54 protein-coding genes and 1 tRNA gene (1 of these 55 running past the window's edge) are annotated in these 55,364 nt (G+C 67.2%); 27 read left to right on the top strand and 28 right to left on the bottom strand.

Annotated elements, in window-relative coordinates:
- Positions 1-1,197: the 5' portion of a fumarate reductase/succinate dehydrogenase flavoprotein subunit gene (locus G3N61_RS12085; protein WP_205822492.1), read on the bottom strand. 543 nt of this gene lie to the left of the window's left edge; the window shows 1,197 of its 1,740 coding nt (coding positions 1-1,197); the start codon lies at positions 1,195-1,197; its stop codon lies beyond the left edge, outside the window.
- The gene (locus tag G3N61_RS12080; protein ID WP_205822491.1) at positions 1,194-1,964 is read right to left on the bottom strand and encodes a GntR family transcriptional regulator; all 771 of its coding nucleotides are present in this window, start codon (positions 1,962-1,964) and stop codon (positions 1,194-1,196) included. The genes G3N61_RS12085 and G3N61_RS12080 overlap by 4 nt, the downstream gene beginning before the upstream one ends.
- A gap of 298 nt (positions 1,965-2,262) precedes the next feature.
- Between G3N61_RS12080 and G3N61_RS12075 the strand changes: the two genes are divergently transcribed.
- The gene (locus G3N61_RS12075; RefSeq protein WP_089450817.1) at positions 2,263-3,483 is read left to right on the top strand and encodes an MFS transporter; all 1,221 of its coding nucleotides are present in this window, start codon (positions 2,263-2,265) and stop codon (positions 3,481-3,483) included.
- Positions 3,484-3,555: 72 nt separating this feature from the next.
- On the opposite strand, the gene G3N61_RS12070 is transcribed toward G3N61_RS12075, so the two are convergent.
- Positions 3,556-4,638, bottom strand: coding sequence for a LuxR C-terminal-related transcriptional regulator (locus tag G3N61_RS12070; RefSeq protein WP_089450816.1), 1,083 nt, complete (start codon positions 4,636-4,638; stop codon positions 3,556-3,558).
- Positions 4,639-5,136: 498 nt separating this feature from the next.
- Here G3N61_RS12070 and G3N61_RS12065 point away from each other — a divergent pair, with 498 nt between their 5' ends.
- The 11 genes from G3N61_RS12065 (at position 5,137) to G3N61_RS12015 (ending at position 14,359) form a co-directional block, all read left to right on the top strand.
- On the top strand, positions 5,137-5,406 hold the full coding sequence (locus tag G3N61_RS12065; protein WP_043187966.1) for a DUF4148 domain-containing protein: 270 nt from the start codon (positions 5,137-5,139) through the stop codon (positions 5,404-5,406).
- A 251-nt stretch (positions 5,407-5,657) separates the two neighbouring features.
- Positions 5,658-6,059 carry a DnaJ family domain-containing protein gene (locus G3N61_RS12060; protein WP_043187968.1) on the top strand — a complete coding sequence of 134 codons (402 nt, stop codon included), beginning with the start codon at positions 5,658-5,660 and terminating at the stop codon, positions 6,057-6,059.
- Entirely contained in the window at positions 6,056-6,658 is a 603-nt protein-coding gene (gene tadA, locus G3N61_RS12055) for a tRNA adenosine(34) deaminase TadA (RefSeq protein WP_051890211.1), read from the top strand. The genes G3N61_RS12060 and tadA overlap by 4 nt, the downstream gene beginning before the upstream one ends.
- 108 nt (positions 6,659-6,766) lie before the next feature.
- The gene (ldcA, locus tag G3N61_RS12050) at positions 6,767-7,705 is read left to right on the top strand and encodes a muramoyltetrapeptide carboxypeptidase (protein WP_175023870.1); all 939 of its coding nucleotides are present in this window, start codon (positions 6,767-6,769) and stop codon (positions 7,703-7,705) included.
- A gap of 307 nt (positions 7,706-8,012) precedes the next feature.
- Positions 8,013-8,717 (top strand): GntR family transcriptional regulator, encoded by a 705-nt coding sequence (locus G3N61_RS12045; RefSeq protein ID WP_174967387.1) that lies wholly within the window; start codon positions 8,013-8,015, stop codon positions 8,715-8,717.
- A 150-nt stretch (positions 8,718-8,867) separates the two neighbouring features.
- Complete coding sequence (locus G3N61_RS12040) at positions 8,868-10,352, top strand: NCS1 family nucleobase:cation symporter-1 (protein WP_205822490.1); 1,485 nt, start codon at positions 8,868-8,870, stop codon at positions 10,350-10,352.
- A 10-nt stretch (positions 10,353-10,362) separates the two neighbouring features.
- A complete protein-coding gene (locus G3N61_RS12035) occupies positions 10,363-11,154 on the top strand; it encodes an aspartate/glutamate racemase family protein (protein WP_205822489.1) in 792 nt (263 codons plus the stop codon).
- Between the two features lie 148 nt (positions 11,155-11,302).
- Entirely contained in the window at positions 11,303-12,256 is a 954-nt protein-coding gene (gene puuE / locus G3N61_RS12030) for an allantoinase PuuE (protein WP_043187981.1), read from the top strand.
- Positions 12,253-12,774 (top strand): 2-oxo-4-hydroxy-4-carboxy-5-ureidoimidazoline decarboxylase, encoded by a 522-nt coding sequence (gene uraD, locus G3N61_RS12025; protein WP_043187984.1) that lies wholly within the window; start codon positions 12,253-12,255, stop codon positions 12,772-12,774. The genes puuE and uraD overlap by 4 nt, the downstream gene beginning before the upstream one ends.
- A gap of 62 nt (positions 12,775-12,836) precedes the next feature.
- Complete coding sequence (gene alc, locus G3N61_RS12020) at positions 12,837-13,850, top strand: allantoicase (RefSeq protein ID WP_043187987.1); 1,014 nt, start codon at positions 12,837-12,839, stop codon at positions 13,848-13,850.
- Complete coding sequence (locus tag G3N61_RS12015) at positions 13,847-14,359, top strand: ureidoglycolate lyase (protein WP_043187989.1); 513 nt, start codon at positions 13,847-13,849, stop codon at positions 14,357-14,359. The genes alc and G3N61_RS12015 overlap by 4 nt, the downstream gene beginning before the upstream one ends.
- 81 nt (positions 14,360-14,440) lie before the next feature.
- On the opposite strand, the gene G3N61_RS12010 is transcribed toward G3N61_RS12015, so the two are convergent.
- Positions 14,441-15,406, bottom strand: coding sequence for a LysR family transcriptional regulator (locus G3N61_RS12010; RefSeq protein ID WP_205822488.1), 966 nt, complete (start codon positions 15,404-15,406; stop codon positions 14,441-14,443).
- 151 nt (positions 15,407-15,557) lie between these two features.
- On the opposite strand from G3N61_RS12010, the gene G3N61_RS12005 reads away from it, so the two are divergent.
- Positions 15,558-15,962, top strand: coding sequence for a RidA family protein (locus G3N61_RS12005; protein ID WP_205822487.1), 405 nt, complete (start codon positions 15,558-15,560; stop codon positions 15,960-15,962).
- Positions 15,963-15,988: 26 nt separating this feature from the next.
- Here G3N61_RS12005 and G3N61_RS12000 read toward each other — a convergent pair whose 3' ends face one another.
- Positions 15,989-16,804 (bottom strand): aminotransferase class IV family protein, encoded by an 816-nt coding sequence (locus tag G3N61_RS12000; protein WP_205822486.1) that lies wholly within the window; start codon positions 16,802-16,804, stop codon positions 15,989-15,991.
- A 134-nt stretch (positions 16,805-16,938) separates the two neighbouring features.
- On the opposite strand from G3N61_RS12000, the gene G3N61_RS11995 reads away from it, so the two are divergent.
- Together G3N61_RS11995 and G3N61_RS11990 are read left to right on the top strand one after the other, a co-directional pair.
- Positions 16,939-17,859 carry a LysR substrate-binding domain-containing protein gene (locus tag G3N61_RS11995; RefSeq protein WP_205822485.1) on the top strand — a complete coding sequence of 307 codons (921 nt, stop codon included), beginning with the start codon at positions 16,939-16,941 and terminating at the stop codon, positions 17,857-17,859.
- Between the two features lie 69 nt (positions 17,860-17,928).
- Positions 17,929-18,345, top strand: a complete 417-nt coding sequence (locus G3N61_RS11990; RefSeq protein ID WP_205822484.1) for an ACT domain-containing protein — start codon at positions 17,929-17,931, stop codon at positions 18,343-18,345.
- 93 nt (positions 18,346-18,438) lie between these two features.
- On the opposite strand, the gene G3N61_RS11985 is transcribed toward G3N61_RS11990, so the two are convergent.
- Positions 18,439-19,632, bottom strand: a complete 1,194-nt coding sequence (locus G3N61_RS11985; protein WP_205822483.1) for a urate hydroxylase PuuD — start codon at positions 19,630-19,632, stop codon at positions 18,439-18,441.
- A 52-nt stretch (positions 19,633-19,684) separates the two neighbouring features.
- Positions 19,685-20,038, bottom strand: a complete 354-nt coding sequence (gene uraH, locus G3N61_RS11980) for a hydroxyisourate hydrolase (RefSeq protein ID WP_175014251.1) — start codon at positions 20,036-20,038, stop codon at positions 19,685-19,687.
- 511 nt (positions 20,039-20,549) lie between these two features.
- On the opposite strand from uraH, the gene G3N61_RS11975 reads away from it, so the two are divergent.
- Complete coding sequence (locus G3N61_RS11975; protein WP_175014250.1) at positions 20,550-21,962, top strand: 8-oxoguanine deaminase; 1,413 nt, start codon at positions 20,550-20,552, stop codon at positions 21,960-21,962.
- 94 nt (positions 21,963-22,056) lie between these two features.
- On the opposite strand, the gene G3N61_RS11970 is transcribed toward G3N61_RS11975, so the two are convergent.
- Together G3N61_RS11970 and G3N61_RS11965 are read right to left on the bottom strand one after the other, a co-directional pair.
- On the bottom strand, positions 22,057-22,986 hold the full coding sequence (locus tag G3N61_RS11970; protein ID WP_006490213.1) for a LysR substrate-binding domain-containing protein: 930 nt from the start codon (positions 22,984-22,986) through the stop codon (positions 22,057-22,059).
- A 221-nt stretch (positions 22,987-23,207) separates the two neighbouring features.
- The gene (locus G3N61_RS11965; protein WP_011352399.1) at positions 23,208-23,417 is read right to left on the bottom strand and encodes a dodecin; all 210 of its coding nucleotides are present in this window, start codon (positions 23,415-23,417) and stop codon (positions 23,208-23,210) included.
- Positions 23,418-23,552: 135 nt separating this feature from the next.
- Here G3N61_RS11965 and G3N61_RS11960 point away from each other — a divergent pair, with 135 nt between their 5' ends.
- On the top strand, positions 23,553-24,446 hold the full coding sequence (locus G3N61_RS11960; protein WP_089450804.1) for an NAD(P)-dependent oxidoreductase: 894 nt from the start codon (positions 23,553-23,555) through the stop codon (positions 24,444-24,446).
- 66 nt (positions 24,447-24,512) lie between these two features.
- Here the strand turns inward: G3N61_RS11960 and G3N61_RS11955 are convergent, their stop codons facing one another.
- The 4 genes from G3N61_RS11955 to G3N61_RS11940 form a co-directional block, all read right to left on the bottom strand.
- Positions 24,513-24,959, bottom strand: a complete 447-nt coding sequence (locus G3N61_RS11955) for a hypothetical protein (protein WP_027784713.1) — start codon at positions 24,957-24,959, stop codon at positions 24,513-24,515.
- 333 nt (positions 24,960-25,292) lie between these two features.
- Entirely contained in the window at positions 25,293-25,724 is a 432-nt protein-coding gene (gene mscL / locus G3N61_RS11950) for a large conductance mechanosensitive channel protein MscL (protein WP_059233903.1), read from the bottom strand.
- Positions 25,725-25,955: 231 nt separating this feature from the next.
- The gene (locus G3N61_RS11945) at positions 25,956-27,119 is read right to left on the bottom strand and encodes a tetratricopeptide repeat protein (RefSeq protein ID WP_205822482.1); all 1,164 of its coding nucleotides are present in this window, start codon (positions 27,117-27,119) and stop codon (positions 25,956-25,958) included.
- Between the two features lie 88 nt (positions 27,120-27,207).
- Entirely contained in the window at positions 27,208-27,888 is a 681-nt protein-coding gene (locus tag G3N61_RS11940; RefSeq protein ID WP_011352396.1) for a PspA/IM30 family protein, read from the bottom strand.
- Between the two features lie 443 nt (positions 27,889-28,331).
- Here G3N61_RS11940 and G3N61_RS11935 point away from each other — a divergent pair, with 443 nt between their 5' ends.
- Entirely contained in the window at positions 28,332-30,848 is a 2,517-nt protein-coding gene (locus G3N61_RS11935) for a penicillin-binding protein 1A (RefSeq protein WP_043188026.1), read from the top strand.
- Positions 30,849-30,930: 82 nt separating this feature from the next.
- Here G3N61_RS11935 and G3N61_RS11930 read toward each other — a convergent pair whose 3' ends face one another.
- The 4 genes from G3N61_RS11930 to mfd all read right to left on the bottom strand — a co-directional run bounded on the left by G3N61_RS11930 (position 30,931) and on the right by mfd (position 37,423).
- A complete protein-coding gene (locus G3N61_RS11930; RefSeq protein ID WP_205822481.1) occupies positions 30,931-31,401 on the bottom strand; it encodes a DUF3574 domain-containing protein in 471 nt (156 codons plus the stop codon).
- A 145-nt stretch (positions 31,402-31,546) separates the two neighbouring features.
- Entirely contained in the window at positions 31,547-32,566 is a 1,020-nt protein-coding gene (locus tag G3N61_RS11925; protein WP_205822480.1) for a threonine/serine dehydratase, read from the bottom strand.
- 60 nt (positions 32,567-32,626) lie between these two features.
- Positions 32,627-33,847 carry an acetylornithine deacetylase gene (gene argE / locus G3N61_RS11920; protein ID WP_205822479.1) on the bottom strand — a complete coding sequence of 407 codons (1,221 nt, stop codon included), beginning with the start codon at positions 33,845-33,847 and terminating at the stop codon, positions 32,627-32,629.
- A 105-nt stretch (positions 33,848-33,952) separates the two neighbouring features.
- Entirely contained in the window at positions 33,953-37,423 is a 3,471-nt protein-coding gene (gene mfd, locus G3N61_RS11915; RefSeq protein ID WP_205822478.1) for a transcription-repair coupling factor, read from the bottom strand.
- Between the two features lie 107 nt (positions 37,424-37,530).
- On the opposite strand from mfd, the gene ispD reads away from it, so the two are divergent.
- Positions 37,531-38,244, top strand: coding sequence for a 2-C-methyl-D-erythritol 4-phosphate cytidylyltransferase (gene ispD, locus G3N61_RS11910; RefSeq protein ID WP_043188032.1), 714 nt, complete (start codon positions 37,531-37,533; stop codon positions 38,242-38,244).
- Between the two features lie 28 nt (positions 38,245-38,272).
- Positions 38,273-38,758, top strand: a complete 486-nt coding sequence (gene ispF / locus G3N61_RS11905; RefSeq protein ID WP_043188034.1) for a 2-C-methyl-D-erythritol 2,4-cyclodiphosphate synthase — start codon at positions 38,273-38,275, stop codon at positions 38,756-38,758.
- Between the two features lie 131 nt (positions 38,759-38,889).
- Here ispF and G3N61_RS11900 read toward each other — a convergent pair whose 3' ends face one another.
- From G3N61_RS11900 to ompR, 4 genes are all read right to left on the bottom strand, one after another.
- Positions 38,890-39,417, bottom strand: coding sequence for a carboxymuconolactone decarboxylase family protein (locus G3N61_RS11900; protein WP_011352388.1), 528 nt, complete (start codon positions 39,415-39,417; stop codon positions 38,890-38,892).
- Between the two features lie 76 nt (positions 39,418-39,493).
- Entirely contained in the window at positions 39,494-40,042 is a 549-nt protein-coding gene (locus tag G3N61_RS11895) for a peroxiredoxin (protein WP_043188036.1), read from the bottom strand.
- A gap of 189 nt (positions 40,043-40,231) precedes the next feature.
- Positions 40,232-41,593 (bottom strand): ATP-binding protein, encoded by a 1,362-nt coding sequence (locus tag G3N61_RS11890; protein ID WP_043188038.1) that lies wholly within the window; start codon positions 41,591-41,593, stop codon positions 40,232-40,234.
- A gap of 40 nt (positions 41,594-41,633) precedes the next feature.
- Entirely contained in the window at positions 41,634-42,359 is a 726-nt protein-coding gene (gene ompR, locus G3N61_RS11885; protein ID WP_004199523.1) for a two-component system response regulator OmpR, read from the bottom strand.
- A 267-nt stretch (positions 42,360-42,626) separates the two neighbouring features.
- Between ompR and G3N61_RS11880 the strand changes: the two genes are divergently transcribed.
- The 3 genes from G3N61_RS11880 (at position 42,627) to G3N61_RS11870 (ending at position 45,816) form a co-directional block, all read left to right on the top strand.
- The gene (locus G3N61_RS11880) at positions 42,627-42,905 is read left to right on the top strand and encodes a hypothetical protein (RefSeq protein ID WP_043188040.1); all 279 of its coding nucleotides are present in this window, start codon (positions 42,627-42,629) and stop codon (positions 42,903-42,905) included.
- A gap of 132 nt (positions 42,906-43,037) precedes the next feature.
- On the top strand, positions 43,038-44,540 hold the full coding sequence (locus G3N61_RS11875; protein WP_089451015.1) for a DUF1800 domain-containing protein: 1,503 nt from the start codon (positions 43,038-43,040) through the stop codon (positions 44,538-44,540).
- Between the two features lie 67 nt (positions 44,541-44,607).
- Positions 44,608-45,816 carry a DUF1501 domain-containing protein gene (locus G3N61_RS11870; RefSeq protein ID WP_089450796.1) on the top strand — a complete coding sequence of 403 codons (1,209 nt, stop codon included), beginning with the start codon at positions 44,608-44,610 and terminating at the stop codon, positions 45,814-45,816.
- A gap of 9 nt (positions 45,817-45,825) precedes the next feature.
- Here G3N61_RS11870 and hpnD read toward each other — a convergent pair whose 3' ends face one another.
- Positions 45,826-46,659, bottom strand: coding sequence for a presqualene diphosphate synthase HpnD (gene hpnD, locus G3N61_RS11865; RefSeq protein ID WP_043188045.1), 834 nt, complete (start codon positions 46,657-46,659; stop codon positions 45,826-45,828).
- A gap of 235 nt (positions 46,660-46,894) precedes the next feature.
- Between hpnD and G3N61_RS11860 the strand changes: the two genes are divergently transcribed.
- Positions 46,895-46,981, top strand: a tRNA-Leu gene (locus G3N61_RS11860).
- 193 nt (positions 46,982-47,174) lie between these two features.
- A complete protein-coding gene (locus G3N61_RS11855; RefSeq protein ID WP_089450768.1) occupies positions 47,175-47,474 on the top strand; it encodes a hypothetical protein in 300 nt (99 codons plus the stop codon).
- 105 nt (positions 47,475-47,579) lie between these two features.
- Here G3N61_RS11855 and G3N61_RS11850 read toward each other — a convergent pair whose 3' ends face one another.
- The 4 genes from G3N61_RS11850 to G3N61_RS11835 form a co-directional block, all read right to left on the bottom strand.
- The gene (locus tag G3N61_RS11850; protein ID WP_043188046.1) at positions 47,580-47,810 is read right to left on the bottom strand and encodes a hypothetical protein; all 231 of its coding nucleotides are present in this window, start codon (positions 47,808-47,810) and stop codon (positions 47,580-47,582) included.
- A 115-nt stretch (positions 47,811-47,925) separates the two neighbouring features.
- Positions 47,926-49,035: a class II histone deacetylase gene (locus tag G3N61_RS11845; RefSeq protein ID WP_205822477.1), complete on the bottom strand. Its 1,110-nt coding sequence runs from the start codon at positions 49,033-49,035 to the stop codon at positions 47,926-47,928.
- A gap of 16 nt (positions 49,036-49,051) precedes the next feature.
- A complete protein-coding gene (locus G3N61_RS11840; RefSeq protein ID WP_205822476.1) occupies positions 49,052-50,260 on the bottom strand; it encodes an MFS transporter in 1,209 nt (402 codons plus the stop codon).
- A gap of 21 nt (positions 50,261-50,281) precedes the next feature.
- Positions 50,282-51,328, bottom strand: coding sequence for a porin (locus tag G3N61_RS11835; RefSeq protein ID WP_205822475.1), 1,047 nt, complete (start codon positions 51,326-51,328; stop codon positions 50,282-50,284).
- A gap of 302 nt (positions 51,329-51,630) precedes the next feature.
- Between G3N61_RS11835 and G3N61_RS11830 the strand changes: the two genes are divergently transcribed.
- Both G3N61_RS11830 and G3N61_RS11825 read left to right on the top strand, forming a co-directional pair.
- The gene (locus G3N61_RS11830) at positions 51,631-52,776 is read left to right on the top strand and encodes a helix-turn-helix transcriptional regulator (protein ID WP_205822474.1); all 1,146 of its coding nucleotides are present in this window, start codon (positions 51,631-51,633) and stop codon (positions 52,774-52,776) included.
- 99 nt (positions 52,777-52,875) lie between these two features.
- Positions 52,876-53,874 (top strand): 2-dehydropantoate 2-reductase, encoded by a 999-nt coding sequence (locus tag G3N61_RS11825; protein WP_089450762.1) that lies wholly within the window; start codon positions 52,876-52,878, stop codon positions 53,872-53,874.
- 170 nt (positions 53,875-54,044) lie between these two features.
- On the opposite strand, the gene G3N61_RS11820 is transcribed toward G3N61_RS11825, so the two are convergent.
- Positions 54,045-54,494: a MarR family transcriptional regulator gene (locus G3N61_RS11820; RefSeq protein ID WP_043188058.1), complete on the bottom strand. Its 450-nt coding sequence runs from the start codon at positions 54,492-54,494 to the stop codon at positions 54,045-54,047.
- 62 nt (positions 54,495-54,556) lie between these two features.
- The coding region (locus G3N61_RS11815; RefSeq protein ID WP_205822473.1) for a glycerate kinase at positions 54,557-55,364 on the bottom strand (808 nt) is incomplete at its 5' end.

Below are 55,364 nucleotides of genomic sequence, written 5' to 3'. Positions count from 1 at the left end.
GGCCGCATTCTGCCCGGCAAACCAGCCGTACGTAAACGCACCGAGCATGTAGTTGTGCGGGACGGCCGCCATGTCGCCGGCCGCGTAAAGCCCCGGCACGGTCGTCTCCGCGCGAGCGTTCACGTACACGCCGGATGCGCTGTGGCCGCTGCAGAAGCCGATCTCGGAGATGTGCATCTCGACCATCTGCTGCCGGTAGTCGGTGCCGCGCCCCGCGTGGAAACGGCCGCGGCTCGGCCGTTCGTTCGTATGCAGGATCTGCTCGATGGTCTGGATCGTTTCTTCCGCGAGATGGTCGAGCTTCAGGAACACCGGGCCGTTGCCGCTTTGCAGTTCCTGGTAGAACTCCCACATCATCTGGCCGCTCCAGTAATCGCATTCGATGAAGCGTTCGCCCTTGCCGTTCGCGGTGAAGCCGCCGAGCGGGCCCGTCACGTATGCGCACGCGGGGCCGTTGTAGTCCTTGATCAGCGGATTGATCTGGAAGCATTCGAGGTTCGCGAGCGCGGCGCCCGCGTGATAGGCCATCGCGTAGCCGTCGCCTGCGTTGGTCGGGTTCTCGTAGGTGCCCATCAGGTAGCCGGACGCCGGCAGGCCGAGCCGGCCGGCCGCGCCGCAGCAGAGGATCACGGCCTTCGCGCGGATCACGTGGAACTCGGCCGTGCGGCAGTCGAAACCGAGCACGCCGCTCGCGCGGCCCTGCGCATCGGTCAGCACGCGCGTCGCGACGATCCGGTTCGTGATCGCGATGCGTGCGCGCTTCAACTGCCGGTAAAGCACCTTCTTGATGTCGTGGCCTTCGGGCATCGGCAGCACGTACGCGCCCATGTGATGGACCTTCTTCACCGCGTAGTCGCCGGTGCCGTCCTTCTCGAACTTCACGCCCCAGCGGTCGAGCTGCTCGATCGTCGCGAAGCTGTGCCGCGCATACGCATGCACGGCTTCCTGGTCGACGATCCCGTCGTTGGCGATCGTGATCTCGCGCGTGTACTGCTCGGGTGTCGCGTGCCCGGGGATCACCGCATTGTTCAGGCCGTCCATCCCCATCGAGATCGCGCCGCTGCGCTTCACGTGCGCCTTGTCGAGCAGCAGCACGCGCAGCGACGGGTCGCGCTCCTTCGCCTTGATCGCCGCCATCGGGCCAGCGGTGCCGCCGCCGACCACGACGATGTCGTATTCGAGCACATGAGTAGTCATCGTTGTGTCCTTGCTGGTTTGCGCGGTTTCTGGCGGTCGATGCGCAGCCGGTACTGGAAGGCGTCGCCGCGGAAGTACAGGTATTCGAAGTCGATCGGTGCGCCGGATGCGTCGTGCGTGAGGCGCTCGATGCGCAGCACGGGGCTGCTTTCCTCGACATGCAGCGCATCGACGATCTCGTCGTCGGCGAGGATCGCGTCGATCGACACGTCCGCATGGCCGAGCGGGATGCCGCAGTCGTTTTCCAGGACCAGGAAGATGTCGCGGGTCGCGAGATCGGCGCCCGCGAGGCGCTTGCCGACGGCTTCGGGCACCCAGGTCTGTTCGAGCGACACCGGCTCGCGATTCAGCAGCCGCACGCGATGAATCTCGACGAGCGGCGCACCTTCGGGCACGTTCAGCTTGGTCGCGAGATGGCGGTCGGCCTTGACGGTGCGGAAACTGCGCACCTGGTTGACGATCTCGTAGCCCATCGACGACATCGCCTCGGCGAAACCCTGCAGCGACGTTACGTTCTGGAACGCCTTCGGCTTCGACACGAACGTGCCCTTGCCATGCAGCTTGAACAGCAGTCCTTCCTTCTGCAGATCGCCGAGCGCCTGGCGCACCGTGATACGGCTGACGTCGAACGTGGCGCAGAGTTCGTGCTCGGAAGGCATCCGGCTGTGCGGCGCATAGGTGCCGTCGAGAATCCGCGTGCGCAGGGTGTCCTTGATCTGCACGTAGAGCGGGGCCGCCGACAGTGGCACGACGTTGGGTGAAGTCATCGGTCAACTTGTTATGACAAGATCGCTCGAGTGTAGTCAGCGTGATCGCGGGTCCCAACCAACGATTTCTGATTTGAACTTTCCGATTCCGGAAAAGCACGCTGGCAGGGGACAGACCGACCGGACGATCCGCCGGTGCGGGCAGGGCGGATCGGCGGACCATAAATAATTCGCCGGCGCGTGTTCCCCGCCTGTCGATTTCCCGATGCGTCGGCCGTCGTATCCATGTCGACCGGACATGGCGCCATGCGGGTGGCACCCGGTCCCGGGCATTGCCGTAACGAAAAGGAGGCACGCCATGCCGGATTCCCGATACCGCTGGGTGATCGTCGCCGCAGGCGGCCTGATGGGCTGCATCGCGGTCGGCGCGATGTTTTCGCTGCCGGTGTTCCTGCGTGCGATCGCACGCGACACCGGCTGGTCGATGACCGGCATTTCCGGCGCGATGACGCTCGGCTTCATCGCAATGGCCTTCGCGAGCATGGGGTGGGGCAGCCTGTCGGATCGCATCGGCACGCGCCCGGTCGTCATGACGGGCGCCGTCCTGCTGTCGGCGAGCCTGGCGCTGGCGAGCCGCGCGCCGTCGCTGCTCGCGTTCCAGCTGACTTTCGGCCTCGCCGTCGGCGGCGCGACGGCCGCGATATTCGCGCCGATGATGGCGTGCGTGACCGGCTGGTTCGACACGCACCGCAGCCTGGCGGTGTCGCTCGTGTCGGCCGGGATGGGGATGGCGCCGATGACGATGGCCCCGCTGGCCGCGTGGCTCGTGTCGGTGCGCGACTGGCGCACGTCGATGCTGCTGATTGCGGTGCTGGCGGCCGTCGTGATGATTCCGGTGTCGCTGCTGGTGCGCCGGGCGCCCGCGCTCGACGGTGCGCCTGCCGCCCCGGTTGCCCCTGCACCGGCGGACGAACCTGCGGCGATGTCGGTCGTGGATGCGTTGCGTTCGCCGCAGTTCATCGTGCTGCTGCTGACCAACTTCTTCTGTTGCGCGACGCATTCGGGCCCGATCTTCCATACGGTCAGCTACGCGGTGACGTGCGGGATTCCGCTGATCGTCGCGGTATCGATCTACAGCGTCGAAGGCCTCGCCGGCATGGGCGGCCGGATCGTGTTCGGGATCCTGGGCGATCGCATCGGCGCGAAGCGCATGCTGGTGGCCGGGCTGCTCGCGCAGGCGCTCGGTGCGCTCGGCTATGACTTCGTGCGCACGCTCGACGGGTTCTACGTGATCGCGACGCTGTTCGGCTTCGTCTATGCAGGCGTGATGCCGTTGTATTCGGTGCTTGCGCGCGAGAATTTTCCGCAGCGGATGATGGGCACGGTGATCGGTGGCTGCGCGATGGCCGGCGGCCTCGGCATGGCCGCGGGGCCCGTCGCGGGCGGCCTGATCGTCGATGCGTCCGGCAGCTACCGCTGGCTCTACATCGGTTCGTGCGCGATCGGCATCGGCGCATGCCTGATCGCATGGATGTTTCGTCCGTTTCCGCAAGCGCGGCCAATGCGGGCAGCCGCATGACCGTGGTTCGACCATGCGTCGAGTATCGTGCGGGGTACGGTAACTGATCAGGATAGCGAACGATGTGCCGCGCTAGTCGTGCGAGCCGGCCCGGAACACGCTGCGCAATTCGTCGTGGTTGTGCACGTTGAGCTTGCGATAGATCTTGCGCACGTGATCGATGACCGTGCTGTTGCGCAGCGCGAAGCCGCTCGCGATCTCGCTGTGAGAGCGGCCGAGCACGAGCTGCGTGCAGAGTTCGCGCTGGCGTTCGGTCAACCCGAATTCGAAGCCGAGCCGTTCGATCTCCAGTTCGAGCGGCGGAAAATGTTCGATGTAGATCACGATCGAGAAATCGCGCTGCACGGGGCGTGCGTCGGCGAGGCGATAGGCCTTGAAGCGAAAGCGGCCGGCGGTATTGCGGCGCTCGAGCGTCGCGGGTGGCGCAGGGTGTCCGCGCCAGATCCGGTTGACGTTCGACAGCAGCGGGGCGAGCCAGTCCGGCAAGTGGTCGTGACGATAGAACGCGAGCGGTTCGCCGGTCGCGAGCGACAGCATCCGGATGCTCTCCGTGTTGTGCAGCAGGAGCCGGCCGGCGCCATCGACGACGACGATCGCGGACAGGCTGCCTTCCGCCTCGTGCAGCGGCAGTTGCGCGGGCCGCGACAGCGCGTGCGCGAGATGTCTGGCGACGGGTTCGATGTCGCGATGATTCTTTTCCGAGAACGGACGACTGCCCGGCGCGCGTGACAGCTGCAGGCTGCCCCAGCCTCGCGTGCCGTCCGTCGCGGTCAGTTCGAGACAATGACGCATCGAGGTCGGCTGCCACAGGTCCGCATACATCTCGCTCGACAGCAGCTCGTCGTCGTAGTGCGCGCTGTTGACGAAGCCGCGGCCGCGGCGCATCGCGTCGGAGAACGTGACGCCGAGCACCTCCTGCCGGGCGGTGTTGTGCACGTTCATGAAGTACGACGGCAATACCGTGTAGACCGTGTCGTTCTCGCTGTAGACGTCCGACAGCGCGTAGTGCTCGTCGGCGTAGAAGAACATGCCCCAGTCGGCACCGACGATGTGCCGTGCGGCTTCAATCACATGAGGAATGACGAGGCGCGGCTCGACGCCGAGCGAACAGAGTCGTCGAATGTGACTCGCCAGCGCGACGTGCTTGTCGGACATGAAGACGCTCCTCGAGCGTGCATCGGACTCGCGCGCCGCATCGTGGTGACGTGGCCGATTGCACATGCGCCGTCCTGTCTGTCCAGCTTAGACGCCCAACATGACAACGACCGAAATTACCCCCTTTCAAGGGGGCGTCAAAGCGGCACGTGGTTTCTATCATTGCTCCATTCCGGTTGTATTCACGTGACGAACATGCCGTTGCATTCGGCGTGCGGCATTCGTCCGATGCAACGTGAATGCAACCGGAATATCCGATTCGCGATGCGGCGGGACGCACGAGCCACACAACTCGAAACGCGCAATGTGGCCGCAGCACGAAATCGCGCATGTCGATGCGCCAGCCCCGGGGGAAACAGAGGGATTGCCAGCAAGGATCGACGTTGCGTGCACGCCGGATACGACGGCACGCGAGCAGGACGTCGAAGTGCGCGGACGGCGGAAGCCGGCGCCGCCCGCGTCGTTGGGGGGTATTGCAGCTTCATGTGAGGTGCCACGATGAAGACCATGTACAAGGCGGCGCTGGCCGCAATCTGCGTGCTGGGCGCGGTGGGGCTCGCGCAGGCGCAGGAAGAGAGCGCGCCGACGTCGACGCCGCCGTCCGATGCCGCGATCAGCGCGACGTCGATGGGCAGCATGCCCGGCGCAGGGTCGCAGGCGGGGAGTCCGACCGCGCTCACGCGAGCGCAGGTCCGGAACGAACTGCTGCGCGCGCAGAAGTCGGGCGAACTCGATCGGCTCAACAATCAGTTGTACAACGGACAGTAGCGGCGGACGTGACGACGCGGCCGTCGCGAAACGGCTGCGTCGACGACGGCGCCGGGTATCGGCGGCGTGCGAAAATGGGGTGCGACCATGCATGGCCACGAGCCGGCATGGTCTTAAACGGGGTTGGAACAACGCTCGCGCAAGCACGGCGCGAGCGTGTCGTCAATGGCATATCGAGCATTCGTTCGAAGTGCCTGTCACACGTGCGTCACCCTGCTAGAATTCGGCTGCCGCATTGTTTCGATTGACCGATGAGATTGCTTGACGCCCTGGTCGAACAACGTATTGCCGCTGCTGCCGCGCGGCGCGAGTTCGACGATTTGCCGGGTACCGGCGCGCCACAGGCGCTGGATGACGACCTGCTCGTACCCGAGGAGGTGCGGGTGGCCAACCGTATCCTGAAGAATGCGGGCTTCGTGCCGCCGGCTGTCGAGCAATTGCGCGCGCTGCGCAACCTGCACGACGAAGTGCAGGCGGTCAGCGACCGTGCCGCGCGGTGCCGGCTGCAGGCGAAGATCCTCGCGCTCGACATGGCGCTCGAATCGCTGCGCGGTGGCCCGATGGTGATGCCGCGCGACTACTGCCGGCGCATCGCGGAACGCCTGTGCGAGCGCGGGCTCGACGAAGCGTCCGCCGAAGCGGGGCCGATGTGACGTCCGACGCGCTGCACGACGCAGCCGGGTCGGCGGCCGCTCCGGCGGCCGAATCTACCGCCGATTCTCCCGTTCCCGTTCCCGAAGCTGCGCCCGTATCGGCGCGCGATCTGCATTTCATGCGTCTTGCGCAGGCCGCCGCCGAAGAGGCGCGCGCGGCCGGCGAAGTGCCGGTCGGTGCGGTGCTCGTGCGCGGCGACGAAGTGATCGCACGCGGCTTCAACCATCCGATCGGCGGGCACGACCCGTCGGCCCATGCGGAAATGGCCGCGCTGCGCATGGCCGCGCAGCATCTGCAGAATTACCGGATGCCCGGCTGCGAGCTGTACGTGACGCTCGAGCCGTGCCTGATGTGCGCGGGCGCGATCATGCATGCGCGCATCGCGCGGGTCGTCTACGGCGCCGCCGACCCGAAGACGGGCGCCTGCGGCAGCGTGATCGACGCGTTCGCGAATCCGCAGTTGAATCACCATACCGAAGTGACCGGTGGCGTGCTCGCCGACGAGTGCGGTGCCGCGTTGAAGTCGTTCTTCGCCGAGCGCCGTCGTGCGTTGCGCGAAGCACGGCTGGCCCGCGACGCCGAAGCCGGCACGTCATAGGCGCGCCCGCCGCGCGCGTCGCCCGGCGCGAGCCGGGCGTCCACGGTTCCGTGAACCGGAGACGGTTCAGGCCCTCTAAGCAGGTTTGACGACCCGACACCCTTCGCCATGTCCTTCCAGCCCGCCGCGTCCTACACCATCCGCCTGCTTGCGCCGTCCGGCTATCCGCACGACCCCGACGCGATCAATCGCGCGCTCGAGCGCCTCAGCACCGCGCAGCACCGCGTCGAGAACATCGAGGCGACACAGCGGCGCTTCCAGCGGTTCGGCGGCACCGACGGCGAGCGGGCGGGCGACCTGAACCGCCTTGCCGATCCCGAACGGCCGCTGCCGGACATCGCGCTCGCGGTGCGCGGCGGTTACGGTGCCGCGCGCATCCTGCACGGGCTCGACTATCGCGGGCTCGAACGCAGGCTGCGCGACCAGCCGGTCGCGCTCGTCGGTCACAGCGACTTCACGGCACTCCAGCTCGCGCTGTACGCGAAGGCGCGCATCAAGACGTTCGGCGGCCCGATGCTGTCCGCCGACTTCGGCGCTGAAACGCCGAGCGATTTCACGATGCAGCACTTCTGGCAGACGCTGACGCAGCCGAGCACGACGATCATCGCCGAAGCGCCGCAGGTGCAGACCGTCAACGTGACGGGCACGCTGTGGGGCGGCAACCTCGCGATCCTCACGTCGCTCGTCGGCACGCCGTACATGCCCGACATCGAAGGCGGCATCCTGTTCATCGAGGACGTCAACGAGCAGCCGTTCCGGATCGAACGGATGATCTATCAGCTGCACCTGTCGGGGCTGCTCGCGCGCCAGCAGGCGCTCGTGCTCGGCCAGTTCACCGGCGCGCGGCCGTTCGAGTACGACAACGGCTATGACATGCAGGCGATGATCGAGCAGGTGCGCGCGGTGGTGGGGATTCCGGTCGTCACGGGGCTCCAGTTCGGCCATGTGCCCGACCTGCTGACGCTGCCGTTCGGCGCGCAGGCGCAACTGGTCGCGAATGCGCACGGTTTCCGGCTCACGCTGTCGGACTATCCGCATCTCGGCTGAGGCGGGCGCGATCGAGCGAAAGGCGGGTTTCCCGCCTTTTTCTTTATGTAAGTACGCAACTAACGGTCTATATTTTTCGTCGACACCAACAGGGCCCGCACCGGATCTTGCACCAGTTTTGTCAACAAAATGGCCGGAAGGGTATACGACGAGAAGGGCCTCTGTCGTGCGTATTGGCCTTGTCGTGCCTGGATTCGGCGCATCGTGCACCGAACGGGGTCGCATCGATGCACGCCGATTGTGCGCAATGCCGGAAAAGAATTGTTGACAATCTTTATGTCCGCCCTAGGATGAGGATCATCACACGATGCCGATCATGAACGAGCCCGAATCCCACCCGTCCGGTGCAGCCAGTCCCGAAGCGATCGCCGAGCGGATCCGCACGGCGATCCTCGAGCATCGGCTCGCGCCCGGCGCGAAGCTGACGGAGGCGCAGCTCTGCGATGTGTTCAACGTGAAGCGCGGGGCGATCCGCCAGGCGCTCGCGCAGCTCGCAACCGACAAGCTGGTCGATCTCGAGCCGAACCGCGGTGCGTTCGTCGCGAGCCCGACGCTGCAGGACGTGCACGAGGTGTTCGAGATGCGCCGGATCATCGAGCTTGCCGTGGTCGAGCGGCTCGCGACCGGGCCCGGCGCGAAGCGGCTGAAAGGGGTTGCCGCGCTGATCGAGAAGGAACGCAAGGCGTTCGAGCGGCACGACTTCGCCGCCTGGATCCGCCTGTCGGGCGAATTCCATACGACGCTTGCCACGCTGATGGGCAATGCGACGCTCAGCGAGTGCCTCGAAGGGCTCGTCGCACGCTCGACACTGATGTCGGCGCTGTACGAATCGCACGGGCGCAGCCCGTGCTCGTGCGACGACCACGACGAGATCCTCGGCGCGCTGGAGGCGGGGGATCCGAAGCGGGCGGTGACGCTGATGGCGCACCACCTGCAGCATGTCGAACTGAAGATGCTGGACCGGCCCGCGCAAGGGCAGGTCGATTTGCGCGAAGTGTTCGGCGGCGCCTGAGCGGCGACGCGAACCCGGCCGCGCGCCACAAGAACGAGCGAAATGCAGGCCCGCGGTGTTTGCCGCGGGCCGCTGGTCCGACTCCGGGCGTCGATCCGGAGCGATATCGATGACGGTGGAGCGGCCGCGCGGCCGCGTCAAGGAGAAGTCATGGCTCAGTTCAGTGTGGCGCACGACAGCGCCTATCCGGCGGAAGAAGGCGGCGAGGGCGACGACCCGGCACTGCCGAATGGTTACAGTGAACGTCTGTACAACGAAGATTTGGCACCCCTGAAAAATCAGACATGGGGTTCGTACAACATCTTCGCGTTCTGGATGTCGGACGTGCACAGCGTCGGCGGCTACGTGTTCGCGGGCAGCCTGTTCGCGCTCGGGCTGACGAGCTGGCAGGTGCTGATCGCGCTGATCGTCGGGATCGGCATCGTGAACCAGCTGTGCAACCTGATCGCGCGGCCGAGCCAGCAGGTCGGCGTGCCGTATCCGGTCGCGTGCCGCGCGACGTTCGGCGTGCTCGGCGCGAACGTGCCGGCCGTGATCCGCGGGCTGATCGCGATCGCGTGGTACGGCATCCAGACCTATCTCGCGTCGAGCGCGCTCGTGATCGTCGTGCTGAAGTTCTTCCCGCAATGGCTGCCTTACGCGGACGTCCACCACTACGGCTTTCTCGGGCTGTCGGCGGTCGGCTGGGCCGGCTTCATGCTGCTGTGGGTGCTCCAGGCGTTCGTGTTCTGGAACGGGATGGAGACGATCAAGAAGTTCATCGACTTCGCGGGGCCGGCCGTCTACGTCGTGATGTTCATCCTCGCCGGCTACATGGTGTGGCGCGCGGGCTGGCGCAACATCGGCATCAATCTCGGCGGCGTGAAGTACCACGGCGCGGAAGTGATTCCGGTGATGATCACGGCCGTGTCGCTGGTCGTGTCGTACTTCTCCGGGCCGATGCTGAACTTCGGCGACTTCTCGCGCTACTGCCGCTCGTTCGGCGAAGTGAAGCGCGGCAATTTCTGGGGGCTGCCGGTCAACTTCCTCGCGTTCTCGCTGGTCACGGTGATCACGACGGCCGCGACGCTGCCCGTGTTCGGCGAGCTCATCACCGATCCCGTCGAGACGGTCGGCCGCATCGACCATCCGACCGCGGTGATCCTCGGTGCGCTGACGTTCACGATCGCGACGATCGGCATCAACATCGTCGCGAACTTCGTGTCGCCCGCGTTCGACTTCTCGAACGTCGCGCCGCGCCTGATCAGCTGGCGCGCGGGCGGGATGCTCGCGGCCGTTGCGTCGATCTTCATCACGCCGTGGAACCTGTTCAACAACCCGGCCGTGATCCACTACACGCTCGACGTGCTCGGTGCGTTCATCGGCCCGCTGTACGGCGTGCTGATCGCCGACTTCTACCTCGTCAAGCGCGGCCGGCTCGTGCGCGACGACCTGTACACGATGTCGGAAAGCGGCACGTACTGGTACACGGGCGGCGTGAACCGCCGCGCGCTCGCCGCGCTGCTGCCGGCCGCGGTGATCGCGATCGTCTGCGTGATGGTGCCGGGCTGGCAAGGCGTCGCGAACTTCTCGTGGTTCATCGGCGCGGGGCTCGGCTTCGTGTTCTACCGGCTGCTCGTGAGAGCGAAGGCCTGAGGAGCGTGCGATGAAGATCCGACTGATCAATCCGAATACGACGCAGCGGATGACCGACGCGATGGGCCGCTGCGCGCGCGACGTCGCGGCCGCCGGCACGGAGATCGTGGCGGTGAGCCCGCCGATGGGCCCGCCGTCGATCGAAGGCTATTACGACGAGGCGCTCGCGACGCCGGGGCTCCTCGCCGAGATCGCGCAGGGCGAGCGCGACAGCTGCGACGCGTACGTGATCGCGTGCTTCGGCGATCCGGGCCTCTACGCGGCGCGCGAGCTCGCGCGCGGGCCGGTGATCGGCATTGCCGAGGCCGCGATGCATGCGGCGAGCGTGCTCGCGCCGGGCTTCTCGGTCGTCACGACGCTCGCGCGCACCTGCGGGATGGCGTGGCACCTCGCGGAGCGCTACGGGATGAAGCGCTTCTGCCGCAACGTGCGCGCAACCGACGTCGCCGTGCTCGAACTCGACCGGCCGGGCTCGGCCGCGCGCCGGATCATCGTCGACGAATGCCGGCGCGCGCTCGACGAGGACGGCGCCGACGCGATCGTGCTCGGTTGCGCGGGGATGGCCGAGTTCGCGCACGAGATCGAGCAGCAGATCGGCGCACCGGTGGTCGAGGGTGTCACGGCGGCCGTCAAGTGGGCCGAGGCGCTCGTCGCGCTGCGCCTCGCGACCGCGAAGCGCGGCGACTACGCGCGGCCGCTGCCGAAGCGCTATGACGGCGCATTCGCCCGCTTCAGCCCGCCGGACGGGGATGAGGCGGAACCGGTCCCGAATTTGCCGCAACCGCACATACACACCGTCTGACACGCACTATCTGCGCCGCTGTATGGGCGCGTATGGGCGTTTTCGCTACACTGGGCCGTCATCGCATCGGCTTGCGCAGCCGGGCTCCGGCCCCCGCGCAGTCGATGCGAACCCATTATTTCAGCGAGCTTTCGCCGCACTTCGAACCATGTCACTCGATCCCAACTATCCTCGCGACCTGATCGGCTACGGCCGCCATCCCGTTCAGGCGAACTGGCCGGGGCGCGCCCGTGTCGCCGTGCAATTCGTGCTGAACTACGAGGAGGGCGGCGAGAACTGCGTGCTGCACGGCGATCCGGGCTCCGAGCAATTCCTGTCCGAAATCGTCGGCGCGGCCGCGTATCCCGACCGCCACATGAGCATGGAGTCGATCTACGAATACGGTTCGCGGGCCGGCGTATGGCGCATCCTGCGCGAATTCGAGAAGCGCGGAATGCCGCTGACGGTATTCGGCGTCGGCATGGCGATCGAACGCCATCCGGAGCTCGCGCGCGCGTTCGTCGAGCTGGGCCATGAAATCGCGTGCCACGGCTGGCGCTGGATCCACTACCAGAGCATGACGCCGGAACTCGAGGCCGAGCACATGCGCCTCGGGATGGAAGCGATCGAGCGCGTGACGGGCGAGCGCCCGCTCGGCTGGTACACCGGCCGCGACAGCCCCAACACGCACCGCCTCGTCGCCGAATACGGCGGCTTCCTGTACGACTCCGACAACTACGGCGACGACCTGCCGTTCTGGATGGACGTCGACGTGTCGGGCGGCAAGAAGTCGCCGCAGCTGATCGTGCCGTACACGCTGGACACGAACGACATGCGCTTTGCGACGCCGCAGGGCTTCAACACCGGCGATCACTTCTTCGACTACCTGCGCGACGCGTTCGACGTGCTGTACGCGGAGGGCGACGAAGCGCCGAAGATGCTGTCGATCGGCATGCACTGCCGGTTGCTCGGCCGGCCGGGCCGGTTCCGCGGGCTGCAGCGTTTCCTCGATCACATCGAGAAGCACGATCGCGTATGGGTGACGCGCCGTGTCGATATCGCGCGTCACTGGCGTGAACATCATCCGTATCAGCCCAATCATCGAAACGAAGGGAAAGCATGAAGGCGATGCGCTACACGTTGGATCAACTGAACACGATGGCGCCGAGCGCATTTGTCGCGGCGCTGTCGGGGATTTTCGAACATTCGCCGTGGGTGGCCGAAGTCGCTGCGGGCGAGCGTCCGTTCGCGAGCATCGACGCACTGCACAAGACGATGTCGGGCGCGGTGGAAACGGGCGGCGAAGTGCGCCAGCTCGCGCTGATCAACGCTCACCCGGAGCTGGCCGGCAAAGCCGCCGTGCGTGGCGAGCTGACGGCCGAGTCGACGCGCGAGCAGAGCGGCGCGGGCCTCGACCAGTGCACGCAGGAAGAGTTCGACAAGCTGCTGACGCTGAACCGCACGTATCGCGAGAAGTTCGGCTTCCCGTTCATCCTCGCGGTGCGCGGCTATGACCGGCACGGCATCATCGCGAACTTCGAGTCGCGCGTGAATCACTCGCGCACCGAGGAGCTGCGCGCGAGCCTCGACCAGATCTACCGGATCGCGCGCTTCCGCCTCGACGACCTGATCGACGCCTGACACCGCAATACGGCCTGCTGCGTCGCAGCGGCCTGATCGCATCACTGAAACAAGGAAACATCATGGCTGTTCCGCTTCTCGATCCCAACGCCCCCGACTTCACGCGGCGCTACGTGAATCTTGCCGACCCGCGTCTCGGTGCGCAGGCGCTCGAAGCCAGCGACGATTTCTTCGCGCCGAAGGATCGGATGCTGAACCCCGAGCCGGCCGTCTTCATCCCCGGCAAGTACGACGACCACGGCAAGTGGATGGACGGCTGGGAAACGCGCCGCAAGCGCACGACGGGCTACGACTGGTGCATCGTCAAGCTCGCGCGCCCGGGCGTGATCAAGGGCTTCGACATCGACACGAGCCACTTCACCGGCAACTTCCCGCCGGCCGCATCGATCGAGGCCGCGTTCGTGGCCGACGGCGCGCCGACGCATGCGACCGAGTGGGTCGAGATCGTGCCGTCGACGACGCTGCAGGGCAACAGCCATCACTATGTCGAAGCGAGCGACGCGCGTGCGTTCACGCACCTGCGCGTGAACATCTACCCGGATGGCGGCATTGCACGCCTGCGCGTGTACGGCCAGCCGCAGCTCGACTGGGCCGGCGCGAGCGCGACCGAGCAGTTCGATCTCGCGGCGATGGAAAACGGCGGTTACGTGGTGGCCGCGAACAACCAGCACTTCGGCGTCGCGTCGAACCTGCTGCTGCCGGGCCGTGGCGTGAACATGGGCGACGGCTGGGAAACCCGCCGCCGCCGCGAACCGGGCAATGACTGGGCGATCATCGCGCTCGCGCAGCCGGGCGTGATCCGCAAGATCGAAGTCGATACCGCGTTCTTCAAGGGCAACTATCCGGACCGCTGCTCGATCCAGGCCGCGTACGTGTCGGGCGGCACGGACAGCTCGCTGATCACGCAGTCGATGTTCTGGCCCGTGCTGCTCGGCGAACAGAAGCTGCAGATGGACAAGCAGCACTACTTCGAACACGACATCGCGTCGCTCGGCCCCGTCACGCACGTGCGACTCAACATCATTCCGGACGGCGGCGTGTCGCGCCTGCGTCTGTGGGGGACGCTCGACAAATGAAGACGCTTGCCATCGAACCGCTGACCAAGGAAGCGTTCGCGCCGTTCGGCGACGTGATCGAAACGGAAGGCGCGAAGCAGATCCCGATCAACCTCGGCACCACGATCCGCTTTCACGATCTCGCGAAAGTCGACGTGACCGATGAAGACGGCCGCACGCTCGTCAACCTGTTCCGCGGCCAGCCGCGCACGCTGCCGTTCGAAGTGAAGATGCTGGAGCGGCACCCGCTCGGCAGCCAGGCCTTCGTGCCGCTGAACGACCAGCCGTATCTCGTCGTCGTGGCGCCCGCGGGCGATCTCGACCCGGCGAAGATCCGCGCGTTCGTGACGAGCGGGTGGCAGGGCGTCAACTATGCGAAGGGCGTGTGGCATCACCCGCTGATCGCGCTGGGCGGCGTCAGCGACTTCATCGTCGTCGATCGCGGCGGTGACGGCCTGAACCTGAACGAACAGGACCTGCAGGAATCGCTGTGGCTCACCGACGAAGCGCTGCACGCGCTGACGGCCTGAGTCGCCGGCGTTTCTGCTGGCGTCTGACGAAACCCGCGCATGATGCGCGGGTTTTTTTATGCACGGTCGATGCGGCGCGATTCAGGTCGCCGCGGTTTTGCGCGTGTCGCGCGAGCTGCCGACGCGGCGCCGCCGGTTGGTGACCGGCGCATGCTGCGCCATCAGCTCGGCGACCCAGTCGATGAAGACGCGCAGCTTCGCGCTGACGTGCCGGTTCGGCGGGAACGCGACGTACATCGGCATCGGTTCGAGCTGCCATCGCTCGAACAGCGGCACGAGTTCGCCGCGGGCGCGATGCGCGCGGGCCATGTAGTCGGGTAGCCACAGAATGCCCAGCCCGGCGAGGCCGGCCTCGAGGTACGCATTGCCGTCGTCGACCGCGAGCACGTAGCGGCCGCGCACGGTGACCTGATCGCCGTCGCATGCCATCGCAAACGGCAACGCCTTGCCGGTGCGCGCCCACAAAAAACCGACGATCCGGTGATGGGTGTCTTCCAGCTCGTCCGGATGCGTCGGCGTGCCGGCGCGGGCGAGATAGGCCGGCGACGCGTACACGCCGAGCCGCAGGTCGCCGACGCGCCGCGCGACCAGCGCGCGGTCGGTCGGCTCTCCGCCTCGCACGACGCAGTCGACGTTCTCGCCGATCACGTCCACGACGCGGTCGCTCACGCCCATGTCGAGCTGGATGTCCGGATAGCGCGCATGGAATGCGGGCAGCGCGGGGATCAGGATCAGGCGCGCGAACGGGCTCGGCACGTCCACGCGCAGCCGCCCCCGGGGCGACGCGGACGCCGCGGACAGGCTCGTTTCGGCATCGTCCATGTCGGCCAGCAGCCGCACGACGCGGTCGTAGTACGCGGCGCCGTCGGCGGTAACGACGACCTTGCGCGTCGTACGGTTGAACAGCTTCACGCGCAGCCGCGCTTCGAGCTGCTGCACGAGTTGCGTGATGGTGGTGCGGCTCATGTGCAGCGTGTCGGCCGCCTTCGTGAAACTGCCGGCTTCCACCACGCGGGCGAACGCCTGCATTGCGTCGAATCGATCCATCGGGTCAGGGCTCCGCGTCGGTCGGAATTGTTTGGGACGTGCAAACAGTGTTGGACAGGGTTGCCGGTTTATCCGCCGTGCATCGGTCCGTAAAGTGCCTTCATCGTTGATGCCGGGGCGGCTTCGCCCCACAAACCGAAGGAGGTATGGGATGGTAAAGCGTAGCGTGGTTTTTCCGCCCGGTCGCCAGGCGCTGTACGACCGCAACCGTTATTCGCCGGCAGTACGCTCGAACGGCTTCCTGTTCGTGTCCGGGCAGGTCGGCAGCCGCGAGGACGGCTCGCCCGAGCCGGAGCTCGGCGCGCAGGTCCGCCGCGCGTTCGACAACCTGAATGCGGTGCTGCGCGCGGCCGGTTGCACGTTCGACGACGTCGTCGACGTGACGGTGTTCCTCGTCGATCCCGAAGCGACGTTCGAGCGGATCTGGGAGATCGTCCCCGAATACTGGGGGAATGCGCCGCATCCGACGCTGACGGCCGTCGGCGTGACCTGGCTGTATGGTTTCCAGTTCGAGATCAAGGTGATCGCGTGGCTGCCGGAAACGGTTGACGGTTGAGCCGTGCCGGAGACAGGGCCCGCGCGTCAGGGTGCGACGGGCGCCTCCTGTTCATACGCGCGATGCAGCAGCGCGACGAACGATGACGAATCGGGCAACGTCGCCGTGCCGAGCCGGCGCACGGCGATCCCGGGCGTCCACGAATTCATCACGGCGGCACCGGCCATCGACGGCAGGTCGGCCGGCGTCAGTACGCGATCGTGCTGCGCGATGCCCAGGCGCGCCAGTTGCCGGCGCACGATGCGCATCGTGACGCCGCCGAGCATGCCGGCCATGGGCCACACGACCGCGTCGCCGGTCCAGAACGCCAGATTCCAGATCGAGCCTTCGCTGATGCGCCCGTGGCGATCGATGAAGGCCGCATCGTCGAAACCCTGTGCGATCGCGCGGCGCAGGAGGTGCGTCTTCGCGACTTCGCCGACGTGCTTGATTTCCGGCAGCATACGCTCGTGTTCGAACAGCGCGAGATCGAGCGGGCCCGCCGGACCCGACGACGGCGCGGCGGTGCGGACCAGCACGTCGAGCGTTTCATCGTCGCGCGGCGCGACGAATTCGCCCGTCGTCGCATGCACGGTTGCCGTCAGTGACAGCGCCGACGGCGCGAGATCGAGCGCGGCGCGCAGGAGCGCGCGGATCCGGTCGTCGGGCAGTGCCTGTCCGAACAGCGTGTTCGACGCATCGCGCAGCCGCGCGAGATGCAGGTCGAGGCCGCGCACGCGACCGTCGCGCACCTGCATCGCGGTGAAATGCGCATGGCCCGCGAATGCGAGCGCGGCGAGCGCGTCCGGGGTGGCGGCGGCGCCGTTGAGCTGGACGACGGACGGGAACGGGGCAACGGTCATCGGCGGATCTCCGGGTTCGGTCGCGAGCGCGGGGCGGCTCGCGGCATCTTCAAGAAAGCCTATTGTTTGTCGATTGATGGCGTGTTGAAAAACGAGTAGTTTTGGAACGGTCATCAAATTTGGCTTGAAGATCGATGGAACGCATGTGGCCCGGTACGCGCACGCTGAGGACGTTCGATGCGGCGGCGCGGCACCTGAATTTCTCGCGGGCGGCCGACGAGGTGGGACTGACGCCGGCGGCCGTCAGTCATCAGATCAAGGAAATCGAGGCGCAGCTCGACATGGCGCTGTTCGTCCGCACGAGCCGCAGCATCCGGTTGACGCCGGCCGGTGTGGTGCTGGCTGCCGCGGCCGCCGATGCGCTGGCGGGCCTGCAGCGCGCGACTGCTCGGGCGCGGCGTATCGCGCGGGAGCAGACGGAGCTGCGCGTGTCGGTCGGCGCGCGCTTCGCGACGCACTGGCTGCTGCCGCGCCTGCCGCGTTTCAGGGCCGCGCATCCCGCGTTCGATCTGACGTTCGACATCACCGACCGGTTGCGCGATTTCGATGACGACGACGTCGATGTCGCGATCCGCTTCGGCACCGGGCGTTATCGCGACGCGCGCGCGCAGCGCCTGTTCGACACGTCGGTCGTCGCGGTCTGCAGCCCGGCGCTGCTGTCGGCCGGGCCGCCGTTGCGCAAGCCGCGCGACCTGTTGCGCCATACGCTGTGCCACGTCGACTGCGAAGTCGACGGTGTGGCCTGGCCGCGCTGGCCGGCGTGGATGGCCGCGGCCGGCGTCGACGGATTCGATGACAGCCGGTGCGTATCGTTTCCGGATTCGAGCCACGTCGTGCAGGCCGTGACGGACGGCACCGCGATCGGTCTTGCGGAGCCGCGCATGATTGCACGCGATCTCGCGGAAGGGCGTGTCGTGCAGGTGTTCGACGTGAATGTCGGGGTGGCGCCCGGCCTTGCGTATCACGTCGTGTATCCGGAGCGCACGCAGGACGATCCACGCATCGTCGCCTTGCGCGACTGGCTCGCGGACGAAGTCGCGACGATGTGCGTTTAATGGCGGCGGCGCGTGCTATCGTGCCCGCATCGCCACCGCACGACGTCCTTTTCCGGGCGTGTTCCTTCGATGAGCCAAGCTGAAAGCAACCTCGCGATCCTGCTGAGCACGATGCAGCCCGAACTGCATCCGGGCGCGTTCGCATTCGTGTCGCTGCCGACCGACGCAGACGTATCGTTATCCGAAGTGATCGCGACATTCCGTGAAGCGGAAGGGCTGACGCTCGTCGTCGGCGCGGAGACGGCCGCGCGCCGCGGCTGGCCCGTACTGTTCCGCGCCGCATGGATCACGCTGACCGTGCATTCCGACCTTGCGGCCGTGGGCCTCACGGCGGCCTTCGCACGGGCGCTCGGCGCGGCCGGCATCAGCTGCAACGTGATGGCGGCCGCGTACCACGATCACATCTTCGTGCCGTTCGACGACGGCCCGCGCGCGCTCGATGCGCTCGTCGCGCTCCAGCGCGACGCGATGCGCGGCGAGCGCTAGCAACGCATCTGTAACACGCAAAAAAAACGGGCCCAGTAGCGGGCCCGAGAACGGAGAGGATTGCGCCGGAACACGACCCCGGCGCCCGGCGGCTTACTTGTTCGCGCCACCCTCGAACCAGGCGGCGAGCTTCGTCCGCTCGTCGTCGGTCATGTGCGTGACGTTGCCGATCGGCATCGCCTTCAGGCGCACGGCCTGTTCGTAGATACGCTGCGCATTCTTCGACACTTCGTCCGGCGTGTCGAACATCACGCCTGCGGGCGCGCTGCCCATCAGCGTCGGTTTCGCCGAGTGGCACTCGACGCAGCGCTGCTGCAGGACCGGCATGATGTCGGCGATCACGACCTTCGGCGCGTTTGCGGCTTGCGCTTCCGGTGCGACCGGCTTCGGCATCGTCCACACCAGCGCGCCCGACAGCAGGGCGACACCGCCGATCGGCAGGTACCACAGCTGCTTGCCGCGGTGACGCATCACGAAGAACTGGCGGATCAGTGCGCCGGCCAGCATGATCATCACGAGCACGACCCAGTTGAACTTGTTCGTGTAGGTCATTGCATAGTGGTTCGACAGCATCGCGAACACGACCGGCAGCGTGAAGTACGTGTTGTGCACCGAGCGCTGCTTGCCGCGCTTGCCGTAGATCGGGTTCGGCTCTTCGCCCTTGAGCATCTTGTCGACCATCTTGCGCTGGCCGGGGATGATCACGAAGAACACGTTCGCCGACATGATCGTCGCGAGCATCGCGCCGACGATCAGGTACGCGGCACGGCCCGCGAAGATGTGGCATGCGAGATACGCGGCTGCAACCACGTAAATGCCGACGCAGATGCCGAGCACGCGGTCGTTGGTGCCGAGGATGCGGCACAGCGAGTCGTAGACGATCCAGCCGGCGGCGAGGAAGCCGAGTGCGGATGCGACGGCAACCACTGGGCCCATGTCGAGCACGCTCTTGTCGATCAGGTACGTGTTCGGTGCGAGCAGGTACAGCACGAAGAACAGCGAGAAGCCCGACAGCCAGGTCGTGTACGACGGCCACTTCGACCAGTGCAGGTCATCCGGCATTTCCGGCGGGGCGACCGTGTACTTCTGCATGTTGTAGAAGCCGCCACCGTGGACGTGCCACAGTTCGCCGAACACACCGCGCTTGCGCTGGTTCGGGTCGGTCGGCGGTTTCAGGCTGTTGTCGAGCGCGACGAAATAGAACGACTCGCCGATCCACGCAATGGCGACGATGACGTGCAGCCATCGCAGCGCGAGGTTCAGCCAGTCGGTGATGAAGCCTTCCATGAAACTCCTCCAGACTCAAATCGTTTGTTTGATGCGGGCGCTGATTCGAATGTCAGCTGCCGCGATAGGTGCTGTACGACCACGGCGACACGAGCAGCGGCACGTGGTAGTGCGAGCCGGTGTCGGCGATGCCGAAGCGGAGTACGACGCGATCGACGAAACGGGGTTCGGGCACCTTCACGCCGACGGACGCGAAGTAGTCGCCGGCATGGAATACGAGTTCGTATTCGCCGGCGGCGAGCGCGGCGCCTTCGAGCAGGGGTTCGTCGCAACGGCCGTCGCTATTGGTCAGCACGGTCTTGATCGCGCGGCGCGATTCGCCGTCCAGCGCGTAGAGGTCCACCTTGATTGCAGCGCCGGGACGGCCGTGCGCCGTATCGAGTACGTGGGTAGTGAGCTTTCCCATTCGCAATTGTCCTTGTGTGAATGCGAGGTTCGGCGGCGACTCGATCCATGACTGTGCGGCGGATCGAGGCTCCACGTCACGTGGCTACATACCCGTCGGCGAGATTGAAGCGAGCGCCGTGCAGGCATTGTAAAAAGGTTCCCCGCGCAAATACGGGCGCGATATCAAAGATAATGCGCCGCGCATGAGCGACTGTCGACGGCCCGCCGGATACGGCTTCCGGCGGGCGTTCCGGGCCTCCGGCGGGGCGTTGCGCGGCGTACCATATCGAAACCGTGAAACGCGGTATTCCGGTTCGCGCATTGTGTGCGGCGCGCGCTTGGGCGATCCTCCCGCCGTGCGCGTCGGCCTTGTTGCCCGCGCGTACCCCGAAGACGGCGAGCACGCCGGGTAACCGGGCCAGGGCGTTCGAACGGACGCAGGCACCGGAGCGTGCCGCGATTCAGCGTTCGAACGGCTGTGTGACCGTCCCCAGGATCCGCCCCTGGGGGCAGACCGACGCGGAGAACGCATGAACCTCGAGCAGCACGCTGGCGCACGCGCGCCGAACACCTCCTCATCCCGCCCGAAAACCCTGCTGGTCAAGCACGCCGACGTGCTCGTGACCATGGACGACACGCGCCGCGAGCTGCGCGACGCGGGGCTCTTCATCGAAGACAACCGGATCGTCGCGGTCGGCCCGACCGCCGAGCTGCCCGATACGGCAGACGAAGTGCTCGACCTGCGCGGCCACCTCGTGATCCCGGGGCTCGTGAACACGCACCACCACATGTACCAGAGCCTGACGCGCGCGGTGCCCGCGGCGCAGAACGCCGAGCTGTTCGGCTGGCTCACGAACCTGTACAGGATCTGGGCGCACCTGACGCCCGAGATGATCGAAGTGTCGACGCTTACCGCGATGGCCGAGCTGCTGCAGTCGGGCTGCACGACGTCGAGCGATCATCTGTACATCTACCCGAACGGCAGCCGCCTCGACGACAGCATCGGCGCCGCGCAGCGGATCGGCATGCGCTTTCACGCGAGCCGCGGCGCGATGAGCGTCGGCCAGCGCGACGGCGGGCTGCCGCCCGATTCGGTCGTCGAGCGCGAACCCGACATCCTGCGCGACACGCAGCGCCTGATCGAGACCTATCACGACGAAGGCCGGTACGCGATGCTGCGCGTGGTCGTCGCGCCGTGCTCGCCGTTCTCGGTGAGCCGCGACCTGATGCGCGACGCGGCCGTGCTCGCGCGCGAATACGGCGTGTCGCTGCACACGCACCTCGCGGAGAACGTCAACGACATCGCATACAGCCGCGAGAAGTTCGGGATGACGCCGGCCGAATATGCGGAAGACCTCGGCTGGGTCGGCCACGACGTGTGGCATGCGCACTGCGTGCAGCTCGACGACGCGGGCATCAGCCTGTTCGCGCGCACCGGCACGGGTGTCGCGCACTGTCCGTGCTCGAACATGCGGCTTGCGTCGGGTATCGCGCCGGTGAAGAAGATGCGTCTCGCGGGCGTGCCGGTCGGCCTCGGCGTCGACGGCTCCGCGTCGAACGACGGCGCGCAGATGGTCGCGGAAGTGCGGCAGGCGCTGCTGCTGCAACGGGTCGGTTTCGGACCCGATGCGATGACCGCGCGCGAAGCGCTCGAGATCGCGACGCTCGGCGGCGCGAAGGTGCTGAACCGCGACGATATCGGCGCGTTGAAGCCAGGCATGGCCGCCGACTTCGCCGCGTTCGACCTGCGCCAGCCGCTGTTCGCGGGCGCGCTGCACGATCCGGTCGCGGCGCTCGTGTTCTGCGCGCCGTCGCAGACGGCGTACACGGTGGTGAACGGGAAGGTGGTGGTACGGGAGGGGCGGCTGGCGACGCTCGACCTGCCGCCCGTCATCGCGCGTCACAACGCGCTCGCGCAGGCACTGGTCGAGGCATCGCGCTGAGGGAAGCGTGAAGTTGTCCGGCGGCTGCCTTGCCGCCGGGCGTGCCGCCAGCATTCGCCGTGCCGCGCCGGGACGGCGCGGGCGGTGCGTGCCGTTACGGCTCGATCAGCGTGCGGGTGGCTTCGGCGACGAGGCTGCGCAGCCAGCGCACTTCGTCGGAGTAGTGGCAGCGTTCGTGCCACAGCTGGTAGTACTGCATCGGCGGGAAGTCGAGCGGTGCCGGCACGACCGACAGCGGCAGGAACTTCGCGTAGTGATCGGCGAACAGGCGCGTCGTCGTGAAGATCAGGTCGGACTTCACGAGCACGTAAGGCGCAAGGTTGAAGTACGGCAGCGTGACGACCACGTGGCGCTTGAGCCGTTCGCGTGCGAGATGCACGTCGATCGCGCCGCGCTGGCCGACCGAGTACGGCGTCGGCGCGAGATGCGGTGCGTTCAGGTACTGATCGAGCGTGAGCCCGCCGCGCTTTGCGAACGGGTGCGTGTTGCTCATCAGGCAGACGATTTCGTCGACGAACAGGTTCGACAGGTGCAACTGCTCGGGCGGCTCGGGCCAGTTGCCGACGACGATGTCGAGCTTGCCGTCTTCCAGCGCGAGCTCGTAGTCGAACGCGGGGCCGAGCGAGTGGAATTCGAGCGTCGCGTTCGGCGCGGCCTGCCGGAAGCGCTCGACCACGGTCGGCACGAACAGCACGTTCAGGTAGTCGGGGCAGCCGATCCGGTAGCAGCGGATCGACGTGGCCGGGTCGAAGTTGTGCTGCTGGAACTTGATGCGCTCGATTTCACGCAGCGCGTTCTGCACGGGCTCGAGCAGACGCAGCCCGTATTCGGTCGGCACCATGCCGGATTTGCCGCGCACCAGCAGCGGATCGCCGGTGATGTCGCGCAGGCGCCGCAGCGCGGCGCTGATCGCCGGTTGCGACTGGTTCAGTTTGACGGCTGCGCGCGTGACGCTGCGCTCCATCAACAAGGTGTGCAAGACGCGCAAGAGGTACGTGTCGATCGCCTCGCGTTGCTGACTCATGATATCTCCGTTTTATATGTCTGGGCTGATCGAGGGGGCAGGGGGGTATATCGTTTTTAATATGAAGCTGGCCCAGCGTCAAGGGATGGATACCCGCAGACGTCCGCCGGCCGGGCCGCGACGAGGGGCCCGAACGGGGTGCGAAGCGAAGCGCGCGGCGCCGCCCGGACCCGTGTTGCGCGGATCCGGATCGCGGCGCGGCGTGTGATGCGGCGTGCGCGTCAGTCGTCGATGCGCATGCCGACCTTCAGCGTGACCTGCCAGTGAACGACCTGGTCGCCTTCGATGTGGCCGCGTGTTTCGGTCACCTGGAACCAGTGCAGGTTGTGCAGCGTCTTGCCGGCTTTCGAGATCGCGTTGCGGATGGCGTCGTCGCTCGATTGCTTCGACGAACCGGTCAGCTCGATCATCTTGTACACGTGGTCGCTCATGATGCGCTCCCTGGGATATCGGTATGGATGGCCGGTGCAAGCCGTGGTCCCGAAGCGGCGCCGCGCGTGCCCGGCTTCTTGAGTGATAGGTATGATGGGCGGCAAGTTCAACCCATATCGGAGACGAGGAACATCGTGGAAGTCGGATTTTGCGGACCGGGATTGATGGGCGCGCCGATGATTCGGCATTTGCTGGCGGCCGGGCATCGGGTCAGCGTGTGGAATCGCTCGCGCGACAAGGCCGAGGCGCTCGTGAAGGACGGCGCGCAGGTGGTCGGCACACCGCGCGAACTGGCGGAGCGCGTCGAGACGGTATGCGTGTGCGTGCTCGACGGCCGCGCGGTGGGCGACGTCGTGTTCGGCGAGCACGGGCTGCTCTCCGGTGACGCCACTACGCGTCGCCTGCAGCGCATCGTCGATCATTCGAGCATTCCGCCCGCCGCCACGCGTGAGTACGCCGCGCGCGCGGCCGCGCTCGGCGTCGGCTGGGTCGATGCGCCCGTATCGGGCGGCGTGCCCGGCGCGCAGGCCGGTACGCTCGCGGTGATGGCCGGCGGTCGCGCGGCCGATCTCGACGCGGTGCGGCCGCTGATCGACACGTATGCGTCGCGCATCACGCACATGGGCGACGCGGGCGCGGGGCAGACGGCGAAGCTGTGCAACCAGGCGATCGTCACCGCGACGGTGACCGCGATCGCCGAGGCCGTCGGTCTCGCGCAGGCGAGCGGCATCGATGCCGCGCGGCTCGCCGAAGCGCTCGCGGGCGGCTGGGCCGATTCGGTGCTGCTGCAGACGTTCGTGCCGCGCATGACCTCGGGCGGTCATGCGCCGATCGGCGCGCTCAGCACGTTCCAGAAGGATGTCGACGCGATCGCCGACGCGGCGCGCGACACGGGTGCGGTGATGCCCGTGTCGGCCACTGTGCAGCAGGTGTTGCGGCTCGGTGCCGCGCAAGGGCTCGCCGGCGCCGATTTCGCCGCGTTCATCGACATCGTGCGGCCCGGCAACGGGCGTCAGCAGGCGTCGTGACGGGCAAGCGGGGCGCGTGAATGGCAGATGGGCCGCCTGGAGGCGGCCCATCGAATGGCGGGCGGATCAGCCGAGGGAGCGAGGTGTCGTGTCGCCGGCGTTCTGGCGACCGAGCCCGCCGCGCAGGCTCGCTTTCGTGCCTGCACCAAACTCGGGCAGGATGCGCGCACGCGCACGGCTGGCAAACACGAGGAAGCCGAAGCCGTTTGCTTCGTACCAATATCCGCCGTTCTCGAGGCCGTCCAGCGGCTGCTCGAGCGCGTTGGCGATCGATTCGATGCAGCGCTTGCGCAGCTCCGCAATGGCGGGATAGGGCGGCTGGGCACCGCGCACGCTGCACAGGAGCACGTCGAGACCGGGCAGCACATGCGCGTACAGGACGGGTTCGTCCTGCGCACGGGCGCGGGCAATCTTGGTGTCGAGCTGGGCAAACGGTTTCGAGTGGCGCAATACCGCGAGGAATGACTCCTGGCCATCCTGCTGGGCACGCCGACGTTTTTTCGGGAAGGACATAAACACTCGCCTCAAAAACAATTGCAAGAAATGCGGCACTTTCATGCGACCCACTCCCGGCTATGTACGCCGCATGTCGATCCTTTATAGCACACGAAAATGCTGCCTTCGTGCAGTACGACGATCAATGTCTCCCGTCGACCTGCTCGCCATGATCGACACAGCCAGCGTCTTGGCGCCCGTACTGTCGTTTAGTCTCCATCATAGACCTGCTTTCCCCGCGCGTGCATTCGCCCGTCACAAAAAAGTGCGATGGGCCGCATGCGGCGGTGCATCGCGCGCGCAACAAAAAGGCCCGCACGGGGCGGGCCTGGCAGGCGGGGCGCTCGGCGATCAGCGCTGCTTCAGCGAATCGCGGATCTCGCGCAGCAGCACGGTGTCTTCCGGCGTCGCGGCCGGCGCGGCTTCGTCCGGCTTGCGCAGCTTGTTGATGAATTTCACCATCAGGAAAATGATGAACGCGAGGATGACGAAATTGATCGCCACGGTGATGAACGAGCCGTAGCCGAACGCGGCGACACCCGCGGCCTGCAGGTCCTTGAACGAATCGGGATTACCCTTGAACGTCGGAGGGATGGTGCCGAGCAGAACGAACTTGTTCGAGAAATCCAGACCACCGGTCAGCACGCCGATGACCGGCATGATGAGGTCTTTCACGACCGAGTCGACGATCTTCGAGAACGCGCCGCCGATGATCACGCCGACGGCGAGATCCATGACGTTGCCCTTGACGGCGAACTCCTTGAATTCCTTGATGATGCTCATGAGCGGCTTTCTCCTGGTTGGGGCGAGGGGAGGCGTGCCGCGACGCGCAGGGATGCAGAGCGTCGAAAGAGGGTCGGTGGCACGCCGATGGCCGCATGATAGCGAACGCTCCCCATTGCCGGTAGTCCATCTTGAAATGATTGACAAATCCGCGCGTCGGCGCGGCAGGCAGGCAGGGGAGCGTGGCGTGCGTGGCAGCGCGTCGCGGGTACGTCGACGCGCTGCGTAGCGTCAGGTGTTGTCGTCGGTCCAGCCGTCGTCGTTGCTGCCGAGATCCATGCCGCCGCCGCCGTTGCCGTCGCTCCAGTTCGAACTGTCGCCGCGGCCGAGGTCGAAGCCCGGATCGTTCTCCTGCCGGCGGCGCTCGCCGTCGACGATCACGTCGCGTTCGACCACGCGCTCGCGGCCACCCGACATCGCCTCGCCGAGCAATACGCCGGTCAGCAGCCCGCCCATGCCGCCGCCGAAACCGCCGCCGCCTTGCTGGATCACCACCGGCGGTTGCTGTTGCGGGTAGGGCTGCTGCGGATACGGTTGGCCTTGCGCGCCCGTCATGCGATCGGCTTCCTGCGCATACACGGAGCCGCTGCCGTTGACCGGTGCCGCGGGTTGCGCGGCCGGATCGGGACGACCTTCGACGCGTGCCTTCACGCTCGCATGGCGCTGTTCGAGTTCATCGACGCGATAGGGCGGCACCGGATTCTTGCCGTTCGACAGCGTTTCGACGAGCGTGCGCGCGTCGGTCTCGATCGCTTCGAGTTCGCCGGTGAGCGCCGCGGCGCCGGGTGCCGTCGACAGCTTCGCGTCGAGTTTCAGCGGGCGGATATCGTTCAGCACGTCGGTGGCACGCTTGAGCTGCGTGCGGCGTTCGTCGTCGGCGCGGCTGTCGTCGGCCGTGCGTGCGCGCCGCAGCGTCCAGCGCAGCACCAGCGCGATCACCGCGACGATCAGCCCGAGGGCGATCCACATGCCGGTCGACGGGCCGTGTTTCTCGGCCGGCGCGACGGCGGGCGCGAGCGACGATTGCAGCGTGCCGGCCTGCGTGGCCGACGGCACATTGCCGCTCACGCGCGCGGCGTCGGCGCGGATGCGCGACTCCGTCTGCGCGAAGCGCGACGCGTCGGTGAACTTGAGTTGCGGATCGAGCGACTTCGCGCGTTGCAGTTGCGTGAGTGCGTCGGACGCGCGGCCTTCGCGGTCCAGCACCTGCGCATACAGGTAGCGCGCGTGCGCGTTGTTCGGATGGGCGTCGATGACTTGCGACAGCTGCGTGTCGGCTTGCTGCCAGTTGCGTTGCGCGATCGATTGCTCGACCTGCTGCAGCGACGGGACCGCAAACGCGGCGGACGACAGCAACATCAGCGAGAGGCCGAGTGCGGCGAGAGATTTCTTCATGGTCGAACCGGGCGCAGGCGCCCGTCTCCTGACGATCGGTTCGCGCCGCGCCCGGGGCGGGCGGCGGCGCGGTTGCCCGCAGTGGCCGTTACTGCGCGGGCGTGTCGAGCTGCTTCTTCAGCGCGGCGAGGCGATCCTCGACCGACGGGCCCTTGTTCAGCGCGGCGAGCTTGTCGTCGAGCGCCTTGCCGCTCGACGTGTCGGCCGAATTCAGGCGCGCGTCCGAGCGTGCGTTCTGCAGCGCGACCTTGTCCTCGAGCTTCTGGAAGTCCTCGGACAGGTTCTTGCCGCCGATGCCGCCCAGGGCGCTGGCCGCGACGTCCTTCGCCTGCGCGATTTCCTGCTTGGCCTGCAGGATGTTCGAGCGCGCATTCAGGTCGTTGCGGCGCTGGCGCATGTCGGCGATCTGCCCCTTCAGCTTGTCGACCGACGGCTCGAGCGTCGACAGTTCGGCCGCGAGCGCGTCACGCTCGGCTTCCGCGTTGGACTGTGCGCCGAGCGCCTCGCGTGCGAGTGCTTCATCGCCGGACTGCAGCGCGCGCTTCGCGCCGTCCTCGTACTTCTTCACCTTGTCGTCGGCCGCATCGCGCTTGCTGCGCTGGGTCGCGACCTGTGCCTCGATTTCGATCAGCGAATTCTCGGCACGGCCGATGCTGTCGTCGAGCTCCCGCACGATCTGCCGTGCGTCGCGCGACGGATCCTGTACCGAATCGGCCGCATCGTTCAGCAGGCCTTTGATCGTGCGCGAAACAGAGTCGAAAAGCGACATGAAATCCTCCGTGGTTGAAAGGCGCCGCGTGACCGCGGCAGTGCCCGTTGCGAGCCGGTTCCGACCCGCATGAGCCGGCGGATATTACACCACCGGTTCACTTAAATACGGCTTAAACGCGCGAGTTCAAGCGGCTTGCGCATCAGGATGTCGAACCTTTCGCGATTGAAAGAAAATCGACTGTGCGCGCCATATTGCGTGTCCATGATAGGCAGAGGATGCCGACAATACGTTCCTTAAATCACGGCATTGCGGGAATTTTTACAAAAAATCGCGAAGCCACCCGGTCGATTTCATTAAAATGCGCTGTCACGTCGCGGGAACGGATCGCCGCGCGGCGGGGTCTGTCGACGTGACAGCCGCATCACGATGTCTCTGCTCTGATTCATTCGCCTGCATTTCCGCATGCGTCCGAGGGCGCCACGACCGCCCGCCATTCCGACATGCCAATTATCAAACGACCGCCTTCTTCTTCCGACAGGAACGAACCCCACTACACGCTGCGCCGTTCGCCGTCCGGAGCCTATTACCCCGATGAGGATGACCGCGACGACGATCGCCGCACCCAGCGCAGCGGCGGCGGGGGCCGCCGCCGCGGATTCGGCTCGCGCGTCATGCTGTGGTTCGCCGGGCTGTTCGCGATCGCCGCGATCGTCGGCGCGCTGATCGTCGGCTACGCGCTGGTCGTGATGGCGCCGCAATTGCCGTCGCTCGATGCGCTGACCAACTACCAGCCGAAGGTGCCGCTGCGCGTGTTCACGGCCGATCACGTGCTGATCGGCGAGTTCGGCGAGGAGCGCCGCAGCCTCGTGCGCTTCCAGGAGATTCCGGACGTGATGAAGAAGGCGGTGCTCGCGATCGAGGACTACCGCTTCTACGAACACGGCGGTGTCGACTTCGTCGGCATCCTGCGCGCGGGCGTGGCCGACCTGATGCACGGCGGCGCGCGCCAGGGCGCGAGCACAATCACGATGCAGGTCGCGCGCAACTTCTTCCTGTCGAGCGAGAAGACCTACACGCGCAAGATTTACGAAATGCTGCTCGCGTACAAGATCGAGAAGGCCCTGACGAAGGACCAGATCCTCGAGCTGTACATGAACCAGATCTATCTCGGCCAGCGCTCGTACGGCTTCGCGGCCGCCGCGCGCGTGTACTTCGGCAAGGACCTGAAGGACATCACGCTGGCGGAAGCGGCGATGCTCGCGGGGCTGCCGAAGGCGCCGTCCGCGTATAACCCGGTCGTCAATCCGAAGCGTGCGAAGGTGCGCCAGGAATACATCCTGAAGCGCATGCTCGAAGTCGGCTACATCACGCAGCCGCAGTACGACGAGGCCGTGAAGGAAGAGATCCACGTGCGCACGCCGGGCAACCAGTATGCGGTGCACGGCGAGTACGTCGCCGAGATGGTGCGGCAGATGATGTACCAGCAGTACAAGGACGAAACCTATACGCGCGGGCTGACCGTCACGACGACGATCAACTCGTCCGACCAGGAAGCCGCGTACCAGGCCGTGCGTCGCGGCATTCTCGACTACGAGCGCCGCCACGGCTATCGCGGGCCGGAAGCGTCGATCAAGCTGCCCGCGGCCGGCGACGACCGCGACGAGGCGATCGACGACGCGCTCGCCGATCACCCGGACAACGGCGACCTGCAGTCGGCGGTCGTGCTGTCGGCGTCGCCGGGCGCGGTCGAGGTGCAGTTCGTCGGCGGTGCGACCACGACGATCGGCCCGGCCGGGCTGCGCTTCGTCGCGGCCGCGCTCGGGCCCCGCGCGAACGACACGCTGCGCATCAAGCCGGGCTCGGTCGTGCGCGTGCTGAAGGACGGCAAGACGGGCTGGCAGGTCGTGCAGTTGCCGCAGGTCGAAGGCGCGCTCGTCGCGATCGCGCCGCAGGACGGTGCGATCCGCTCGCTCGTCGGCGGCTTCGACTTCAACAAGAGCAAGTTCAACCACGTGACGCAGGCGTGGCGCCAGCCGGGCTCGTCGTTCAAGCCGTTCATCTACTCGGCGTCGCTCGACAAGGGCATGGGGCCGGCGACGATGATCAACGACGCGCCGCTGTACTTCCCGCCGAGCGTGCCGGGCGGCACCGCATGGGAGCCGAAGGACGACGACCAGCCGGACGGCCCGATGACGATGCGCACTGGCCTGCAGCGCTCGAAGAACCTCGTGTCGATCCGGATCCTCGCGTCGATCGGCACGCAGTATGCGCAGCAGTACGTGACGCAGCGCTTCGGCTTCGATCCGGCGAAGACGCCGCCGTACCTGCCGATGGCGCTCGGCGCGGGCCTCGTGACGCCGCTGCAGCTCGCGACCGGCTATGCGGTGTTCGCGAACGGCGGCTACAAGGTCGATCCGTACCTGATCGCCGAAGTCGACGACGCACGCGGCCAGCCGCTGCAGAAGTCGCAGCCGGTGCTCGCCGGCAGCACGGCGCCGCGCACGATCGAAGGCCGCAACGCGTACATGATGAACAGCCTGCTGCATTCGGTCGCGACGGCCGGCACGGGCGCGGGCACCAACGCACTGGGCCGCAGCGACCTGCAGGGCAAGACCGGTACGACGAACGACGCGAAGGACGGCTGGTTCGCCGGCTACCAGCAATCGCTCGTCGCGGTCGCGTGGATGGGCTTCGACCAGCCGAAGAGCCTCGGCAGCCGCGAATTCGGCGCGCAGCTCGCGTTGCCGATCTGGGTGAACTACATGCGCACCGCGCTGAACGGCGTGCCCGAGCAGCAGATGCCGATCCCGGACGGCCTGACCTCGATCGACGGCGAGCTGTACTACGCCGATCGCACGCCGGGCAACGGCTTCGTCGCGAACGTCGACATCAACCCGGCCGAGAATTCGATCAGCGCGAACGACGCACTCGGCTCGGCCGGTGCGGCAGGGCTTGCACCGCCGCCCGTCACGCCGCAGGAGAAGCAGCAGATCATGGACATGTTCGAGAACAAGTAAGCGGCACGCCGCGGTTCCGGCATGCGACGGGCGCCTTCGGGCGCCCGTTTTTTTACGCGGATTTTCGGCAGGGAGAAGGTCGTCAGAACGCCGCGCAGGCCGGCACGAGCGTGATGCCGACCGATTGCTGCCGGAAGCGCACCACGTACGCCTGCCGGATTGCGGCGAGCCGCGCGCGCGTGTCGGGCGTATCGTCGGCGATGATACGGATCACGAAGCTGTCTTCGCGAGTGATTCCGCCGCTTGCGCGGTCGCGCCACTGGCCGTGCGTGTCCCAGTAGGTGAGGCCGTCGGGGAACCGCGGCGTGACCGTGTCGGCGAGGAACGTCGCCCGTTCCGCATCGGTGACGGGGCCGCGCCCGGCGATGTCGCGCCCGAACAGCAGGTCGGCCTGCAGCATGCGGTGCTCGCCCGGCTGCGCGCAGGCTGACGGCGCGCCGTCGACGGGCGAGGACGGTGCCGCGCAACCGGCGAGCAGCGCGATCGCGACACAGCCGATCACCGGCGCCGCGCGGCGCCACCCGGTCGCGGCGCATGCGGCCGACGGTCGCATCTGCCCATTTCGTGACGATCAACCTCCGCGCGCGCAAAACGCTGCGCGCTCAACCACTTGCGTGTTTGTCCGGCGGGTTATCAACAGGGCTGTCAACATAATCTGGGGATAACCCTGGGTTTACCCGCACGTGCCCGATGCGGGGTCAGTGTTGCAATTTCGCGTGCGCGAGATGCGTGCCGAGTGTGCCGGGGTCGGTATTGGTGCCGGATAGCAGCACGCCGACACGCTTGCCCTGCAGCGTTTCGCGCAGCGGCCCGAGCAGTGCGGCCAGCGCGGCCGCGCACGCCGGTTCGACCGACAGTTTCAGGTGCGAGAACAGGAACAGCATTGCGGCACGCAACGCGTCGTCGGACACGGTGACGATGCGGTCGACGTGGCGCCGGCACAGCTGATAGCTGTATTCCTCGGTATGCGGCGCCATCAGCGAATCGGCGATCGTTTGCATCGCGCTCATCTTGATCGTGTGATTTGCCGCGAAGCTGCGGTTCATCGCGTCGGCGCCTTCCGGCTCGACGCCGTACACGTGCACGCGCGGATTCGCGAGCCGCAGCGCGGTCGCCATGCCGGCCGCGAGCCCGCCGCCGCCGATCGGCACGATCACCGCGTCGAGGTCGGGGGTCTGCGTCGCCCATTCGTAGCCGAGCGTCGCGGTGCCGAGGATCGTGTGATAGCCGTTGAACGGATGGATGAAGAAGCGGCCTTCCTCGGCCTCGATCCGCCGGACGAGGTCGAACGCCTGTGACGCGCTGCCGGCCAGCACGACTTCCGCGCGGTACTGCTTGCACTGCGCGATGCGCGTCGGGCTCGCGGTATGAAACATCACGACCTTGGCGCTGCTGCCGAGCCGCATCGCCGCATACGCGACGGCCGCCGCGTGATTGCCGGCCGACACGCAGGTGACGCCGGCGTTCTTGCGCGCCTCGTCGAGCGCGAGCAGGTGCGTGAAGGCGCCGCGCGCCTTGAAGCTGCCGCTGGCCTGCAGCAACTCGAACTTGAAGTTGACGTGCGTGCCCTCGAGGGACGGCAGGTCGGCGCGTTCGAACACGGGCGTGCGCGCGACCCAGGGCGACAGTGCGAAATGCTGCGCGGCGATTTCGTCGAGCGTCGGGATCGGCTCGCCGTCGATCGTCGTATGGGCGGTGCCCTGGCGTTCAGTCGACATGACGTGGCGGGTGGCGGAGTGGGCCGGCCCGCACACGCGGGCCGGCGTGGCGGGAGGCAGTCAGTGCGCGTCGACCGACATGCTGCGGATGAACTTGCGCAGGAACTGTTCGCAGCCGGCGAGCTGCGCGAGCTCGACATATTCGTTCGGCTTGTGCGCCTGCTCGATGTTGCCGGGCCCGCATACGACGCTCGGAATGCCCGCGCGTTCGAACAGGCCGGCCTCGGTGCCGTACGCGACCTTGCGCTTGTCCTGGTCGGCCGTCAGCGCACGCACGAGCTGCGTGATCGCGGCCTGTTCGGTGGCGTCGAGGCCGGGCGCCGCGGCGATCTTCGAGAATTCGATCGCGGCATTCGGATGCTCGCGAAGCATCTGCGGCAGCAGCGTTTCCCGTGCATAGGCTTCGATGCGCGTGAAGATCTGCTCGGGGTCGAGCGTCGGCAGATTGCGGAACTCGAAGTCGAACCGGCATTCGGCCGGCACCGTGTTGATCGCGTTGCCGCCCTGGATCGTGCTCGTTTGCGCAGTTGTGAACGGGACGTCGTACAGCGCGTCGAACGGGCCTTCGGCGCGGAAGCGGTCGGCGATGTCGCGGATGTGGCAGATGAGGCGCGCCGCATACTCGATCGCGTTCAGCCCCTTCGGCGTCAGCGACGAATGCGCCGCGTGGCCGCGCACGCAGCAGCGGTACGCATTGATGCCCTTGTGCGCGATGATCGGCCGCATGCTGGTCGGTTCGCCGACGATGCAGCCGGACGGCTGCACGCCGCGCTTGACCAGATCCGCAATCATCAGCGGCGCGCCCGCGCAGCCGATTTCCTCGTCGTAGGACAGCGCGAAATGGATCGGCTTCGCGAGCCTGGTCGCCTGCATCTCGGGCAGCAACGCGAGCGCGGTGCCGATGAAGCCCTTCATGTCGCAGGTGCCGCGGCCGTACAGGCGGCCGTCGCGGATTTCCGGCGCGAACGGATTGCTGTCCCATTGCTGGCCGTCGACCGGCACGACGTCGGTATGCCCCGACAGCACGATGCCGCCGTTCGTCGAGCCGTCGTGCGCGGGCACGGTTGCGAACAGGTTGGCCCAGCCTTCGCGCGGATCGTGCGTGATCGTCGATGCGATGCCTTTTGCGGCGAGCGCGTCGCGTACCGTTTCGATCAGGCCGAGGTTCGGCACGCGGCTCGTCGTGTCCATCGACACCAGTTGCTTGATCCAGGGCAGGCTGACGAGCGACGCGTCGCCTTGGTCGGCGGCGGACGACACCGTCGCGTCGAGAGTGGACATGGCAAGACTCCGTCTGATGAATGGGAAAATCATACTCAAAAACGCGTCGGCCCGCCTTCGCCGGACGCGATGCGGTGCAGCAACGCCGCACCCGTCAGTATCGCGTCAGCGCACCGCGGTAGCCGCTCCTTGCTTGGGGCCGAGCGCGCGCAGCGTCTCCTTGATCGTCGACACGCGGATCGCGAGATCCGGCGAGCGCGTCTCGATGCGCAGCTTGTCCTGGCCCGCGAGCTTGATGTGCCGGTGCTTCTGCACCATCTCGATGATCCGCATCGGATCGATCGGCGGATTCGGCTCGAACTGCAGCCCGATCGCGACCTCGCTCGCATCGATCTTCACGATGCCGAGCGGCTTCGCGGCGATCCGCAACCGGTGCGTCTCGACGAGCGCGTGCGCCTGCGGCGGCAGCTTGCCGAAGCGGTCGATCAGCTCTTCCTGGATACCGTCGATCGCGTCGCCGTGCTCGCAGTTCGCGAGCCGCTTGTACAGCGACAGCCGCTCCTGCACGTCCGCGCAGTAGTCGGCCGGCAGGATCGCCGGTGCATGCAGGTTGATTTCCGTCGTCGCGGCGAGCGGGGCGGTGAGGTCGGGCTCCTTGCCGTTCTTCAGCGCCTTCACCGCGTCGTTCAGCATGTCCGTATAGAGCTGGAAGCCGATCTCGTGGATCTCGCCCGACTGCTTGTCGCCGAGCACTTCGCCGGTGCCGCGGATCTCGAGGTCGTGCATCGCGAGATAGAAACCCGAACCGAGTTCCTCCATCTGCTGGATCGCTTCGAGCCGGCGCTGGGCCTGCTTGGTCAGCGCCTGCGGATCGTGGACCAGCAGGTACGCATAGGCCTGGTGATGCGAACGGCCGACGCGGCCGCGCAACTGGTGGAGCTGCGCGAGGCCGAACTTGTCCGAGCGGTGCATGATGATCGTGTTCGCGCTCGGCACGTCGATGCCGGTCTCGATGATGGTCGTGCACAGCAGCACATTCGCGCGCTGCGCGACGAAATCGCGCATCACGCGCTCGAGTTCGCGTTCGTGCATCTGGCCGTGCGCGATCGCGATGCGTGCTTCGGGCACGAGCGCCTCGAGCATCGTCTTGCGGTTCTCGATCGTCTCGACCTCGTTGTGCAGGAAATACACCTGACCGCCGCGCTTCAGCTCGCGCAGCATCGCCTCGCGGATCACGCTTTCTTCCTCGCGGCGCACGAAGGTCTTGATCGCGAGGCGCTTCTGCGGCGCGGTTGCAATGACCGAGAAATCGCGCAGCCCTTCGAGCGCCATCCCGAGCGTACGCGGGATCGGCGTCGCGGTGAGCGTCAGCACGTCGACTTCCGCGCGCAGCGCCTTCAGCGCTTCCTTCTGGCGCACGCCGAAGCGGTGTTCCTCGTCGATGATCACGAGGCCGAGGCGCTTGAACTGCACGTCCGACGACAGCAGCTTGTGCGTGCCGATCACGATGTCGACGCTGCCTTCGTTGATCTGCGCGATCGCCGCGTTGACTTCCTTCGCGGTCTTGAAGCGCGACAGCTCGACGATCCGCACCGGCCAGTCCGCGAAGCGGTCGGCGAAGGTCTGCGTGTGCTGCTCGGCGAGCAGCGTGGTCGGCGACAGCAGCGCGACCTGTTTGCCGCCCAGCACCGCGATGAACGCGGCGCGCAGCGCGACCTCGGTCTTGCCGAAGCCGACGTCGCCGCACACGAGGCGGTCCATCGGCTTGCCGCTCGTCATGTCGCCGATCACGGCCGCGATGGCGGCTGCCTGGTCGGGTGTTTCCTCGAAGCCGAAGCTTTCGGCGAACTTCACGTAGTCGCGCGGATCGAGCGAGAACGCGTGGCCTTCGCGGGCCGCGCGGCGCGCGTACAGGTTCAACAGCTCGGCGGCCGTATCGCGGATCTGCTGCGCGGCCTTGCGCTTCGCGCGCTCCCACTGGCCGGAACCGAGCGCGTGCAGCGGCGCGCTGTCGGGATCGGCGCCGCTGTAGCGCGAGATCACGTGCAGTTGCGCGACGGGCACGTAGAGCTTGCTGTCGCCCGAGTATTCGAGATGCAGGAATTCCGTCTCGCCTTCGCCGAGATCCATCGACACGAGGCCCATGTAGCGGCCGATGCCGTGCTGCGCGTGGACGACCGGGTCGCCGACCTTCAGCTCCGACAGGTCGCGCACCATCGCGTCGACGTTGCTCGCCTGTTCCTGCCGGCGGCGGCCCGCGCGGCGGCCGAGCGCGCCGTACAGTTCGGTCTCGGTGACGACCGCATAGCCTTCGCCCGGCACCGCGAAGCCGTTCGCAAGTGGCGCGACGCCGAGCGCGAAGCGTTCGTCGCTTTCGAGCCAGCCCGCGAAGTGGTCGTTCGACGCGGGGCGCAGATGGTGTTCGGCGAGCAGCTGCAGGATCGTCTCGCGGCGGCCGGCCGATTCGACGGTCAGCAGGACGCGCTTGCCCGACGATTCGACGAACGTGCGCAGCGACACGAGCGGATCGTCGGCATGGCGATCGACGGTGAGCTCGGGTAGCGCCGTCGCCCAGCCGCCGGCCGGCTGCGCGGGCAGCACGACGCGGGCGAACGGCTTCGCGAATGCGAAGAAATCCTCGTCGGACAGGAACAGCCGCTGCGGTTCGAGGATCGGCCGCTCCCGATCGTGCGCGAGGAACGCATGGCGCTGCTTCGTATCGGCCGTGAAGCGGCGGATCGACGCTTCGAGATCGCCGGTGAACACCAGGTGCGCATCCTGCGGCAGGTAGTGGAACAGCGTGGCGGTTTCGTCGAAGAACAGCGGCAGGTAATACTCGATGCCGGCCGACGGCACGCCGTTGCCGATGTCCTTGTAGATCGGCGCGCGGCTCGGGTCGCCTTCGAAGGTCTCGCGCCAGCGGCTGCGGAAGGCCGTGCGCGCGGCTTCGTCGAACGGAAACTCGCGGCCGGGCAGGAGCCGCACGTCGCGCACCGGGTAGAGGCTGCGCTGCGTGTCCGGGTCGAACGCGCGGATCGAGTCGACCTGGTCGTCGAACAGGTCGATCCGGTACGGCAGCGGCGAGCCCATCGGGTACAGGTCGATCAGCGAGCCGCGCACGCAGTATTCGCCGGGCCGCACGACCTGGCTCACGTGCTCGTAGCCGGCCAGCGTGAGCTGCGCCTTCAGCTTCGCTTCGTCGAGCCGCTCGCCCTGTGCGAATGCGAACGTGTACGCGGCCATGAACGACGCGGGCGGCATCCGGTACAGCGCGGTGGTCGCGGGCACGAGCAGGATGTCGCAGCGGCCCTCGCCGAGATCGTGCAGCGTCGCGAGACGCTCGGATACCAGGTCCTGGTGCGGCGAGAAGGTGTCGTACGGCAGCGTTTCCCAGTCCGGCAGCAGGCGCACGCGCGCGTCGGGCGAGAAGTAGCGGATTTCCTGCGAGAGCCGTTGCGCGTCGACCGCGTTCGCACAGATCACCGCGAGGAGCGGCACCTCCTGGCGGCTGTCGGCGAGATAACGGGCGATGGCGAGCGCGTCGGCGGAACCATGCGCGCCGTCGAAGGCGAAACGCTGGCCGGACTTGACGCGGGCAATGGGCGAGGCGGACGGGGTGGAAGCGTTATCTGGCATAGGGACGACAGGGGTGGCGTGCACGGGCGCATCGCGGTGCGCCGGTCGAGACGAAAGACCTATTATAAAATCCGCTTCTCGATTTCATCTTTCCGGCGTTTCCCTTCGTGACTCCCCGACTTTTCGCCCTGATTCCCTGTGCCGGCACGGGCAGCCGCTCCGGTTCGGCCGTGCCGAAGCAATACCGCACGCTGGCCGGCCGCGCGCTGCTGCACTACACGCTCGCCGCGTTCGACGCGTGCAGCGAATTCGCGCAGACGCTCGTCGTCCTCTCGCCCGACGATTCCCATTTCGACGCGCGCCGCTTCGCGGGGCTGCGCTTCGCGGTGCGCCGCTGCGGCGGCGGCTCGCGCCAGGCGTCGGTGCTGAACGGGCTGCTGGAGCTGGCCGAGTTCGGCGCGACCGACCACGACTGGGTGCTGGTGCACGACGCCGCGCGCCCGGGCATCACGCCGGAGCTGATCCGCACGCTGGTCGCGACGCTGAAGGACGATCCGGTTGGCGGCATCGTTGCGCTGCCGGTGGCCGATACGCTCAAGCGCGTGCCGGCCGGCGGCGACGCGATCGCGCGCACCGAGTCGCGCGACGCGCTGTGGCAGGCGCAGACGCCACAGATGTTCCGCATCGGCATGCTGCGCGAGGCGATCCTGCGCGCGCAGCGGGAAGGGCACGACCTGACCGACGAGGCGAGCGCGATCGAATGGGCCGGCCATACGCCGCGCGTCGTGCAGGGCAGCCTGCGCAATTTCAAGGTCACGTACCCGGAAGATTTCGCGCTCGCGGAGGCGATCCTCGCCGCGCGCCCTGCGAACGCCTCCTGACATTTACCCCCTCTCAATCGGAACACGCATGGATTTCAGAATCGGACAAGGCTACGACGTGCACCAGCTCGTCGAGGGGCGCCCCCTCATCATCGGCGGCGTGACGATTCCTTACGAACGCGGCCTGCTTGGCCACTCGGACGCGGACGTGCTGCTGCACGCGATCACCGACGCGCTGTTCGGCGCGGCGGCGCTTGGCGACATCGGTCGCCATTTCTCCGACACGGACGCGGCCTTCAAGGGCGCCGACAGCCGCGTGCTGCTGCGCGAATGCGTGGCACGGATCAAGGCGGCCGGCTTCACGATCCAGAACGTCGACAGCACCGTGATTGCCCAGGCGCCGAAGCTGGCACCGCATATCGACGGGATGCGCGCGAACATCGCGGCCGATCTCGGGCTGCCGCTCGATCGCGTGAACGTGAAGGCGAAGACCAACGAGAAGCTCGGCTATCTCGGCCGCGGCGAGGGGATCGAGGCGCAGGCCGCTGCGCTGCTGGTGAAGCAGGGCGGCTGACGCCCGGCCGCGGCGTGCGGTTCGACCGGCGCGCCGCGTCGCGGAAATGAAAAATGCCACGCGGATGCGTGGCATTTTCGTTTGGCGCGGCGACCGGGCCGGCGTGGCTGCCGGCCGGGTGGTGCAACCGCTTATTCGCCTTCAGCGGCGATGACTTGCGCGGCGGCGTTGATCACCGACGCGATACGGCCGACGTCGCGCAGCTGCGTGACGGTCATCCCTTGCTCGTTCTTCAGCAGCGCATAGTGCGACTTCACGCAGAAGTGGCACTTGCCGACGATCGACGCGGCGAGCGCGTACATCTCGAACTTGCGCTTGTCGACGCCGCCGTGGGTCGCATACGCGCCCATCCGCAGCTCGGCGCGCTGCGTCTTCAGGTCGGCGTCGTCGGCCATCTCGACATACGGATACCAGGTGTTGTTCATCCCCATCAGCGCGGCCGCCGTCAGCACGGCGTTCGTCTCTTCGGGCGACAGCACGCCGGCTTCGCGGATCGTCTTGATGAGCACCGTGCTCTTCGCCGCGATCGCCGCCGCCAGCGCAACGCCGACCGCGTCGGTGCCTTCGAGCGACGAGCGCGAGATCGTGCCGTCGAGGTTCAGGCGAATGTCCTTCGCGTAGTCGGGAATACGTGCCTTAATCGAGTCGATGAATTCCATTGATATCTCCTATGGGTTGGCCGTTAAAAAAGCCCGCAGGCAGGACGTGCGCCGCGGGCTTCGTGCATCGATGCGCTTACAGCGTTGCGCCGCCGACTGCACGGTTGCACGGGCACAGTTCGTCCGTTTGCAGGCCGTCCAGAATACGCAGGACTTCTTCCGGGCTGCGGCCGACGTTCAGGTTGTTCACCGAAACGTGCTGGATCGTGTTGTCCGGATCGACGATGAACGTTGCACGCAGGGCCACGCCGGCTTCCTTGTCGCGCACGCCGAGCTGGTCGATCAGCTCGCCCTTGACGTCGCCGAACGAGTAGTGGTTCAGCTTGTTCAGGTCCTTGTGCTCACGGCGCCATGCGAGCTTGACGAATTCGTTGTCCGAGCTGCCGCCCAGCAGGATGGCATCGCGCTCTTCGAACTGCTTCGTGAGCTTCGCGAACTCGACGATTTCCGTCGGGCACACGAACGTGAAATCCTTCGGATAGAAGTAGATGATCTTCCACTTGCCCGGGAACGACGCTTCGGTGACGGTCTCGAATGCCGACTGGCCGTTTTCCTCGTGATTGTTGAAGCCCGGCTTCGCGGCTACGACGGTGAAAGCTTCGAGTTTATCGCCCACGGTTTTCATGCGGATACTCCTGTATGAGTTGGGAAGAAGACTGAGTCAAGCTACCTCGGTGCTGCAACGATGATGTGACAGCATGGGCAAGACTGTAACACTATTAGTTAGTCGCTTCAATAGATTTTGACTAACGACCCTCATAGCTTTTTTCAACCGGATCGATAGTGTGCAGTGCAAGAAGCGTGCGCGAGCGCGTCACGCAGTCGCACGCGCCTTGCCGGCGCCGGGGAATTCGAGCGTGACTTCGAGGCCCGCTTCGGGGTTGCGGTTGCGCAGGCGCAGCGCGCCGCGATAGCGGCCCACGAGACGCAGCACGATCGCCATCCCGAGGCCCGTGCCGTCCGCCTTGGTGCGCGCGGTGTCGACGCGATAGAACGGCCGCATCACGAGCGGTAGTTGATCCTCGGGGATGCCGGGGCCTTCGTCGCTTACCGACAGCTCGACGCGCGCGTGCGACACGCGCGTCTCGAGCGTGATGCGCGACACGCCGTCCTGCTTGCTCTGGCCATACTTGCGCGCGTTCTCGACGAGGTTGCCGATCACGCGGCGCATGTCGGTCTCGTCGGCTTCGATCACCGCGCTCGGCGCCAGCCTCGTGCGGATCTCGACGCCGTCCTCGCCCGACACGCGTGCGGCGACTTCCTGCGCGATCGACGACAGGTCGACGGGCTCCGGTTTGCGTTGCGACGGGCGCGCGTAGTCGATGAAGGCCGCGATGATGCGATCCATCTGTTCGATGTCGTCGACCATCGCGTCCTTGGTCGCCTGGTCGGACGGGCTCATCTCGGTTTCGAGCCGCAGCCGCGCGAGCGGCGTGCGCAGGTCGTGCGAGATGCCCGCGAGCATCAGCGCGCGGTCGGCCTCGAGCTGTTCGAGGTCGCGCACCATCTGGTTGAAGCTGCGGTTGGTATCGGCCGCGACGCCCATTCCGCGCTCGGGCAGCAGCTCGGGTGTCTGACCCGAGCCGATCTGCCGCGCGGCGAGCGCAAGCCGCGAGAACGGCCGGTTCACCAGGCTTGTGATGAACGCGGAGCCGAACAGCGACAACGCGAGGGCGAATAGCCCCCAGCCGGCCCACTGCAAGCCGGTGACGTTGTCGAGCTGGTCGCGATCGAGCGCGACCCAGTAATCGTCGTCGTCGATCTTGAAGCTGATCCAGACGCCGGGAATGTCGTTGACCGACTGCGCGATCACGGTATCGTCGCCGAGACGGCTGCGGATGTCGTGTTCGATCAGGCGGTTCAGCGATTCGTCGGGCTGCAGCTTGAACTTGTCGGTCTTTTCGCGTGGGTATACGCGCACGCCCTCGTTGCTCTCGAGATCCTGCAGCAGCGCGCGCCGCAGATCGGGATCGGAATAGAGCAGGGCGGTGCGCGTGAGCTTCACGATCGCGACGAGCTGCAGCGCGACGCGCTGCGCACGCGGCTCGCGCTCGATGACGCGAAAGCTCTGGAACCACGCGGCGAGACTGACCGAGATCAGCAGCGCGATCAGCAGGAAGGTGCGCCAGAACAGCCCGCCGAACGCGAGCTGCAGGAGGCGCCGGTCGATACGCATGGGACGGGCCGTGGGCGGGCGAAACCGGAAAGGAAAAAGATCAGGCCGCGCCGTCCGGGATGAACACGTAGCCGAGGCCCCAGACGGTCTGGATGAAACGCGGGCTGCCCGGATCCGGTTCGATCAGCTTGCGCAGGCGCGAGATCTGCACGTCGAGGCTGCGGTCGAACACTTCGTATTCACGGCCGCGTGCGAGTTCCATCAGCTTCTCGCGCGACAGCGGCTGGCGCGGATGGCGCGCGAACACCTTCAGCACCGAGAATTCGCCGGTGGTGAGCGGAATTTCCTGGCCGGATTTCGTCAGCGTGCGCGTCGCGAGGTTCAGCGAGAACTCGCCGAACTCGAACACCTCGGTGGTTTCCGACGGCGCGCCCGGCAGTTCGGCCGGCGCCTGGCGGCGCAGCACCGCATGAATGCGCGCAACGAGCTCGCGCGGGTTGAATGGCTTCGGCAGGTAATCGTCGGCGCCCATCTCGAGGCCGACGATGCGATCCACATCCTCGCCCTTCGCGGTGAGCATGATGATCGGCGTGCGGTCGTTGCTGCCGCGCAGGCGACGGCAGATCGACAGGCCGTCTTCGCCCGGGAGCATCAGGTCGAGCACGAGCAGGTCGAAACGCTCGCGGACCCAGAGCTTGTTCATTGCGGTCGCGTTTTCCGCGACGTAGACATTGAAACCCTGCTCGCCGAGATAGCGGCGCAGCAGATCGCGCAGGCGCGGGTCGTCGTCGACGACGAGAATCTTGGAGGGGTTTTTCGTTTCCATGATCGGCATCTTATCGCGAATGGGAATTGACGCACGGCCACGTATTTTCGTGCGTTACAGTCGGTTACAAAATTTACCCGTAGTGTCGCGCGGAGTAAAGGCAGGCTATAGAGATTCCTTTACTCGAAGCCGAAATTCGGTAGATACTCCCCTGCACTCCATCTTTCATCTTTGCACACCCGAATTCCGCAGGGTTTTTCAAGTACCAGAGGTAGCCGGTTGCCGCGTGACGAAGGGAACAAATCGACCAAAGAAGCGAGGACGGTCATGCGATCTGCCCGGATTGCAGTGATGCTGACGATCGCACTTGCCGGTCCGTATGCGTCGAACTTCGCGTATGCGCAGCGCCCCGAGCAGGGCGCATCGTCGCGCAAGCTGCCGCGCGGCAAAGCGCCGCAGTCCGACCGTACCGCCGAGATGACGGTCCGTTCCGCCGTGCCTCCCGATCTCGAACAGCGCCGCCGCGACGGGCACATGACGCCCGAGGAGCGCCACCTTTTGCGCCAGCACATCGAGGACGCCGTTCGCGAGCTGTACAAGCGCTGACGCGCCGTCTTTCGCCGTGCGCGAAATACCTCGCGCGGAAAAGATTCGTAGCAATTTTTCCGTCAACTTTCGCCTGCCGATTGCCGTTGTACCGGCATCCGCACCGCCGGTGCGTTCCGGGAGTCCATGACGATGAAAGCGAACGCTGCCGCACCGGCGCCGTCGCCCGCTATGCAGTCGCCGCTCGACGCCGACGATGCGTTGTTTTTCCTGAGCCGTACCGGCTTTTCTCCCGCACCCGCCGATGTCGCGCGCATCGTCGGCATGACGCGCGCGCAGGTCGTGGCCGACACGCTCGGCAATGTGCGCCGCGACCCCGTCACGACGTGGCCCGACTGGATCGCCGAACTGCCGCCGACGCGCGCGCAGCGTCAGGCACTGACCCCCGACATGCGGCGCGACGAGCAGCGCGAGCGCAACGTTCGGTACGATGCGCTGCGCGCGGCGTGGGTCAACGAGATGATCGTCACGCCGTCGCCGTTGACCGAGCGCATGACGCTGTTCTGGCACGGGCACTTCACGTCGGGGCAGGACAAGGTGCCTTACCCGCAGACGATGGCCGCGCAGAACGCGCTGTTTCGCCGCGAGGCGCTCGGCAACTTCGGCACGCTGCTGCACGCGGTCGCGAAGGATCCGGCGATGCTGCAGTACCTCGACGGCGCGAGCAATCGCAAGGGGCGCCCGAACGAGAACTTCGCGCGCGAGGTGATGGAGCTGTTCACGCTCGGCGAAGGGCATTACACGCAGTACGACGTGACCGAAGCCGCGCGTGCGATGACGGGCTGGACGGTCGATCCCGATACCTATCGCTTCGAGGTGCGGCCGGATTTGCACGATGCGGGCGACAAGACGATCCTCGGCGAAACGGGGCCGTTCGACGGCGACGGCTTTCTCGACATCCTGCTGAAGCGGCCCGGCACCGCGCGCTTCATCGCCGGCAAGCTGTGGCGCGAGTTCGTGTCCGATACGCCCGACCCGGCGGCGCTCGATGCGGTGGCCGAGCGGTTTCGCACGAGCGGCTACGACATTCGCGCGGCGCTCGCCGCGCTGTGGTCGACCGACGCATTCTGGGATCCGCGCAACCGCGGCGTGCTCGTCAAATCGCCGGCGGAATTCGTCGTCGGGTCGGTACGGCTGTTCGACGTTTCATACGGCGATCCGCAGATGCTTGCGAACACCGTGCGCACGCTCGGGCAGAACCTGTTCTACCCGCCGAACGTGAAGGGCTGGCCGGGCGGCGCGCTGTGGATCAACAGCACCACGCTGCTCGCACGCAAGCAGTTCGTCGAGCAACTGTTCCGCGCGACGGAAACGGCCGGCATGCACCCGCCGGCGCATGCGATGGCGCCGCCGACGAATGCCCGCGCGCACGCAATGCCGGTGGTCGATACGGCGTCCGCCGCCGGTATGCGCGGTGCGCCTGCCAAGCCCGCGCGCGCCGGCCTGCGTTTCGACCTCGAGCGCTGGCTGGCGCAATATCGCGCGCGGCCGCAGGCGATCGCGGGCTTGTCGACCGAGCTTCAGTTGCAGCATGCGGTGCTGCAACTGTCGCCGGTCGCGGCGATCGACACGGATTCGACCGGCAGCGCATATCTCGAGGCGCTGCTGATGGATCCGGCCTATCAACTGAAATGATTCGAACGACGATGAAGCGGGGCGCCGGTGCGGCAAAGGTGCCGGGCGGCGAACCAAAGGATGCGCGATGAACCGACGTGATTTTCTGACGCTGACGGGCGCTGCGGCCGCGGCCGGCGTGTCGCTGTGGCAGGCGCCCGCGATGGCCGCGGCCGGGCGGCCGCCAGTGGCCGGGTATGCGAACGTGTTGATCCTCGTCGAGCTGAAGGGCGGCAACGACGGCCTCAACACGGTGGTGCCGTACGCGGATCCGCTGTACTACCAGTTCCGGCGCAGCATCGGCATCAAGCGTGAGCAGGTGCTGCAACTCGATGCGCACACGGGGCTGCATCCTTCGCTCGCGCCGCTGATGCCGCTGTGGCGCGACGGGCAGGTCGCGGTCGTGCAGGGTGTCGGCTATCCGCAGCCGAACCTGTCGCATTTCCGCTCGATCGAGATCTGGGATACCGCGTCGCGCTCGGATCAATACCTGCACGAAGGCTGGCTCACGCGCACGTTCGCGCAGGCGCCCGTGCCGCCCGGTTTCGCGGCGGACGGCGTCGTGCTCGGCAGCGCCGAGATGGGGCCGCTCTCGAACGGCGCGCGTGCGATCGCGCTCGTCAATCCCGCGCAGTTCATCCGTGCGGCCCGGCTCGCCGAGCCGTCGTCGCTGCGTGAACAGAACCCCGCGCTCGCCCACATCATCGATGTCGAGAACGACATCGTGAAGGCGGCCGACCGGCTGCGCCCGCGCGGCGGGATGCGTGAGTTCAGGACGGCCTTTCCGGCCGGCGCGTTCGGCACGTCGGTCAAGACCGCGATGCAGGTGCTGGCCGCGTGCGAAGCGTCCGGGCCCGGCGCGCAGGACGGTGTCGCGGTGCTGCGCCTGACGCTCAACGGCTTCGATACGCACCAGAACCAGCCGGGGCAGCAGGCTGCGCTGCTCAAGCAGTTCGCGGAAGGGATGAGCGCGATGCGCGGTGCGTTGATCGAGCTTGGGCGCTGGAACCAGACGCTCGTGATGACGTATGCGGAATTCGGACGGCGCGTGCGCGAGAACCAGAGCAACGGCACCGATCACGGCACGGCCGCGCCGCATTTCGTGATGGGCGGCCGCGTCGCTGGCGGGCTATACGGTGCGCCACCCGCGCTCGGGCGGCTCGACGGCAACGGCAACCTGCCGGTCGCGGTCGATTTCCGCCAGCTCTACGCGACCGTGCTCGGGCCGTGGTGGGGGCTCGACGCGACGCGCGTGCTGCAGCAGCGCTTCGATACGCTGCCGTTGCTGAAGGCGTAGGGAGTCAGGTCAGCGCCGGCGCGCGGCGCGCCACGCGATCCACAGCTTGCGGATCGGCGTCAGCGCGATGCGCTGGTGCAGTACCTGGTAGCCGTCGCGCTCGATTTCGTCGAGCAGTGAGCCGGTCAGTGCGATCTGCGCGCGCAGCGTGCGCTGCGCGCGGCGTTCGGATGCGGGGATCGCCGCTTCGGCGGCCGCGAGCGCTTCGCGCGCGCGGGCCGTCTGGAATTGCAGCAATTCGGTGAAGGCCGGGCTGTAGCGGCGGTTCAGCAGATCGGCCGCGGTCACGTTGTAGCGCTGCAGTTCGTCGATCGGCAGGTAGATGCGGCCGTGGCGCGCGTCGTTGCCGAGTTCCTGGACGAATTGCGCGAGCATCAGCGCGCGCCCGGCGTCCGCGGCCCACGGTTGCGGGTCGGCCGGGTTCGCGGCGCTGGCGCGCGCGACCAGCGACGCGAAGACGCCGCCGACCTGCGCGATATAGCGCTGCAGGTTCGCGAAATCGAGGTAGCGCGCCTGTTCGAGATCCATCCCGTAACCGTTGACGAGCGTGCGCAATGCGTCGGCCTCGGCGGCGATCGCCGGATGATGCTGCGCGAGCGCTTTCGTGACCGGGTGCGACGGCTGCCCGTCGGCCAGCGCCGCAAGTTCCTTGTGCCACCACGCGAGCTTCGTGTGTCCGATGGTCGGGTCGCTGGTTTCCTTGACGGTCTCCTCGAGTTCGCGGCGCAGCGCGAACAGGGCGGTCAGGCGCGGTTGCGTGGCGAGCGGCGCTTGGCGCAGCGCGTAGTAGACGCTGGAGCCCGCAGGGGCGGCCTTTTGCTGACAGTAGTCGTCGAAGTTCACGGGCGGAATCGTGTGGGGGCGGGTTCGGGGGACGCGCGGCGGCGCGGTGCCGAAACGTCGAGCGCGGCATTCTAGCACCGCTGCACGACGGGTGCCGGCAGGGGCGAGACAATGCCGCGCGGATCGGGTAGAATCTCGCGCTCGCCTGATCGGGCGTGCCGGTTCCAGGCCGGCGCGATGTCCCGGGCGCGTGGAAACGCATCTTGCGTGCCGTGCGATCAGGCGGCAGAAATGCGCGTGAGTGGCGAAATTGGTAGACGCACCAGGTTTAGGTCCTGACGCCCGCAAGGGTGTGCCGGTTCGAGTCCGGCCTCACGCACCAGAAGTCGAATGCGCTCCCGTCAGGGGCCGTTCACTAAAAAGCGCTGTCGGTCGATTGACCGCAGCGCTTTTTTGTTGCTGCCGGTGCTTTTCACGGCACGCGGGTCTGTACAAGCCGCGCACGAGAACTCGAGCCGCGTGTAATATCGTGTTCACTTCCCATATAAGAAACACAATTACGCCGAGGATCGCCGATGAAAAACACCGTACGCATGCCGATTTCCGTACTGGCACTGATGCTGACCGCGCCGGCTTTTGCCAATACGCCTGCCGAGAACATTGCGTGGAGCGCTAGGCCAGTGCAGACGGTTGCATCGTCGTCGCCGTCGGCATGCTCTGCTTACTCGGGGCGCGTGATGTCGAGCGGCGAGACGTTCTCTACGGAAAACGTGCTGAAAGCAGTCGGCACGTCGCTGGCCGGCGCGGCACTGGGCGTCGTCGCGGGTGGATATCAGGGCGCAGCCCCCAATCCGTGTGCGCGCCCGGGCCTGTGACCGGCCAGCAAGTGAACCGCGGGGATTCCAGCTTCATCTGAAACAAGCTCGCCCCCCAGCGCCGCGCGTCGCCTGACCCGCGGCGCTTCGTCATTTCAGACGCGTCTATTCCCAGAAACTCCGGATCGCGACTGCCACGATCACCGGCACCGAGAACACCAGCGGGATCGCGAAATACTGCGCTTCGCGATCGACGACCCAGCTATAGATCACCCACGCCGCGCCGATCGCGAACGTGATGAGGCCGACCGTCACGGCGGCGATGTTCAGGACGAGCTTCGAAGGCTGGCGGCGCGTCTTGGCATCGTCATGGTTATCGTGCGGGGACGATTTCATCGGAAGAGTGCGGCTTCGCGCCGAAACGGGGATAAAAGCACAGGAAACCCCATCCGCTCCGATCGCGCAAGAGGGCCGGCGCAGGCCAGCCCTCCGTCGCGTCTTCCCGCGCGCACTACAACCCGAACGACACCGCCAGTTCGTCGATCAGTTCGCGCTGGAATGTGACGAACCGCTCGCCCGGCTGCTGCGCGATCGCGAGGTCGAGCATCGGATCGGCGACCTCGGTGCGAATGCCCGCCAGCTCCTCGACGATCGCGAGCCCGCAAAACGGCACGTACGCTTCCGAATACCCACCTTCGTGAACGACGACGAGCCGCCCGCCGCAATGACGCTGCGCGGCCTCCTTCACTGCGCGCGTCATGAACCGGTAGCTGTCGGTATGCAGCTGCATGCGCGCGAGCGGATCGACCGCGCTCGCGTCGAGGCCGCTCGCGACGACGATCAGCTCGGGCCGGAAACGCTCCAGCGCTGGCAGCACGATCCGTTCGAACGCGTAGCGATACGCATCGTCACCGCTGCCCGCGAGCAGCGGCACGTTCAGGTTCGCGCCCACGCCAGCGCCTTCGCCACGATCGTCCGCGCCGCTGTAGCCCGGCGGGAAGCAGCGGTCCTGGTGCAACGAGATCGTCAGCGTGTCCGGATCGTCGTAGTAGATCGACTGCGTGCCGTTGCCGTGATGCACGTCCCAGTCGATCACCGCGACGCGCTCGATGCCGTGTTTCGCACGGGCGGCCTCGATCGCGATCGGGATGTTCGCCAGCAGGCAGAAGCCCATCGGGCGATCGCGCAGGCAGTGGTGGCCGGGCGGCCGCGACAGCGAGAACGCGTTTGCCGCACGTTCGCCGAGCACCGTATCGACGGCCGCGATCGCGAGGCCGGCCGATAGCGCGGCGATCTCGTAGCTGCCTTTGCCGAACGGCGCGAGATCGCCGAGGTCGCCGCCGTTCGCATCGCTGAGTGCGCGGAACGCGTCGAGATAGTGCGCGGGATGAATGCGCAGCAGATCGGTGGTCGATGCCGGCGCGGCGCCGCGCAGGTCGAGCTGCGCGGCCAGGCCCGAGGCCTGCACGAGCGACAGGAAACGGCGCTTCGAATCGGGCGATTCCGCGTAGCCCGCGCTCGACGGCGGCTGGACCCAGCCGCCGACTGGGAAGAACAGCGCGTGCGTGCCGCCCGTATGCCAGAAAGTGCGTTCGTCGGTGAAGAAGGCAGTGCGATTCATGGATGTGCGTGACCTGTCACGGTTGGGGGGAAATGGAAGGGCGCGTGCGGCGGTCGATGTGGCGCAGCGCGGCGAAAGACACGATCGCGACGGCCGTCGCGGCCGCGAACAGCGCGCGCATCGTGCCGCCGGCATCGAGCATCAGTCCGGCGAGCAGCGGGCCGGCCGCGAGGCCGGCGCCGATCACGAAGTTGAGCGTGGCGACGAGGCGGCCCGATGTGTCGATCTGCGCGACGGTCGCGAGGATGAACGGCAGCACGAACGTCCACGCGAACTTGAATGCGAAGATCGCCGCGCTGTAGCCGCCGGCGTGCCGCATCACGGCGAGCGCGACGAGCGAGGCCGCCAGCAGCGCGTAACCGGCCGCCAGCATCGCGCGCCGCGCAAGCCGGCCGCCCGCGCACGACGCGAGCGCCGCGCCGGCGATGCCCATCACGCTAGCGATCGCGAGCACGTTGCCGGTCGACTGCGGATCGAGTCCGGCATCGCTCGCGGCACGGCTTGCGAACGTCCACACGCTGCCGATCGCGAGATAGAACGTCAGCACCGCGCCGACCGCGAGCACGACGAAGCGTTGCGGCGTTTGGGCCGCAGCGCTGCGCGCGTTTTGCGCAGGCGTGGTGCGCGCGCCCAGCGATGACGGAAAGCCGCGCGACAGCGGCGCCGCGAGCAGCGCGAGCACGGCGAGCGCGACATACAGCGCGCGCAGCCCGAACACCGCGAACACATGCGGCAGCACGAACAGGCCGATCGCGCCCGCGATCAACTGGCCGACGACCCACAGGCCGTACACGCGATCGCTGTTCTCGCTCGTCGCGGCGCTCGTCATGCAGAGCACCATCAGCGAGCCGCCGCCGAGCGCGGTGACGGCGCGCAGCGCGAGCAGCGCGACGAAGCCCGGCATCCACAGCGCGGTCAGCAGGTTGCCCGCGCCGAACAGCGCGATGGCGAACGCGGCGACGCGACGTGCGTCGATCCGGCCGAGCCACAGGTATGACGGCACGGTCGCGAGGCTGAACGCGCCGAGTTCGACGAAGAAGTAGGTGCCGATCTGCGATGCGGATAGCCCGAGCTGCGTCGCGAGCTGGCCGGCGACGGCGGGCGCCACGAGCAGCAGCAGCGGCGTGATGGCCGCGAACACGACGAGCGCGACGAGCGTCGAGCGCGCGAAGGTCGAGGCGCGGCCGTCGGGCGGGAGTGCGGCATCCGGAGAAAGGGTTTTCATGGCGGGCTCTCGTGTGGGGATTCAGAACAGGTGGTACATGCCGACCATCGCGCCGAACTGCGATGCGCCGGCGAGCGGCGTCGGGTCGTATTCGTAGACGGTCTGCGAACTCTGGCCGCTGTTGCGCGCGTAGCCGAGATTCACGTACGCGACGGTGCGTTTCGACAGCGCGTACGTGGTGCTCGCGATGAACAGCGTCGGGTGGCCGATCGCCGGCGTGCGCGAGTCGGTGTGATAGACACCCGCGTTCAGGCCGATCTCGCTCGACATCTGGTAGCGCGCACCGCCCCAGACGATCGTGCGCGCCGCGTCGAGGTCGCCGGTCAGGCGTTCGACGCCTGCATAGACGGTGAGCGGCAGCGTGGCGAACGCATAGCGCGCGGCGAGCGTGCCGAGTTCGCGACGTCGTGCGGACGTGTCGTCGGCCGCTGATACATCGCCGTGCGCCTGATGCAGCACCGCGCTGACCGACAGGCCGTTGCTCGTGTACTGGCCGCCGAGTTCGAGCACGCGTCCGGCGCGCGTATTGCCGGCGACGCCGGACGTCGCGGCAAGCGCCTCGACATCGAAGCCGGCGAACGTCGGGGACTGGTACTTGACCGAGTGGTCGATGAAGTTCGCGTTCATCGGCACGATGACGCCCTGGCCGCTGTACGACGCGTACCAGAGCGGGTCGTAGAACAGCGTCTTGTCGAACAGCACGCTGAACTGTCGGCCGAGCGTGACGGTGCCGACGGGCCCCGCGATGCCGACGTACGCGCCGCGGAAGAACGCATAGCCGGGCACGGTCGCGGTGCCGTCGTTGAGGTTGAGGCCCTGCTCGAGCTTGAACAGCGCACGCCAGCCGCCGCCGAGATCCTCGTGGCCCTTCAGCCCGATCTGAGAAGGCAGGATGCCGTAGTTCTGCAGTTGCACGGCCGAGTGGTGCCCGTCGGCATGCGTCAGGTATTGCACGCCGGCGTCGAGCGCACCGTACAGCGTGAGGGACGACTGCGCGTGCGCGGCGACGCTGCACGCGGCAAGCGTCGCGACGGCTGCGGCCGTGCGGATGAAGCGGGGTTTCGTCACGTGGGGTTCTCCATACCGTCCTGCATCGGTTTGTCGTTGGTGTTGTCGCGACGCAGTGTCCGCAGCGGGAAAACCTTCGAACAGTCGTCCAGATGAACGGTGCGGAAAACCCGCGGTGCGCGGCATGCACGCGGCGCGCTGGTGTGGCGCGGTGTGCTGCGGAGCAGCAACGTGCGGTGCACCGTTCAAATGGATGGGGCTGGCGCCCGTTCCGGCGCCGTGGCCCGTCAAAAAAGCCGATCGCTATAATCGGCCGGTGTCGTTGCGCACATCAGCAGCCCGATCGGGCAGGGGAGCGGAAGGTGAGGATCACGACGGATATCGGGCAGGATCTCGATGCGCTGCGCGACGTGCCGGCCGCCATCGTGCTCGACGACTTCGCCTGGCCGCCGCTGCCGTCCCGGCGCGCCGATTTCGACGGCGTCACGCGCGGCGACGCATCGCAGCGTGAACTCGGGCTGATGCTGCTGGACCTGTATGCGGTTGCGGCCCGGTCCGCCATCGGCGAATTCGAATACCGGTTCTTTTCGCTGCTGCAGGCGCTCATTCCGTTCGACGCCGCATGGACGGGCGTCGCGACCCATGTGCCGACCGGCCCCGTGATGCACAACAGCTTCCTGTACCGTCTGCCGCACGCGTTCTTCCGCGACTGGAAGCGCGTGCGCGATTGCGACCCGCTCGCGCACCGCACGCTGCGCGGCGCGCACGGCCATGCGGTCCGGTTGTCGGTCGTCGAACCGGGGCTCGATGCCCGGTTTCGCGACTGGTGCGTGAAATACGGGCTCGCGCAACTGATGTGCGTGTGTACGCTCGATCGCCGTTTCGGTCTGACGACGTTCATGTCGATCTACCGCCAGGGCCTGAATCGGCCGTTCAGCGACGACGACGCACGCCGGTTCGAGGAAGTGATTCCGCATCTCGCGGCCGCATTGACGATCAATCGCGCCGCACAGCTCACGCGCGAGCGCGGCGATACGGTCGCGCCGGCGGCGCGCGCCCTGTGCGACAACTTCGGCGTGCTCCACCACGCCGATCACGGGTTCGACGACGTGTTGCGTACCGAATGGCCGGCATGGGCCGGTGCGCGCGTGCCGGAGCCGCTCGTCGCGCACCTGCGGCGCCAGTCGGGCCAGCCGTTCGTCGGCGATGCGTTGCGGATCCAGTGCGTGCCGGTTGCGGGGCTGTTCCAGATCGAGGCGCGGCCGCGCTCGCTGCTCGACCGCCTGAGCCCGCGCGAGCTCGCGGCGATTCGTTACTACGGCGCCGGGCGCTCGCACAAGGAAGTCGCGCAACAGATGGCGATTTCGCCGACGACCGTGCGCCACTATTTGCGCTGCGCGTATCGCAAGCTCGGCATGCACGACAAGAGCCAGATCGCCGGCGTGCTCGGCGCGACGGGCGGCGCGGCCGACGACGAGCCGGTGGAAGCCGGCGGCGAGCCGCGCTGAATCGCTCGAATGCTGCGTGTTCCACGCGCTCGCACGAATGGTTGTGCCCGCAACCATTGAGCGTTATGCTCGTCAGCTCCCAGGAGACGGAATTCCATCATGAACGACACGAATTCAGGGTCGGTGCGCGCGGCGGTGGTCGGGGTTGGCGCGATCGGCGGGTTGCTTGCGGCGGCGTTGTCGCGGGCGGGCATGACCGTGAGCGCGTACGCACGAGGCGCGACGCTCGACGCGCTGAACACGCACGGCGTGCGCGTGATCGACGAGGCGGGCGCGACGTCGTCGGTTCCGGTGCGAGCGAGCGACGATGCGGCCGCGCTCGGCGTGCAGGACTACGTGGTGATCGCGTTGAAGGCGCAGGCGCTGCCGGCGCTGGCCGCGCGCATTGCACCGCTGGTCGGGCCGGATACGGTGATCGTCGCGGCGATGAACGGGCTGCCGTGGTGGTTCACGCACGGGCTCGAAGGCGCGCTGGACGGCGTGCCGCTCGATGCGGTCGATCCGGCCGGTGCGGTATCGGCGGCGTTGCCGCCTGCACAGGCGATCGGGTGTGTCGTGCACCTCTCGTCGAGTACCGACGCGCCGGGCATCGTGCGCCGCGGGCGCGGCAACCGGCTGATCGTCGGGGCGCCCGATGCGCGGCTCGACGTCGCTACTGCGCGCTTCGCCGCAGCGCTCGCGGCGGGCGGTTTCGACGTCGAGTCGACGCCCGCGATCCGGGCCGAGATCTGGACGAAGCTGTGGGGCAACATGAACATGAATCCGCTCAGCGCGCTGACGGGGTCGACGTCCGAGCAGTTGCTCGACGATCCGTTCACGCAGGATCTCGCGCTACGGATGATGGAGGAGGCCGCCGCGATCGGCGCGAGGCTCGGCCTGTCGACCGGGATGAGCGGGCCCGAGCGGATCGCGGTCACGCGCAAGCTCGGTGCGTTCAAGACGTCGATGCTGCAGGATTTCGAAGCGGGGCGTGCGCTCGAGATCGGGCCGATCCTCGGCGTGTTTCCGGAGCTCGGGCGCAAGCTCGGTGTGCCGACGCCGTATTGCGACGCGGTACTCGGGCTGCTCCGGCAGCGCGCGACGAACAGCGGGCTGTAACGCGTGCCGGGCGCCTGCATGCGCAACGCTGGTGAGGCGAGGCGCTGCGGGCCGCTAGCCGTACGCAACGCGTGACGCAAAGCGGGCCGCCCGCGTCGCGGGTGAGGCGGCCGGGGCGGCCCGTCGAATTCATCGGATCAATGCAGCGGGCGCCGTGCCCGCGTTGCCGCTCAGTCGTCCCGCTCGGTTGCGTGTGCGACGACCTTGTCGAGCAGCCGCTCGAACGTCTGGCGTTCGCTGTCGGACAGGCACGCGAGCAAGCCGTCGTTCCACTTGCGCACGATCGGCATGATCTTGCGATGCAGCGCGCGGCCGTCGGCGGTCAGCGCGATCAGCACGATCCGGCCGTCCTCCTCGCTCGCACTGCGCGCGAGCAGCCCCTGGCGCAGCAGCGCCTCGGCCGCCCGGCTCGCCTGGCTTTTGTCGAGATTGGTGTGGCGCGCGAGATCCATGATCGAGAACGGGCCGAAGGCGCCGACGGCGGCGATCACGCGCGCCTCGGGCAGCGAGATGTCGAGCTTGTGCCGGTACACCTCGCCGATCCCGCGGTCGGAGCGCTTCGTGAGCGCGTGGAGGCGATAGGTCAGAAACTGATCGAGCCCGGCTTGACGGCCTTTCATGTCGAATCCTGAAGAAAAAGGGCGGGCCCGATTGTTCCTGTATCGCGCGCTCGGGTCAACGGTCAGTGTGCGCCGTATTTCAGGCGCGTCAATTGCTCCGCTTCGTTCGCGAGCAGATTGGCCGCGTCGCGGATCGCGACGTCGAGCGTGATCGGCCCGGGAGCCGGCGAGAAGCAGCCGGAAAAATGTTCGGACAGGCGCGGCAGCGCGGCCGGGTCGACCGCGCCGGACAGCAGCGACGCGGGCACGCCCGCGGCCTGCGCGTGGCGGCACGCGATGAACGGCGCCTTGCCGTGCAGCGTCTGCACGTCGGAGCGGCCTTCGCCGGTGATCAGCCAGTCGGCGCCGGCGAGCGCCGCGTCGAGGCCGACCTGCCGCGCGACCACTTCGGCGCCCGCTTCGAACTGCGCACCGAGCATATGCAGCGCGAAACCGAGGCCACCCGCGGCACCGGCGCCCGGCAGGTCGCGGCCACGGCGGTCGAGCACGGCTTCGAGCAGGTCGGCGAAGCGGGCGAGGGCGGCGTCGAGGGTCGCAACCTGCTCGGGCGTCACGCCCTTTTGCGGGCCGAACACGGCGGTCGCGCCGTGCGCGCCCGTCAGCGGGCTGTCGACGTCGGACATGCCGATGAATTCCGTTTCCTTCAGGCGCGGGTCGAGCCCCGACGCGTCGATGCGTGCGATGTCGGCGAGCCGCGACGGCACCGGCTCGACCGGCTGGCCGCCCGCGTCGAAGCACTGCAGGCCGAGGCCGGCGAGCAGCCCGGCGCCCGCGTCGTTGGTGCTGCTGCCGCCGAGCGCGACGAAGAAGCGGCGCACGCCTTCGTCGAGCAGCGTGCGGATCGCCTCGCCCATCCCGCGCGTGCTGCGA

This window comes from Burkholderia sp. Ac-20349 (assembly GCF_017104865.1).
Lineage (GTDB): Bacteria > Pseudomonadota > Gammaproteobacteria > Burkholderiales > Burkholderiaceae > Burkholderia > Burkholderia aenigmatica.
The sequence above is the reverse complement of the archived record's forward strand: the minus strand, read 5'-3'. Positions and strand labels throughout refer to the sequence as shown.

Excerpts from the sequence above, each read along its gene's own strand:
- G3N61_RS12080 (WP_205822491.1), bottom strand. The coding sequence starts at position 1,964 with ATGACTTCACCCAACGTCGTGCCACTGTCGGCGGCCCCGCTCTACGTG.
- G3N61_RS12075 (WP_089450817.1), top strand. The coding sequence starts at position 2,263 with ATGCCGGATTCCCGATACCGCTGGGTGATCGTCGCCGCAGGCGGCCTG.
- G3N61_RS12070 (WP_089450816.1), bottom strand. The coding sequence starts at position 4,638 with ATGTCCGACAAGCACGTCGCGCTGGCGAGTCACATTCGACGACTCTGT.
- G3N61_RS12065 (WP_043187966.1), top strand. The coding sequence starts at position 5,137 with ATGAAGACCATGTACAAGGCGGCGCTGGCCGCAATCTGCGTGCTGGGC.
- G3N61_RS12060 (WP_043187968.1), top strand. The coding sequence starts at position 5,658 with ATGAGATTGCTTGACGCCCTGGTCGAACAACGTATTGCCGCTGCTGCC.
- ldcA (WP_175023870.1), top strand. The coding sequence starts at position 6,767 with ATGTCCTTCCAGCCCGCCGCGTCCTACACCATCCGCCTGCTTGCGCCG.
- G3N61_RS12045 (WP_174967387.1), top strand. The coding sequence starts at position 8,013 with ATGCCGATCATGAACGAGCCCGAATCCCACCCGTCCGGTGCAGCCAGT.
- G3N61_RS12040 (WP_205822490.1), top strand. The coding sequence starts at position 8,868 with ATGGCTCAGTTCAGTGTGGCGCACGACAGCGCCTATCCGGCGGAAGAA.
- G3N61_RS12035 (WP_205822489.1), top strand. The coding sequence starts at position 10,363 with ATGAAGATCCGACTGATCAATCCGAATACGACGCAGCGGATGACCGAC.
- puuE (WP_043187981.1), top strand. The coding sequence starts at position 11,303 with ATGTCACTCGATCCCAACTATCCTCGCGACCTGATCGGCTACGGCCGC.
- uraD (WP_043187984.1), top strand. The coding sequence starts at position 12,253 with ATGAAGGCGATGCGCTACACGTTGGATCAACTGAACACGATGGCGCCG.
- alc (WP_043187987.1), top strand. The coding sequence starts at position 12,837 with ATGGCTGTTCCGCTTCTCGATCCCAACGCCCCCGACTTCACGCGGCGC.
- G3N61_RS12015 (WP_043187989.1), top strand. The coding sequence starts at position 13,847 with ATGAAGACGCTTGCCATCGAACCGCTGACCAAGGAAGCGTTCGCGCCG.
- G3N61_RS12010 (WP_205822488.1), bottom strand. The coding sequence starts at position 15,406 with ATGGATCGATTCGACGCAATGCAGGCGTTCGCCCGCGTGGTGGAAGCC.
- G3N61_RS12005 (WP_205822487.1), top strand. The coding sequence starts at position 15,558 with ATGGTAAAGCGTAGCGTGGTTTTTCCGCCCGGTCGCCAGGCGCTGTAC.
- G3N61_RS12000 (WP_205822486.1), bottom strand. The coding sequence starts at position 16,804 with ATGACCGTTGCCCCGTTCCCGTCCGTCGTCCAGCTCAACGGCGCCGCC.
- G3N61_RS11995 (WP_205822485.1), top strand. The coding sequence starts at position 16,939 with ATGGAACGCATGTGGCCCGGTACGCGCACGCTGAGGACGTTCGATGCG.
- G3N61_RS11990 (WP_205822484.1), top strand. The coding sequence starts at position 17,929 with ATGAGCCAAGCTGAAAGCAACCTCGCGATCCTGCTGAGCACGATGCAG.
- G3N61_RS11985 (WP_205822483.1), bottom strand. The coding sequence starts at position 19,632 with ATGGAAGGCTTCATCACCGACTGGCTGAACCTCGCGCTGCGATGGCTG.
- uraH (WP_175014251.1), bottom strand. The coding sequence starts at position 20,038 with ATGGGAAAGCTCACTACCCACGTACTCGATACGGCGCACGGCCGTCCC.
- G3N61_RS11975 (WP_175014250.1), top strand. The coding sequence starts at position 20,550 with ATGAACCTCGAGCAGCACGCTGGCGCACGCGCGCCGAACACCTCCTCA.
- G3N61_RS11970 (WP_006490213.1), bottom strand. The coding sequence starts at position 22,986 with ATGAGTCAGCAACGCGAGGCGATCGACACGTACCTCTTGCGCGTCTTG.
- G3N61_RS11965 (WP_011352399.1), bottom strand. The coding sequence starts at position 23,417 with ATGAGCGACCACGTGTACAAGATGATCGAGCTGACCGGTTCGTCGAAG.
- G3N61_RS11955 (WP_027784713.1), bottom strand. The coding sequence starts at position 24,959 with ATGTCCTTCCCGAAAAAACGTCGGCGTGCCCAGCAGGATGGCCAGGAG.
- mscL (WP_059233903.1), bottom strand. The coding sequence starts at position 25,724 with ATGAGCATCATCAAGGAATTCAAGGAGTTCGCCGTCAAGGGCAACGTC.
- G3N61_RS11945 (WP_205822482.1), bottom strand. The coding sequence starts at position 27,119 with ATGAAGAAATCTCTCGCCGCACTCGGCCTCTCGCTGATGTTGCTGTCG.
- G3N61_RS11940 (WP_011352396.1), bottom strand. The coding sequence starts at position 27,888 with ATGTCGCTTTTCGACTCTGTTTCGCGCACGATCAAAGGCCTGCTGAAC.
- G3N61_RS11935 (WP_043188026.1), top strand. The coding sequence starts at position 28,332 with ATGCCAATTATCAAACGACCGCCTTCTTCTTCCGACAGGAACGAACCC.
- G3N61_RS11930 (WP_205822481.1), bottom strand. The coding sequence starts at position 31,401 with ATGCGACCGTCGGCCGCATGCGCCGCGACCGGGTGGCGCCGCGCGGCG.
- G3N61_RS11925 (WP_205822480.1), bottom strand. The coding sequence starts at position 32,566 with ATGTCGACTGAACGCCAGGGCACCGCCCATACGACGATCGACGGCGAG.
- argE (WP_205822479.1), bottom strand. The coding sequence starts at position 33,847 with ATGTCCACTCTCGACGCGACGGTGTCGTCCGCCGCCGACCAAGGCGAC.
- mfd (WP_205822478.1), bottom strand. The coding sequence starts at position 37,423 with ATGCCAGATAACGCTTCCACCCCGTCCGCCTCGCCCATTGCCCGCGTC.
- ispF (WP_043188034.1), top strand. The coding sequence starts at position 38,273 with ATGGATTTCAGAATCGGACAAGGCTACGACGTGCACCAGCTCGTCGAG.
- G3N61_RS11900 (WP_011352388.1), bottom strand. The coding sequence starts at position 39,417 with ATGGAATTCATCGACTCGATTAAGGCACGTATTCCCGACTACGCGAAG.
- G3N61_RS11895 (WP_043188036.1), bottom strand. The coding sequence starts at position 40,042 with ATGAAAACCGTGGGCGATAAACTCGAAGCTTTCACCGTCGTAGCCGCG.
- G3N61_RS11890 (WP_043188038.1), bottom strand. The coding sequence starts at position 41,593 with ATGCGTATCGACCGGCGCCTCCTGCAGCTCGCGTTCGGCGGGCTGTTC.
- ompR (WP_004199523.1), bottom strand. The coding sequence starts at position 42,359 with ATGGAAACGAAAAACCCCTCCAAGATTCTCGTCGTCGACGACGACCCG.
- G3N61_RS11880 (WP_043188040.1), top strand. The coding sequence starts at position 42,627 with ATGCGATCTGCCCGGATTGCAGTGATGCTGACGATCGCACTTGCCGGT.
- G3N61_RS11875 (WP_089451015.1), top strand. The coding sequence starts at position 43,038 with ATGAAAGCGAACGCTGCCGCACCGGCGCCGTCGCCCGCTATGCAGTCG.
- G3N61_RS11870 (WP_089450796.1), top strand. The coding sequence starts at position 44,608 with ATGAACCGACGTGATTTTCTGACGCTGACGGGCGCTGCGGCCGCGGCC.
- G3N61_RS11855 (WP_089450768.1), top strand. The coding sequence starts at position 47,175 with ATGAAAAACACCGTACGCATGCCGATTTCCGTACTGGCACTGATGCTG.
- G3N61_RS11850 (WP_043188046.1), bottom strand. The coding sequence starts at position 47,810 with ATGAAATCGTCCCCGCACGATAACCATGACGATGCCAAGACGCGCCGC.
- G3N61_RS11845 (WP_205822477.1), bottom strand. The coding sequence starts at position 49,035 with ATGAATCGCACTGCCTTCTTCACCGACGAACGCACTTTCTGGCATACG.
- G3N61_RS11840 (WP_205822476.1), bottom strand. The coding sequence starts at position 50,260 with ATGAAAACCCTTTCTCCGGATGCCGCACTCCCGCCCGACGGCCGCGCC.
- G3N61_RS11825 (WP_089450762.1), top strand. The coding sequence starts at position 52,876 with ATGAACGACACGAATTCAGGGTCGGTGCGCGCGGCGGTGGTCGGGGTT.
- G3N61_RS11820 (WP_043188058.1), bottom strand. The coding sequence starts at position 54,494 with ATGAAAGGCCGTCAAGCCGGGCTCGATCAGTTTCTGACCTATCGCCTC.